Genomic DNA, 54,821 nt, shown 5'->3' with positions numbered 1-54,821 from the left:
CGATGGCGGGTTCGATGATGTCGATGTCTTCGCGGCCGAACTTGCCGCCTTCGCCGGCATGCGGGTTCAGGCCAGCTACCGCCACCCGGGGCTTTTCAATGCCCATCTGCCGGCAGGCGCGGTCGGCCAGCCGCATGGCGGTCAGTTCGGCTTCGGGCGTGATGCGGGCGATGACGTCCGCCAGCGCCACGTGGATGGTGACCAGCAGCACGCGCAGTTCATCGTTGGCCAGCATCATGGCGAAGTCCTGCGTCGCCGAACGCTCGGCCAGGATCTCGGTGTGGCCGGGGTAGTCGATGCCCGCCTCGTGCATGGACTTCTTGTTCAGCGGAGCGGTGACAATCGCCCGGATGCGGCCGGCCTGCGCGTCGTCGATGGCGGCGCAGACATAGTCGTAGGCGCCGCGTCCGGCGGCGGCGCTGATCTGTCCGGCGGGCAGGTCGGGGGGAAGCGCAGGGCTGCAGGCAACGACGTTGATGCGGCCCGCGTCCAGCCGCGCTTGGTCGACGGCCGGGATTTCAACGATATCCAGGCGCGCACCCAACTGGGCGGCGGCGCGGCGCAAGGCGCCGGCGTCGCCATACACCACGCAGGGCGCATTCAAGCCTTGCGCATACGCCTTCACGACGATTTCGGGGCCGATGCCGGCGGCATCACCCATGGTGATGCCCACGGGTAGGGAGGATTTCACGATGCTCTGTCTTTAGGAGGGTCGATGACGCCGCATTCGAACGTCACGGTGGCGCGCTTGGAGCCCAGGCCGGTCGCATGGTTGGAAGTGACCTTCGGCTTTTGCAGCTTGCGGCCAATGGATTGGCAATATTGGTCGGCGCGTTGCAGCGTCTGGTTCTTGAGTTCGACCCAGGTCAGCAACTGCGTGCCCGAACTGTACGTGACGCTGTACGTGTTCTTGTCGACGGACGTGACCTCGCTCATGCTGGAACAGGCGGCAAGCAGGGTCAACAGGGCGGCGGCGGAGGCAAGGCGTGCAAACATGGATCGTCCAGAAATCTCGTTATCCGCCATTACAACACCATGTCGGGCCGGCAGAAAAGGCGGGCGCCGCGGCGCTGGCGGGTCAGGGGGCCGCGACGGCGCTGCGGCGGTCCACCTTGCGGCTCAGCACGATCGACGTCTGCGTCTGCTTGACGCCGTCGATCAGGCCGATGCGGTCCAGCAATTCGTCCAGCTGTTCGTGGGTCTCGCAACGCAGGAAAATCAGGTAGTCGTAGGGGCCGCTGACGGACGAGACCTCTTCGACTTCCGGCATGCGTTCCAGTTCTCGGATCACGGCGGCGGGCGTCTTGGGCAACACGCTGATGAAGCAGTAGGCGCGCACGGCAGCCTCTTCCAGCAGCCGCCCCAGGCGCACGCCGTAGCCCGAGACGATGTGCTCGCGTTCCAGCCGGGCGATGCGCGCCACTACCGTGGTGCGGGCCAGTCCCAGCTTGCGCGCCAGGATGGCGGCGGGTTCGCGCGCGTTGGCGGAAAGCAGGCTGAGCAGTTGCCGGTCGATGGCGTCGAGTCGTTCGTTCATGCGGAGGGCGAGGCGCGGGGAAGGGAGTGCCGACGGTACAGGCGGCGGCAGGTCGGCGTCAACGTCGGCGGGCGCGCGCATGCGGGGCAATACCGCCTCGCGCGTGTCATGCCGCGCCGCCGGCCTAGCCGTCCGATTCGGGCGGGATGCCGCCATGGTAGATGCGACCGTCGAATTCGAAGCGCGTGATGGTCTTGTGCGCCGCGTCGAAGATGCGGTCGCGGCTGGCATCGTCCAGTCCGTCGTGGTCGGCGAAGCGGAAGCGGCACAGGTCGATATCGCTGTCGTAGAACACGGTATGCACGAAGCGGCTGACGTCGGATTCGTGGGCGAAATGCGCGAACTCGCGCAACTGCTCCATTTCGTGGAAGGCGCCGTTGCGGCTGACCAGCAGCATGCCGAACTTGCGCTCTTCGTCGGCCTCGGGTTCCGGCGCGGGAGACGCTTCGGCGACCAGCGGGTCTTCGTAGTCGAAATGGGCGCCAGCTTCGCGCATGGCGGCCAGTACCTTCTGCCACTCCCGTTCGTCCAGCGTCAGGCGGGCCATCATATAGAACAGGCGCTGGCGGCCCAGCAGACGGGGCTCGGGGCCGCCCGTGTAGCTGGGCCAGGGCGTGGCTGCGTCCAATCCCGCAAGCTCCGCCATGCGGGCGTCGCTGTAGCCCAGGCGGTCCTGCAAGCGTTGCAGGGACTGGGCGTCCGGGGGGGCGTAGTGCTGGATCGTCTTCATGAGCGCGCTCCGGTGGCCCCGGCGCCGTGGGCGGCGCGGGGGCGTGCGCCGCGGTGCCCTTGCGGCTACGCTTGATGCTAGCGCGGCGCGTGGCGCTTGCCTAGCGCCGGCTGGCCCGCAGGCGCCATGCTAGGATTTGCGCCGATCAACAATGCCAGGAGGCTTACACATGGACATCCAGGAACAAATCGCCGTCATCGTGCACACCATTTCGCATCAGGGCGGCCGCATCGATGCGCTGAATTCGACGTTGGTGTCGATGCTGCACCTGGTCAAGGCGTCGCCCGGTCTGCGCGAAGCGATCGAGGCCCAACTGGAGCAGAACTATTCCAGCCTGCTGGCCCGCTCCGAGAATCCGCAATACGTGGCGGGTTTCGAAAGCGTGCGCGACATGATCACGACCGCACTGAAGTAACCCGTTCCGGGCTGAAGTTACCCACAGCTTCTGTGGACAAGCCTTGGGATAGTCCGCGCATAGATCCGCAAATCCCTTTAATTACAAGGGCTTGGAAAGGGCGGTCAAAGGTGGCTCCTTTTGCGCTTTTCAAGTGTCTGTTTCAATGAACTACACGCTAGCCCCAAGCCGGGTAATATGCGGCCCCATGCGGAATCAGTATCGATTGGAACACCGGGGCGGCGCCATGTTGGCCCGTGTCTCGGAAGCGGCAAAGCTGGCGGCGTTCGACCCCGGCAAACTTACTCCCGAAGCGCGTCAGAGCTGGGAGCGCATGGGGCATGGCTTCAAGGCCTGGCACGACTTCGACCAGCGCCATCCCATTCTGCGCCGCCTGGCGTTGCTGCCGCTGATCGGCGGCTGGTACCGCAAGGCGCGGCGGCGCCACGTGCTGTACGCCAGCGGCCGTGTCGTCTGTTGACGTCCGGTCAGCGCCGGCGCCGTGCGAGCAGGTGGTACGCCAGCCAGATCGCCGCGCCGATCGCGGCGGCCACCGCCAGTTTGGTTTCCACGCCATGCAGGCGCCCCAGCAGGGATTCGATGGTCTGCCCGAAGGCGTAGCCCAGCAGGCTGAAGCACACCGCCCAGATCGCGGCGGCGATCGCATTCAGTACAAGAAAACGCAGCGGCGGCACGCGCGACATGCCCAACGCCACCGGACCGACGGTGCGCAGGCCATACAGGAAACGCAGGCTCAGGATGAAGCCGTGGGGGTAGCGATCGACAAGCGCCAGGGCGCGTTCGAAGGCGGGTTTTTCGCGGATGCGCCGCACCAGGCGATGCTCGCGATAGCGCCGGCCCAGGAAGAACAGCAACTGGTCTGCCCCGAACGACCCCGCGAAGGCGCACAGCATCACCTCGGGCAGGTGCAGCAAATGCTGATGCGCCAGGAAGCCCGCGAACACCACCACGCTTTCGCCTTCCAGGAAGGTGCCTCCCAGCACGGCCCATAAGCCGTAGTCGACGATGAACTGGTGCAGGGCCGGATTCATCCCGCGCGCTCGCCGACGATGCGCGCCAAGGTGAGCAAGGCACGGGAGATTTCGGGCGTGGTGCGCTGGCCGCAGCTGATGCGCAGGAAGTGGTTGTAGCGCGTGCCGTTCGAAAACATCGCGCCGGGCGCGACGCGGATGCCTTGTTCAAGCGCGGCCTCGAAGACCTCCATGCCCGACCGGCCGCCGGGCATCTCCACCCACAGCAGCATGCCGCCCTGCGGCACGCTCAGCCGAGTGCCGCGCGGAAAATGCGCGGCGATCGCTTCGGCCGTCTGGTCGCGCTGGATTTTCAACAACCTGCGCAGCCGCGCCAGATGCCGGTCATAAGCGCGCGATCCCAGGAAATCGGCGACGGCGATCTGCGCCAAGGGTTCGTTGGGGCGGCTTTGCGCGAACTTCAGCATGGCGATGCGGGCTTTCCAGCGGCCGCCCAGCAGCCAACCCAGGCGCATGCCGGGTGCCAGGGTCTTGTGCATGGACGAGCAATAGATGACATTGCCGGTCGCGTCCCAGGACTTGGCCGCGGCCAGCGGGGTGTCATCGTCGGTCAGTGCGCCATAGGTGTCGTCTTCGATCAGCGGCACCTGCTGGCGTTCACACAGCGCCACCAGCCGGGCCTTTTCCGCATCGGGCATCACGCAGCCCAGCGGGTTCTGGAAATTAGGCACCACCACGACCGCGCGGATATTGCCGTGGGTCTGGAAAGCCAGGTCCAGCGCTTCGATCGATAAGCCGTTCTGCGGGCTGGTGGGAATCTCCAGCGCCCGCATCCCCAGGCTTTCCAGGATCTGCAGCAGGCCGAAGTAAGTCGGCGATTCGACGGCGATGGTGTCGCCGGGCCGGGCCACGGCTCGCAGCGCCAGGTTCAGGGCTTCGATGCAGCCGTGCGTGACGATGACGTCGTCGGGCGTGGCGTTGATGCCGTTGGCCAGCGCGCGGCGAGCCAGGACCGTGCGCAGCTCCGGGTGGCCTTGCGGCGGAACGGGGCTGACCAGCACCTGGGGCGACATGCGCAGCGCGCGCGTCATCGCCTGCTTCAGCGCTTCCATCGGATATGCCTCGGGCACCGCCGCGGCCAGCGCGAAGTTGGCGCTGACAGGATGGGCCTCGCACTTGGCGATGAAATCCGACACGCGGTCGTGGATGCCCACGTACTGCGCCGCGCCCAGCGTCTGGCGGATGTCGGGCTCGTTGACCGGTGGGATGCTGTTGCGCCGGGGCTGCAGGACGAAATAGCCCGAGCGGGGCCGGGCTTCGATCAGCCCGTCGTCTTCCAATTGGCGGCACGCTTGCAGCGCGGTGGACAGGCTGACGTGATGGGTGCGCACCAGCGTGCGTACCGACGGCATGCGCTGGGCGGGCGCCAGGACGCCCGTCTGGATGGCGCGTCGATAGTGGTTCGCCAGGCGAAGGTACAGCGGTTGTGGGTCCATGCGCCGATCATGCTCCCCGAGGTTGGAATGAAGGTAGGCACAGATTGATGGAAAGTACACCATAACAGCGCCAAAATCGAGCGTCTGCATCGGTACAGAAAGGCAAGGAGTGTGGCTGTTGCGCAAAGCAGGGCGCGCGTAGCCTGTCATGGTCCGACTGGAGATCACCATGAATGCCGAAACCGACGCCCAATTCGCCCAACCCTTGGCACGCCGACTGGAAATTGCCGCTGGCGCCAGCCGCTTTTTGACGCTGCGAACGGGCGCCACGCTGGTGTGCGTGGCCGGCAGCGTGCGCGTGGAAGAGCCGTCGACCGCCGCCGAAGCCCCCAATGGTCTGGTTTTGCCGGTGTCCATCCGGGTCAATGCCGGTGAAGCGCACGGGGTCGGCTACGGGGGGGCGGTGCGCGTGACGGCGATCGGCCCCGCAGAAGTGATTTGCCTGGAGGTTCCTGGCCTGCTGGCGCGTTTTTTTCGGCTGACGGCGAATATTTTTCGCATGAATGGGCCAAAAAACACGAATAATCGCCTGGGTGCGATGCACAAGATTTCAAAATGATGTATAGTTCACACATCAGACGCGGGGTGGAGCAGTCTGGCAGCTCGTCGGGCTCATAACCCGAAGGTCGTAGGTTCAAATCCTGCCCCCGCAACCAGTTTCAGAAAAAAAGCCGCGATTCCAATCGCGGCTTTTTTTCGTCCTTTTTTGCCTGTGACTTGCCTTGGGTCAATCCTTTGATCCAGCCCGGAGTTTCCCGGGTACTGCGGGCCGCACAGCGCCGCGGCCCTGAGCTACCATGGGTCACGCGCGCTAGTTCGCCGCACTCGAGGAGGGTCCATGGGTACCGCAAAATACGATCATCCCGGCTACGTCGCCGATACCGGCGCCGAAGGCAAGTATCACGTGGGCATCTGGTGCCCGCACGGCTACCCCGCGCATATCCATATCGGCCGGCCTGCGGAACGCGGCGATCCCCAGGCGCTGCTGCGCCTGCGCATCCCAGATGGCGTCTTCCAGTCGCTTCCCGATGATCCCGAAACCCTGTGCCGCCGCGCCTTGGGCCAGGCCATGGATGCCGGCCTGCTGCGTTCGGTGGGGGTGGATGGCGAATACCAGGAGTTGCGTTTCCAGCTGGACGCTGAACCCTGGTCGGGGCCGATGCAGGCGGCGGTCAACGCTTGACGATGGGCAAGGCCTGACGGGGGAAGTTACCCACAGCGACTGTGGACAAGCCTTGGGATAGCCTTTGCGCATGTCCGAATTGTCCTGTCATAACAAAGGCTTGGCGCCTGCGGTCAATAAATGGCCGGCGCCGGGCCTTTTTTCTCGATGTCTGTCCTGATATGCGCGTCAAGTTGCCGCGGCGGCGAGCAGCCTCGGCGTCATGCGACAATCCTTTCCTGCGCGGCGTTCGCCGCGTATCGCCCCTCCAGACAACTTCGATTTTCCCTCCATGCTGTGTCCTTCGCCTCTGCACGCCCCCGCCTTGATGGCGCCGGCGCCATGACCATGAACGCTTCCAAACGCGTCGCTGTCATCGGTGGCGGTCCGGCGGGCCTGATGGCGGCGGAGGGGCTGGCCGCCCTGGGCCTGCAGGTGGACGTGTTCGACGCGATGCCCTCGGTTGGCCGCAAGTTCCTGATGGCGGGGCGCGGCGGGCTGAATCTGACACACAGCGAGGCCGCGGCCCCGTTCCTGGCGCGCTACGGCGCGCATGCCGCGCAGGTGGCGCCCTGGCTCGCGGTGATGGATGCTGCTGCGTTGCGGGAATGGGCGCATCAACTGGGCGTCCAGACCTTCGTGGGGTCGTCGGGGCGCGTCTTTCCCCAGGAAATGAAGGCGGCGCCGTTGTTGCGGGCCTGGCTGGCCCAGCTGCGTGCAAGCGGCGTGCGCTTCCATATGCGGCATCGCTGGCTGGGGTGGCCGCAAGGCGACGCGCCGTCCGCGGCGGCGTTGCGGTTCGATACTCCCGAAGGTGTGCGCACGCTGGCGGCCGATGCCGCGGTGCTGGCGTTGGGAGGCGGAAGCTGGGCCAAGCTGGGGTCGGATGGTGCCTGGGTGGCCGGATTGCAGGCGCATGGCGTTAATGTGGCGCCGCTGCGACCCGCCAACTGCGGGTTCGACGTGGCGTGGTCGGAACACTTCCGCCAGCGCTACGCGGGGCAGCCGGTTAAATCCGTTTCGATGTCGTGCCCGTGGCCTGCAGGCGGCCTGTCGGCCCGGCAGGGCGAATTCGTCGTCTCCGATACCGGCATCGAGGGCAGCCTGGTGTATGCGCTGTCCGCACCGTTGCGCGATCGGATCGACGAACAAGGGCAGGCTGTCGCCATGCTGGATCTGGCGCCTGACTGGACGCAGGAAAAAGTCATGGCCGCCGTCACGCATCCGCGCGGGGCGCGTTCCATGTCCAGCCATTTGCAAAGCCGGCTGGGGTTGACGGGCGTGAAGGCGGGGCTATTGCGCGAATGCGCATCTGCCGAGGATTTCAAGGACCCGGAGCGATTGGGGTTGCGGATCAAGGCCTTGCCGCTGACGCTTGCACGCGCCCGCCCCATGGATGAAGCCATCAGCACCGCAGGCGGGGTGTCGTTGGACGCCGTGGATGCCGCCCTGATGCTGCGCTCGGCGCCGGGTGTGTTCGTCGCTGGCGAAATGCTGGATTGGGAAGCGCCCACGGGCGGCTATCTGCTGACGGCCTGCATGGCCAGCGGGCGAGTGGCCGCGTTGGGCGTGGCAGGCTATCTGGCGGGCAAGCCCTAGGGCTGCCGTTCGCGCGTGTCAGGAGCCCGTGGGATAGGGCGCCATGCCCACCGGCTTGCGCGGCGCCAGGTCGCCCACGACATGGCCGACGACGGGCGGGCCGCCGTCGGGTTGCGTGATGATGCCGATAACGCGCGTGATCGCGCTGGCGGGAATGTCGGTGCCGTGGGCAGGGTCCTGCACCAGTTGCCAGATGGTGGCGACGGGGTCCGAGTCTGTCTGGGTCGCAGTCGACGTACCCAGGCAGCTGCGAGCGAAGAAGGACCAGTCCGACGCGCTGCAAGGCAGGCCATGCGCGGTGGCCAGGCGGGCCAGGGCCAATGGCGCATCCGGTTGGCTGGCAGCATGCTGGGCGGAAGCGCCCAGCGAGACGTCCAGCGACAGCAGGCGGAGAAACTCTACGACATTGTCCGAATTCATTGGGGGTCTCCAGTAGCTGTTCTGGTGCATTGTCGGCCGCCGCTGACTGGCCGGTAAAAAAGGGCGTTTCAGCCGGGGCCTTGGCCCAGCATCGACACCAGCGATTTCTTCAGCCGCGCTGAAAAAATCGGTACCGTATGAGAAACACCGTTCCGGTCGACGCCTTCCTTCAATTCGACCGATTGTCCCAGGAAAATTTCCGGTGCGGCGTTGATTTCGTTGTAGCGGGCAAGCAATTCGTCGACGTGCGCTTGCGCGTCGGCCAACGTGCTGCTGTCCGCGAGCTTGCCAGCGGCATGGGCTTGCAGAATTCGGTGCAGATCGTCAATGAACAGCGCCAATGCCGCTTGTCCACGGCATTGCGGCTGTTCCCAGCCCCAGCCCTGGGGGGCTGCGCCAGCGTTCTGCGGTACAGGTTTTTTGTTCATTTTCGAATCCTAATCCATTGCCGGCAAATACGCGACAGCCGCGGCCGGGCCGCATTGTAGGTCGGACCGGCCTACCAGCGGTCTGGGGCGGGGGGCACCCCTTCATGGGCGGGAAAGTGGGGCAGGACTTCCTCGGCCAGTTCCTGGATCACTTCGCCTGGAGGGCGTTCCGAGAACTGGATGCCCAGTGCCGCGTGGTTGACGCCCGCCGCTTGCCATTGCATCAGCAGGTCGATCAGCCCTTTGCGCCCGGTACGCAGCACGTAGCCGCCTTGCATCGGCGTGCGCGGATGGTCCGGATCGGCGCTCAGATCCACCCATTCATTGGTGGCGTGCGGCCGGAATCCGGCATCCGGAATCCGTGCGCGCCAGGCATGGATCTTCTGCGCCAGTCGCTGCGGCCCGGCATCCTCGTGCGTGCTATCGGGATACGTCAGCCAGCCGTCGGCGTGTTCGCCCACCCATTGCGGTGTTTGGCGGCAGGAACCCGTGATCAGCAACGGCACGCGCCCTGTCGCGGGTTTGGGCAGCAACTGCGGCCCCGCCAACCGGCCCAGGGGCGAGTCGATGGCGCCCTGGGGGGCTTGCATCAGTTGGCGGAAGTAGGACACGGTCTGGGCGAATCGCTCTCCACGCTGGGCGTGGTCGAGCCCGTATGCGGGGAATTCGACGGGGCGGTCGCCCGAGGCGATCCCCATGACCAGCCTGCCGCCGGACAGGCGGTCAAGCGTGGCGGCGGCCTTGGCCAGATCGATCGGGTGCCGCAATGTGAAGACGGCGCTGCCGGTGGCAAGCGCGACGCGCTCCGTGCGGGCCGCCAGATAGGCTAGATAGGAAAAGGGGTCGAACACCTGGCCGGCGTCGCCGAAGTTGCGGTCGAAAAGGGGGACATCCCGGACCCATACGGCGGCAAATCCCCGGCGGTCGATGTCGGCGACCAGGTCGGCCTGGCCTTGCAGTACCGCGATGTCGCCTTGGTAGAACCGTAGGGGAAGGAAGATGCCTACCGTCAGCCGGTCGGGGGCGAACATGCGCCGGTAGCCGGGATGCATGGCAAATGCGGGCGCGGAGGCGCCAGCGGGCGTCGACGGGAGGGATGCGGGACGGGGCGTGGAATTGGGCATGAAGTCGGTCACGGGATCAGCCATGAGATCAGTCATTGGAGGGGGGGCATCGAGGGGGCAAGCGTCAGGGGCCGGTGGCAGGCTGGGGCAGGGCAATGCCGCGCTGCACGGCCGGGCGCCGGCTGGCCCGCAGGTGCCAGGCGCTCAGGTGCGTATGCCCGCTGAAATCGAATTCGACGATCCGCGCGATGTGCATCCAGCCGAAAGTCGCGATATCGGCGATGGAGAACGCGTCGCCCGCCAGCCACTCGCGTTCGGCCAGACGCGCGTCGAGCACGGCGAAGGTGTCTTCGCTCAGGCGGCGATAGCGTTGGACCGACGCGTCGTGGCGGTCGGCCGCAAAGCACTCGGCGTGCACGCGCTGGCCCAGCAAGGGGCCCATGCTGGCGCTATGGAACATCAGCCAGGTGATGGCTTCCCAGCGCGCCGCGGGGGCGGGGGGCAGCAGGCGGCCGGTCTTGTCGGCCAGATACAGCAGGATAGCGGCCGATTCGAACAGGGTGATGCCCGTACCGGCGTCATGCAGTACGGGGATCCGGCCGTGGGGGTTCAGCGCCAGGAAATCGGGGTGACGGTGCTCGCCCTGCTCGATGCGCACATGGTGCAGGGTGTAGGGCAGCCCCAATTCTTCGAGGGCGATGGTGATCTTGAAGCCGTTGGGCGAACTGTCCGTATAGAGGTGCAAGGCGGGGGCGGTCATGGGCGCGGAAAGAAGAGTTAGGCTATTTCCTGGACTACAGGCTTGTGCCTATTCTGGATTTCGTATATTTCTTCGTAAAACGATCATTCCTGGCTGGTGAGGATAGATTTTCTAAAGCAATTCGCCGCAGGCCGGAGAGCCGGCGGTGAAAACCATGATGCGGTCCGGCCGCGGCGGCGGCGCCCGCGCATACATGCGAGTAATGCGCAAATCGGGGCCTTTGGGGTATGCTGAGTTCGGTTTCCACGCCCAGACAGGAGAGGTTTATGAAGAACAGAGTCGTTCTCGTCATGCTGCTTTCGATCGCCGCCCTTACGGCCGGCTGCAACACTGTTGCGGGCGCTGGCAAGGACATTCAGCGAGGCGGAGAGAAAATCGAGGGCGCCGCGAACAAGTAGGCTGCCAGTCCGTTGCCGCCTAGCCGGCTCAAGGCCACGTCAGAAATGTCCAGGCATTTCCCGCGTGGCCTTTTTGCTGCCGCTGGCATAATCGCGGGAGTCCGAATTTCAATGCGGGAAGAATCATGCGCAAGTCAGTATGGGTAGGTGTAACGTTGGCGGCACTGTTGGCCGGTTGCGCAAGCAAGGGCGTCTACGAGGCCGACACCGTGAAGAAAGAGACCTTCAGCGTCGACACCCACTATCAGGCCGCTTTCCGCCGTGGCGGTGAGTACGTCCGCACCTGCCACGTGAACGTGCAGCATCCCTACGGCATTGCCTACGCATGGCGCCACACGCTGGGCGAGAAGGGCGCGCCCGACGAAATCCAGCTGTACAAGGTGGGCGAACCCGCCACGGTGCTTGAGCTGATTTCGGCGGAAGCTGACGGCCCCGCCAAATCCAAGGTGACGGTGACCGTGCTGGGCGAAGGGCGCTGGGATGCGGCTGAAATCGCCGCCGCCCGCGCCTCTATCCAGAGCGCGACACCGGTCTGCCGCACGGGCAACGGCGGCTGACGCATGGACCCCCGCGCGCAGCAGCTTCGATCTTCGGGCGTGACGTTCTCGCTGCTGGCGGGGGCGTTCCGCTTCCTGGGATGGTTGAACGGGGGCGCGGCCTTGGCCCTGGTCGCTTTTTCATTGGGGATCGTGGGCGGCGACATCGCCGCGCCTGACCTCCAGTTGCCCCTGGCCCTGTTCCTGGCCGGACTGCTCGCGTCGTGCCTGGGGTTGCTGTTCGCGTACCTGACGCAGGTCAGCCTGTTGCGCCAAGGCGACAGGGGACAGTCTACGCGCGGGCATTGGCCTGCCCAGTTGCTGGCGATGGTCTGCTATCTATTAAGCGCCCTGGCGTTTTGCGGCGCCTGCTGGTTCTCCCTGGGACAAGCCACTCCCGACGCCCAGCAGATGACGTCCTACGCAAGCCGCTAAGAATTAAGGGGTAAACCCTTGTACGCAAAAATGTTGGACTTGCACTTTTGTTGAGAATAATATGCGCGGTGCGTATATAAATTCTCTTTCTCGGGGCCCGTCATGACCATCTCCCAGCAAGCCTTCCTGCGTGACGCCATGCGTCGCCTGAACCTCACGCGCGACGTGTTCGCCACCCGGATCGGCGTGAAGCGCCGGGCATTGGATACCTGGCTGCTGCCCGAGGGATCGCAGGAATTCCGCGCGATGCCGGAAGTGGTCCAGCGTTTTGTCAGCGAAATCGTGCAGAACGGCGTGTTGCTGGAAAAATATACGCAGAGCGTACAAGAAGGCCCCTTGCGCGAGCGCATCGCCGTGGAAGGCAAGCATCAACTGCTGTCGGTGGACCAGTTCACGCGAGAGTCGGTCGAAGACCTGTTCCGCGTGGCGGACATGATGCAGCCCATCGCGCGCCGCCAGAAGGTGTCCCGCGTGCTGGAAGGCGCCGTGCTGGGCAACTTGTTCTTCGAAGCCAGCACGCGTACCCGCGTCAGCTTCGGTTCGGCGTTCTGCCGCCTGGGCGGGTCGGTTTGCGACACGACGGGCTTCACGTTTTCGTCGATGGCCAAGGGCGAATCCATCTACGACACCAGCCGCGTCATGAGCGGCTATGTGGACGCCATGGTGATCCGCCACCCGGATCAGGGTTCGGTCGCGGAATTCGCGCGTGCGACCAACATTCCGGTGGTCAACGGCGGCGACGGCCCGGGCGAGCACCCCAGCCAGGCCCTGCTTGACCTGTACACGATCCTGACCGAGTTTTCGCGCCTGGGCAAACTGCTGGACGGCGCCCACATCGCGATGGTCGGCGACCTGAAGTACGGCCGCACCGTGCATTCGCTGATCAAGCTGATGGCGCTGTACAAGAACGTGAAATTTTCGCTGGTGTCGCCGAAGGGCCTTGAAATGCCCAGCTACATCATTGAGCAGGCCAGCCGCAACGGCAACGTGATCGAACAGAAGACTTCGCTGGCCGAGGGTCTGTCCGGCGCCGACGTGATCTACGCCACGCGCGTGCAGAAAGAGCGCTTCGCCAACGAAGAGAACGAAGGCTACACGCCGGACTTCCAGATCAACCGCGCCATCATCGACGCGTACTGCAGCCCCGAGACCATCGTGATGCACCCGCTGCCGCGCGATAGCCGCCCGGGCGCCAACGACCTGAGCGTGGACCTGAACCACGATCCGCGCCTGGCGATCTTCCGCCAGACCGACAACGGCATCCCGATCCGCATGGCGATCTTCGCAGTGCTGCTGGGCGTGGAAGGGCTGGTGCAGCACTCGCTGCGCGACGTGACGTGGCAGCACCCGTCGCATGTCGGTCCCGACGACTCCGTCTTCCACGGCCTGGAATAAACCGGTCCGCCGTCCACCCCGCCGCCGAAGATTGCGCCAGGGTGGGGCGGTTCTTGAGATTTGAAGGATAATCCGCGCTGTTTTTCTGTCGTGTGTCGCTCCAAGACACGCGCGGAGTCTTTGGGGCGGATGATCTTATGTCTTCGAGCAACGGCGCGGTTCCGGCGTGGACGGGCGGCGCGGGCCAAGCGTGCTACCTGAGCGCGTCTAACGCGCAAGCCTGGGAAGCGGTCTATCAATCGGTCGACGCCTACACGCGCGGCCAGGTCGCAGCCGTGGTGGGCGATAGCGCCAAGGAACTGGTGGACGCCTTCTATTCCACCTTGCTGGCCGATGCCGAGGCCGGCCCCCGCCTGTCCCATGAGATCGTCTCGACCCGCCTGCACAGCGGCATGAAGCACTGGCTGAGGGGCCTGCTCTGCGTGCGCGATCAGGGGGATATCGCCGCGCTGATGGCGACGCAGAAGAAGGTGGGCGAAGTGCACGCCCGCGTACATATCCCGATCCATCTGGTGATGGCGGGCGCCCGGATCCTGAAGAACGAAATCGCCGAACGGCTGCGCGCAAGCGACCTGGATGGCACGGCCGCGTCCATCGCCACGCAGTATGTCTGCAATCTGTTCGACCTGGCGATCGAACAGATGAGCCGCGCCTTCATGCGCGACATCAACCGTGGCGCGCGCAACGACGAGGCCTATCGGTTGTTCGCGCTGGGCCAGAATATCTCGACCGAACGCGAGCGCCAGCGCGCCGCGCTGCTGGAATGGAGCCAGGCCGTGCTGATCGGCCTGCACTACCGCGCCCCGGAACAGGCGCTGCCGCGCCTGGCGGCATCGGAGTTCGGGCTGTGGCTGCAGCACAAGGGCGGCGTGCTGTTCGAAAGCGCGCCGGCGCTGCGCCAGATCACCGACGCCGTCACGCGGCTGGACGACGTGGTGCTGCCGCAACTGATGCTGGCAAATGCGCAGCAGCAGGTGCCGATGCCCGACCAGGTGCGCGAACTGCAGGAACTGGTGGCGCGCATCAAGCATCTGCTCAATGGCCTGTTCGACATGGTGGCCGAGATCGAGAGCGGCAGCGATCCTCTGACCAATGTCTTGAACCGGCGCTTCCTGCCGTCGGTGGTGGGGCGCGAAATTGCCATCTCCACGCGCCAGGGCAGCCGCTTTTCAGTGCTGTTGCTCGACATCGATCATTTCAAGGCGATCAACGACGCGCACGGGCATGCCGGCGGCGACCAGGTGCTGCGGCAGTTCGCGGAAGTGGTGCATCAGGCCTGCCGGTCCAGCGATTTCGTGTTCCGCTACGGCGGCGAAGAGTTCCTGGTGGTGTTGGTGGACACGGGGCAAGAGGCCGCGCTGGCCGCGGCCGAGAAACTCGGCGCTGAAATCCGGCGGCACGCGTTCTCGATTCCAGAAGCGGGCGCCTTGCGCATCACGGCGAGCATCGGCGTGGCCACGTTCGACGGCCACCCGGACTACGCCTATCTGATCGACCGCGCCGACAAGGCCTTGTACCGCGCCAAGCAGGCGGGACGGGACCAGAGCGTGGCCGCCTGAGCACGGGGGCAGGCGGGCCGTACGGCAAGGGCGGCCAGGATGAAAAAAGGCCGCTCCCGAGGCAGAGCGGCCTTTTGCTTGGTGTCAGTCCGCGCGCGGCTTAGATCTTCTTTTCGCCGCCCAGCGCCTCGACCAGCTCGGCCATCATTTTAGCCAGCTCGCCCGTCATCAGCATCATGTCGGAATCGAACTTCTCGTCGTCGTTGGCGGCAACGCCTTCGTTGCCCTCCTTCAGCACGTCCAGCGGCGAGACGCGCTTGACGTCCAGCCCTTCGGTCAGGACGAAGGAGATGCGATCGGCCCACGTCATGGCCAGGCGCGTGCACTGCTTGCCCGACTGGATGTGGCGGCGCACGTCGTCGGCGTCGATCGAATGCTTCACGTAGCGGATGGCCGCGCCGCTTTCACCCGACGAACGCAGTTCGGTGTCCTGGTCGATGGTGAAGTTGGAGGGGGCCTCGTCTTCGGCCAGCCAGCCCGTCATGGCGGAGGCGGGCGATTGCGCGACGTACAGGTTTTCGAGCGGGAACGGGTCCACGCATTTGGCCAGCAGGCCGATGACTTCATCGGCCTTCGCCGAGGCGGCGGCATCGATGACCAGCCAGTGATTCTGCGGGTCGATCCAGACGCGCGTGTCGCGGTACACGCTGAAGGCGCGCGGCAGGAGCTCGTCCGTGACGCGTTCCTTGATTTCCTTCATCTGCTTGCGGCCCGGCTTGTAGCCTTGCTGCTCTTCGATTTCCTGGGCCCGCGCCTTGGCGACCTGGTTCACGACGGTGCCGGGTAGAAGCTTCTTCTCGGCGCGCAGCGACAGCAAGATCTGACCGTTGACGACGTGGGCAAGCCCACCGTTTTCGCGCGGCGGGACCCAGCCCAGGCTTTGCATTTCGAGGTTGTTGCCCGCTTGGTAGGCGTGGCGCGCAAGCGTTTCTTCAAGCTGCTCGCCAACGAGCGTCCACGGCGAGGAGAGGCGGTAAATCTTGAGGTTTTTGAACCACATGAGCGTCGGCCAAAAGGGTTGATTCTATACGACGCGGGCGGTTTGCCGAAGTGCTGCAATACGGTTGCGACAGGCGACACGTTCTGTCACTGACACACGCGGGCCTATGCGTTAACTTCCGCGCACCGACATGGAATCGGAGAGGAATACATGAAAATCATTGGCGCCATCCTGATCGTCCTGGGCATCGCGGCCCTGGCCTACAAGGGCTTCAACTACAAGTCCGAAGAAACCGTCTTGCAGATTGGTTCGGTGAAGGCCACGGCCGAAACCGAGAAGTCGGTGCCGATCCCGACCTGGGCCGGCATCGCGGCCATCGTGGCCGGCGTGCTGGCGATCGGTGTCGGCATGCGTCGTTGACAAGACGGCCGGCCCCGCCGGCCTGCAGCCCGACCTTGGCGGCCGCTTAGCGGCCGCCATTCTTTTATGCGCGTGCAAAAAAAAGCGGCCCGGCTCAATAAAGGCCGGGCCGGTACGGGAGCACACAATACCGCGTCATAAAAGGCTCGCGGGGAACGCGGTATCGGTGTCAGAACGCTAGCCCTGCAATCGTCTGACAGGGGGATCAATCGTCAGCCGATCTGGCGCAAGGCCGCAATCTGAGGCGCCAGTCTAAGCGGGAGGGTCTGACATCGTCCTGAAAGTGGGAAAGAGATTTTGGGCGTCACCCGCAAAACCGTCGCTTCGGGGCAATGACCGTTCCTAGTCTTCACGACCGTCGCAAAAATAGCCTTTTTCCCGCCGGGCCGCCCCAAGGGAAAAAGCCCCCTCGGGGGGCAGCAAGCGCGAAGCGCGCAGCGTGGGGGCCTTTTTCCCGCCGGGCCGCCCCAAGGGAAAAAAGCCCCCTCGGGGGGCAGCAAGCGCGAAGCGCGCAGCGTGGGGGCCAAATTAAAAAAAAAGCTCCGTAAGGAGCTTTTGAAAGGCCGGGCAGGCGCAGCAGTCCCACCCGGCGGGGGATAGTCGTTTATTCGTTGATGTCGTTGTCCTTGGATTCGCGCACGAACAGCGTGCCGATGACCAGGGTCATGACTGCGATGATGATGGGATACCACAAGCCGTCGTAGATGTTGCCGGTGGCAGCCACCACCGCGAAGGCGACCGGGGGCAGGAAGCCGCCGAACCAGCCGTTGCCGATGTGGTACGGCAGACTCATCGAGGTGTAGCGGATGCGCGTCGGGAACATTTCCACCAGCATCGCGGCGATGGGGCCGTAGACCATGGTCACGTAAAGCACCAGGATCGCCAGCAGCACCACGACCATGACGTTGTTGCTTTGCGCCGGGTCGGCCTTGGCGGGGTAGCCGTGGCTGCGGATCGCGGTGGTCAGGGCCTTGTCCAGTTCAGCGGCGCGGGCCTTGAAATCGGCGGGGGCCATGGCCTTGCCATCGAACGAGGCGAACTCGTCGTTGCCGATCTTGACCTTGGCGACCGAGCCAGCCGGCGCGGTTTCGTTCTTGTAGTTCACCGAGTTGCGGGCCATGAAGGATTTCACGATGTCGCAAGAGCTGGTGAACGCGGACGTGCCCACCGGGTTGAACTGGAACGAGCAAGTGCCTGGGTCGGCGATCACCGTGACGGGGGCCGTGGCCTGGGCCTTTTCCAGCGCCGGGTTGGCGAAGTGAGTGATGCCTTGGAAGATCGGGAAGTAGGTCGCGGCAGCGATCAGGCAGCCCGCCATGATGATGGGCTTGCGGCCGATCTTGTCGGACAGCGCGCCGAAGACCACGAAGAACGGCGTGCCGATCAGGAGCGCGACCGCGATCATGATGTTGGCGGTGTTGGCGTCGACTTTCAGCGTCTGCGTCAGGAAGAACAAGGCGTAGAACTGGCCCGTGTACCAGACCACGGCCTGGCCGGCGGTCAGGCCCAGCAGCGCCAGGATCACGACCTTCAGGTTCTTCCACTGGCCGAACGATTCAGCGATCGGGGCCTTCGAGCCCTTGCCTTCTTCCTTCATGCGCTTGAAGGTGGGCGATTCGCTCAGTTGCAGACGGATCCACACCGAGATGCCCAGCAGCACGACCGAGATCAGGAACGGAATGCGCCAGCCCCAGGCTTTGAAGTCGTCTTCGCCCATGACCGTCCGGATGCCCAGGATGACCAGCAGCGACAGGAACAGGCCCAGCGTTGCGGTGGTCTGGATCCATGACGTATAGAAGCCGCGGCGGCCGTGCGGGGCGTGTTCGGCGACGTAGGTCGCCGCGCCGCCATACTCGCCGCCCAGCGCCAGGCCTTGCAGCAGGCGCAGCACGATCAGGATGGCCGGAGCGGCCAGGCCGATGCTGGCGTAGCTGGGCAGCACGCCCACGAGGAATGTCGACAGGCCCATGATCACGATGGTGACCAGGAACGTGTATTTGCGGCCGACGAGATCGCCCAGGCGGCCGAACACCAGTGCGCCGAACGGCCGCACGGCGAAGCCCGCGGCGAACGCCAGCAGTGCGAAGATGAAGCCGGCGGTGGGGTTCACACCCGAGAAAAAGTGTTGCGCGATGATGGCCGCGAGCGAGCCGTATAGGTAGAAGTCGTACCACTCGAAAACCGTGCCCAGGGACGACGCGAAGATAACGCGGCGTTCATCCTTGGTCATCGGGCGCGGATCTGCGGAAGGACCGCGGCCTGCCATGGTTGTTGTGCTCATGATGTCTCCTCGTTTTTGGCCGGCGGTTCTCCGCCGTGCTTAACCCTCCGCCGGCGCGCCGACATCGAGCTATACGCAACATTGAGGCGCGAGGCTGACGAGGTTCTGACGTAACCCTTACCCGAATCTTAAAATTGAAACATTATGTAAGCTCTGCGTGCGGAGCTAGGGATAGTCCTTAGCCGAGCGGCTCCGTCGCGCCGGTCAGCTCTCGAGCAGGGCTGGGTGGTCGACGTACTGCGGGAACACCACGCGGATACGGGTGCCGGGCAGGTCCGAGTGCGGGTTGGGATGATCGCTGATCAGGACAGTGGCCTGATGCTTCTGGGCGATTTCGCGCACGATCGCCAGACCCAGCCCGCTGCCATCCGAGCCAGTGCCCAACACGCGGTAGAAACGGTCGAATACGCGCTCGCGCTCTTCGGGCGGGATGCCGGGGCCGGAGTCCTCGACCTCCAGCACGGCTTCGGCGCCCACGCGCTGTACACGTACCGTGATGTGGCCGCCGCGCGGCGTGTAGCGCAGCGCGTTGTCCACGAGGTTGTTCAGTAGTTCGGCCAGCAGCAAAGGGTTGCCGCTGATCTCGACGGGATCGTCCGACCCCTCGAAGCCCAGGTCGGTGCTGAGCGACAGGGCCTGCGGCACCCAATGCATGGCCTGTTCATAGGCGATGGCGTTGAGATCGGTGCGCGCCAGGCCGATGGCGCTGGGGTTTTCGGCGCGCGCCAGCAGCAGCAGCTGGTTGACCAGCCGGGTGGCGCGTTCAGACCCGGTCACCAGCTGGCGCAGGCTGGACTGCATTTCTTCGGGGCTGGCGTCGCGCAACGCCAGCTCGGCCTGCGTGCGCAGGCCCGCCAGCGGCGTCTTCAACTGATGCGCCGCGTCCGCCACGAAGCGGCGTTGCGCCTGCACGTTGGCGGACAAGCGGTCCAGCAGGTCGTTCATGGCCGCCACCAGCGGCGCGATCTCGGACGGCGCCGCGCGTTCGTCGATGGGGGAAAGGTCGTCGGGCCGCCGGGCGCGCAGGCGTTGTTGCAGGGCGTTCAGGGGCGCGACGCCGCGCGACAGGCCGAACCACACCAGCAGCACGGCGATTGGCAGCACCACGAACTGCGGAATGATCACGCCCTTGATGATGTCGTTAGCCAGTTGCGTGCGCTTTTCCACCGTCTCGGCCACGATCAGCAGCGCTGGTTGGGTGTTGGGCAGGTTCAGGTCGACCCACGTGAACGCCAAGCGGATGCCGAAGCCGCGCATGGTGTCATCTTCATACTGGACCTCGCCGGGGCGAGGCTGGCCCACGGAGGCCGGCAGGGGCAGGGCCCGGTCGCCGCCCAGGTATTCGCCGCGGCTGCCCAGCGCCAGCCAGAACACGCTGTCGGTCTCGTCGGCGCGCAGCACGTCGCGCGCGGGGTCGGTCATCTTCAGGACGGCGCGGCCATCCTGGGCATGGACCTGGCGCGTCAGCACATGGAGGTTGTTGGCCAGCGCCCGGTCGTACGGCACGTTGGCGATATTCTGCGCGACCACATACGTGATCGCGACGCTCATGGGCCACAGCAGGAACAGCGGCGCCAGCATCCAGTCCAGGATTTCGCCCAGCAGCGAACGCTGGGGCGGGGCGAAGCTCGGGCCTTTGGAGCCGGCTTGCAAGATATCCAGTGCTTCCTGATTCAGCGGCTCGGGCCGCGCGGGTTCAGCTGGCGAGGTACGCGGCACCCTGGTCCCGCTCCAGACAGTAGCCCAGTCCGCGCACGGTCACGATCTTCACGCCGCTGGGCTCAAGCTTCTTGCGCAGGCGGTGCACATACACCTCAATGGCGTTGGTGCTGACTTCTTCGCCCCATTCGCACAGGTGGTCCACCAGTTGCGTCTTGCTGACCATGCGGCCGCTACGGGTCAACAGGATTTCAAGCAGGCTGACTTCGCGCGCGGACAGGTCCAGCGTCTGGTCGTCCACGATGGCGACGCGGCCGGTCTGGTCGAACAGCAGCCGGCCATGCTTGAGCATCGTGGCGCCTCCGCCGGCGCCGCGCCGGGTCAGCGCCCGCACCCGCGCTTCCAGTTCGGACAGCGCGAAGGGTTTGGCCATGTAGTCGTCGGCGCCCAGGTCCAGGCCCTTGACGCGCTGCTCGATGCTGTCGGCGGCGGTCAGGATCAGGACGGGCAGGGCGGAATTGCGGGCGCGCAGGCGGCGAAGCACTTCCAGGCCGGCCAATTGCGGCAGGCCGAGGTCCAGGATCAGCAGGTCGAACGCCTGGGCGGCCAACGCCGAATCGGCGGCCAGCCCGTCGCGCACGGCGTCCACGGCATAGCCGTTGTGGCGCAAGGACCGGGACAGGCCGTCGGCCAGAATGCTGTCGTCTTCGGCGATCAGGATACGCATGGGCTGCTAATGAAGGGGTCCCTGTGCCGCCAGCGCTTTGCGCGCTTGCTGCCCCTCTATGGGAGGCTATCCCGCCTTGTGGGCGGCCCGGCGGCGGAAAAGGGACGAAACGCCGGGTTCTCCTTCGATTCTGTCATATGGCGGGGGGCTTGCCCACTCAGGGTATACGTGCAAAACTCTGGCACACTGGTTTTTTGTACAGTACAATCCGATGCCATAATCTGCACATGAATCAAAAGCGCGAAGCAACCTTGAGCGCAACTGACGCATAAGCTGACGCATTAGCCAAATCTACAGCCAAATCTACAGCCAGACCCCAGCCAGACCCCAGCCAGACCGGCGACTTCTCCGGCACCCTTCGACACCAGATACGTTACAGACAGGACTCTACATGGACGACAAAACCACCAAGGCCGCCGCTTCGGAAAAGGCCAAGGCGCTTGCCGCCGCGCTCTCGCAGATCGAAAAGCAGTTCGGCAAGGGCTCGATCATGCGCTACGGCGACAACGAGGTCTCGCACGATATCCAGGTCGTTTCCACGGGTTCCCTGGGGCTGGACATCGCGCTGGGCGTCGGCGGCCTGCCGCGCGGCCGCGTGGTCGAAATCTACGGTCCGGAATCGTCGGGCAAGACCACGCTTACGTTGCAGGTCATTGCCGAAATGCAAAAGATCGGCGGCACCTGCGCCTTCGTCGACGCGGAACACGCGCTGGACGTGCAGTACGCCAACAAGCTGGGCGTCAACCTGACCGACCTGCTGATCTCGCAGCCGGACACGGGCGAGCAGGCGCTGGAAATCACCGACGCGCTGGTGCGTTCGGGCTCGGTCGACCTGATCGTTATCGACTCGGTGGCCGCGCTGGTGCCCAAGGCTGAAATCGAAGGCGAAATGGGCGATTCGCTGCCCGGCCTGCAAGCCCGCCTGATGAGCCAGGCGCTGCGCAAGCTGACCGCCACGATCAAGCGTACGAATTGCATGGTCATCTTCATCAACCAGATCCGCATGAAGATCGGCGTGATGTTCGGCAACCCTGAAACCACGACCGGCGGCAACGCGCTGAAGTTCTACGCCTCTGTGCGCCTGGACATCCGTCGCATCGGCTCCATCAAGAAGGGCGATGAAGTCGTCGGCAACGAAACCCGCGTCAAGGTCGTGAAGAACAAGGTCGCGCCGCCGTTCAAGCAGGCCGAGTTCGACATCATGTACGGCGCCGGCATCTCGCGCGAGGGCGAAATCATCGATCTGGGCGTGGCCGCCAGCGTGGTGGACAAGTCCGGCGCGTGGTACAGCTACAACGGCAACCGCATCGGCCAGGGCAAGGACAATGTCCGCGAATACCTGAAAGAGCACAAGGAAATCGCCATCGAGATCGAGAACCGCGTTCGCGAGAACCAGGGCATCGTCAGCCGTGCCGCCGAATTTGTGCCCACGGCGGAAGACACCGCCGAGTAAGCAATCTTGCGGCCGTCGACGGGTTCCGCCGACGGCCCGCACATTGTCTGCGCCGCGCCTTTGGGCCGGTGACATGCGGCAGGCGCCATGACGGGCCTGCCGTTTTTGCATAGCAAGCAGGAAAGCGCATGAGCTGGAAACCGCCCCCCGCGTCAGCCGACCGTCTTCGCGCCAAGTTGGACGACGAGTTTGAAACCGTCGCCAAGCCTCAGGGCTTGCGGCGCACTTCCGATGCGCGCCGGGAACAGGAAGCCGCCGCCCCGGCTTCCGATCCGGACGAATGGCAACGCAGTTCCGAGCAGCGCGCGCCTGCCCGGGGCCGGCGTGCCGCCAGCGCCGAAGGCCAGGCGGGCGCCGACGAGGGCAAGCCGGACCGTAAAGGGCCTTCGCTGAAGATGCGTGCCGTGGGATATTTGTCGCGCCGCGAACACGCTCGGGAAGAGCTGGCGCGCAAGCTTTCCGCCTACGCCGAGGACGCCGCCGAGGTCGAGGCGGTGCTGGACGCGCTGGAAAAAGAAGGCTGGTTGTCCACCGAGCGTTTCGCGCAAAGCCTGGTGCACCGGCGCGCGTCGCGCCAGGGCGCGGCCCGCATCGTGCAGGAACTGCGCCAGCATGGCGTGGATGCCAATCAGGTGGCTGAATTGCGCGACCAGTTGCGCGCCACCGAATACGACCGCGCGTTGGAAGTCTGGAAGAAGCGTTTCGATGCCAAGCCGGCTGACCGCGCCGCCTACGCCAAGCAAGCCCGCTTCCTGGCCAGCCGCGGCTTCGCCCACGACGTGATCCGCCGCATCGTGGGCGACAGCGACGAAGACTAAGCCCCTTCCCTTTATTTTGCCGATTTGATTCCCGACAGCGTCTTGAAGCAGACGTCGCGGGTGATCGTCAGGAATTCATCGATGTATGACGCGTCGGTGTCTTCGCTACGGACCGTCGCATATAGCGTGCGCCACACGCCTTGCGGCCCCAGGCGGCATTGCCGCAACCAGCCCTGGTTCATGTATTCGGTCAACGCCCAGTTCGGCAGCGCGGCCACGCCGCGGTTGCTGGCCACCAGTTGCGCGATGATGGGGGTGAGCTCCGCTTTGCGGATGGCGGCAGGTTCCACGTCGGCCGGATCCAGGAAAGCAGTGAAGACGTCCAAGCGCTGCTTGTCCACCGGATAGGTGATAAGCGTCTGGTCGGCCAACTGGTCGGGCATGATGAATTTGCTGCCGGCCAGCGGATTGGACTCGGATACCGCCAACACCAGTTCATACTTGAACAACGGCAGGTACTCGACCGCTTCCAGCGGCTGCGGGTCTGACGTGATTACCAGGTCCAGGTCGCCGCGCACGAGGGCGGGCAGGGGGGCAAACGAAAAGGCGGCCGACAGATCCAGCGCCACGTCAGGCCATTGCACCCGGAAAGCGTCCAGCGCCGGCATCAGCCATTGGAAGCACGAGTGGCAATCGATGGCCAGATGCAGGCGGCCCGTGCGGCCGGCGGCCAGGCGTTGCAATTCCCGTTCGGTGGCGCGGATGCGGGGCAGCACCTCGTCCGCCAGCGCCAGCACACGCAAGCCGGCGGTGGTCAGCCGGGCGGGCCGGGTGCGCCGGTTGAGCAGGTGCGTGCCCAACCGCGTTTCCAGGTCGCGCAATTGGTGCGACAGGGCGGATTGGGTCAGGTGCAGGCGTTCGGCGGCTTCTTGCAGGCTGCCGCCTTCGCGGATGGCGGTCAGCGTTTCAAGATGGCGGATTTCTAGCATCGGTGTGAGTGCGGGCGAAGCAGAGCAGCGGCTGGCGGGCACCCGCGGCAGGCTCCGACTCCATCAGGGTGGAATGAACTTATATTGTATGAGGGTTCTTCATCTTATGAATGTAGACATTGATTTTGATTCATGTAGATCTGCCTGCACAATAACCGTCACTTGAACAAAATTTGTCAAATGGCGGTGTTCTCATGACTACTATTCATAATTTGGGGTTCCCCCGCATCGGTGCCCAGCGCGAGCTGAAGCGCGCCGTGGAAGCCTATTGGGCAGGCAAGCAAACCGCCGAAGCGCTGGAACAGACCGGCCGTGAACTGCGCGCCAAGCACTGGAAGCAGCAGGCCGCGGCTGGCCTGAAGTTCGTGCCCGTGGGCGACTTCGCCTGGTACGACCAAATCCTGGAATGGAGCACGCTGCTGGGCGCCGTGCCGGCCCGTTTCGGTCAGAACGACAATGAAGCCGTGACGCTGGACACGCTGTTTCGCATGGGCCGTGGCCGCGCACCGACGGGCAAGCCCGCCGCCGCCTGCGAAATGACCAAGTGGTTCGACACCAACTACCACTACATCGTGCCGGAACTGGTTCCGGGGCAGACCTTCCGTATCGCGCGCGAATCGTTGTTCGAGCAGGTTCAGGAAGCGCAAGCGCTGGGCCATGTCGTCAAGCCCGTGATCCCGGGGCCGCTGACCTGGCTGTACCAGGGCAAGGGCGACGCCTTTGCGGGCGGCGCTGCCGACAAAGGCAAGCTGCAACTGCTGGCCGCGCTGCTGCCGGTGTACGAAGCAGTACTGGCCCGTTTTGCCAAGCTGGGCGTGGAATGGGTGCAGATCGACGAACCCATCGTGGCGCTGGACCTGCCGCAAGCCTGGCGCGACGCGTTCAAGCAGGTCTATGCCGCGCTGACCGGCAGCCCGGTCAAGTTGCTGATCGCCACCTACTTCGATGGCCTGAAGGACAACCTGTCCACCGTCCAGGCGCTGCCCGTGGCTGGCCTGCACGTGGACCTGGTCCGCGCGCCGGAGCAACTGGCCGACGTCGTGGGCGGCCTGCGCGCCGACCAGGTGCTGTCCGCCGGCATCATCAGCGGCCGCAACATCTGGCGCACCGACCTGGACGCCGCGATCGCCACGCTGGCGCCGGTCAAGCAACAACTGGGCGACCGCCTGTGGCTGGCCCCGTCGTGCTCGCTGCTGCACGTGCCGGTGGACCTGGCCAATGAAACGGAACTGGACGCCGAACTCAAGAGCTGGCTGTCGTTCGCCGCGCAGAAGCTGGAAGAACTGAGCTTGCTGGGCCGCGCGCTGGACAGCGCCACGGACCCCACGGTGCAGTCCGGTCTGGTCCAGCAACGCGCCGCACTGGCTGCGCGCCGTTCGTCGGCCCGCATCCATAATCCGGTCGTGGGTCAGCGCATGTCCGGCGCCGCCGGCGTGTCGCGCGATCGTGCGCCGTTCGCCGGCCGCATCGCCCGCCAGCAACAGCAACTGGGCCTGCCCGCCTACCCGACCACCACGATCGGTTCGTTCCCGCAGACCGCTGAGATCCGTGCGCTGCGCCGCGACTGGAAAGCCGGCGCGCTGACGGACGCAGGCTACGAGACGGCCATCCGCAAGGAAATCGAGGAAGTCATCCGCTTCCAGGAAAAGGTGGGCCTGGACGTGCTGGTGCACGGCGAACCCGAGCGCAACGACATGGTGGAGTACTTCGGCGAGTTGTTGGCAGGCTTCGCGTTCACCAAGAACGGCTGGGTGCAAAGCTACGGTTCGCGCTGCGTCAAGCCACCGATCATTTTTGGCGACGTGGCCCGTCCCGCGCCGATGACGGTTGGCTGGTCGTCCTACGCGCAGTCGCTGACGGACAAGCCGGTCAAAGGCATGCTGACCGGTCCGGTCACCATCCTGCAATGGTCGTTCGTGCGCGACGACCAGCCGCGTGAACAGACCTGCCGCCAATTGGCGCTGGCGCTGCGCGACGAAGTGGTGGACCTGGAAGCCGCCGGCATTAGCGTCATCCAGATCGACGAGCCCGCCATCCGCGAAGGCCTGCCGTTGCGTCGCGCCGACTGGAAGGCGTACCTGGACTGGGCGGTGGATTGCTTCCGCCTGTCGACCGCCGGCGTGCGCGATGAGACCCAGATTCACACCCACATGTGCTATTCGGAATTCAACGACATCATCGAATCGATCGCGGCGATGGACGCAGACGTGATCACGATCGAAACGTCGCGCTCCAACATGGATCTGCTCAAGGCGTTCGAAGACTTCGACTATCCGAACGATATCGGCCCCGGCGTGTACGACATCCATTCGCCCAACGTGCCCGACGTGGACTGGATGGTCGGCCTGATGGAGAAGGCGGCTGCTCGCCTGCCCAAGGAACGTCTGTGGGTGAATCCTGACTGCGGCCTGAAGACGCGCGCCTGGCCCGAAACCGAGGCCGCGCTGATCGGCATGGTGCAAGCGGCCCGCACGCTGCGCCAATCGGCCTGACGACCGGCGGTCCGAACGCCAGCCTTTCGGTTGGCGGCGCGGGCGAAAGCCCCTGGCGTGAATCCAGGGGCTTTTTTACGCAGGTTTTTTTCTGGATGGCTTGAACGAATTTCCGCGGCACGGGTCAATAAACAAAAAAATTCCCACAGCCGGATTGTTGCCGTCCCTATGATTCTCCAAGGCCCTTATCGGCCGGATCTGCTTGCCGCGGAAACGTTGCCCGATATTCTGGAAGCCACGATCCTGCGGCATCCCGCCTCCACTGCCATCCACTGGCTGGATCAAACCCTAACCTACGACATGCTGGGCCAGCGCGCCGACCTGGCCGCGCACCATCTGATCGAGGCCGGCGTGCGGCCTGGCCAGATCGTGGGCCTGTGCCTGCCGCGTGGCGCCGACCTGCTTGTGATGCAGGCGGCCATCGCTAAGGCCGGCGCGGCTTGGCTGCCGTTCGAGTCCGACACACCGCCCGACCGCATGCAGGCCTGTCTGCAGGACGCGGGCGCAGAGGGGTTGATTGCGGGCGCTGGCGTGCGCCTGGACGGCATCGCCACATGGACTACCTGGGCGCTGTCGATGCCCGTCGACGGCGTTTTGCGCAGGCGGGAAGGCCTGCTGCCCGGGCATCCGGCCTACGTGATCTACACGTCCGGCTCTACTGGCAAGCCGAAGGGCGTGCCGATCAGCCAGGCCGCCATTTGCCATTTCCTGCGCAGCGAAAACGCGGTGCTGGGCGTGCGGCACGGCGACAAGGTCTATCAGGGCTTTTCGGTGGCCTTCGACATGTCGTTCGAAGAAATCTGGATCAGTTATCTGGTCGGCGCCAGCCTGTGGGTGGCCCCCAAGATGCTGACCACCGACCCCGAAGGCCTGCCCGACGCGCTGGTGCGCGAAGGCGTGACCGTGCTGCATGCGGTGCCGACGCTGTTGGCCCTGTTCGCGCACGACGTGCCGGGCTTGCGCATCGTGAACCTGGGCGGCGAAGTGTGCCCGGACTTCCTGGTGCCGCGCTGGGCCACGCCCGGCCGGCGCCTGTTCAATACCTATGGTCCGACTGAAACCACCGTATCGGCCAGCCTGGCCGAATTGCTGCCCGGCCAACCGGTGACCATCGGCACGCCGTTGCCCAATTACGGCATGCTCATCCGCGGCGACGACGGGGCGGTGTTGCCGCAAGGGCAGGTGGGCGAGCTTTGCATTACCGGTCCCGGTGTGGCGGGCGGCTACCTCGGGCGTCCCGAGCTGACGGCCGAAAAATTCCTGGCCAACCCCCGGCCCGGCGGCGATCACGACACCCGCATGTACCGCAGCGGCGACCTGGCCCGCATCGACGAGCACGGGCAGATCCAATGCCTGGGCCGCAGCGACGATCAGGTCAAGGTGCGGGGCTTTCGCGTCGAACTGGGCGAAATCGAAGCGGCGCTGTATCGGCAACCCGGTGTGGGCGCGGCGGCGGTGGTGCTGCGCGACCTGGGAGGCATCGATCAACTGGTGGCTTTCCTGAAGCCCGAAGACGAGGCGTGCCTGGACCTGCATGCCTTGCGCGGCGCGCTGGCGCAGGACCTGCCCGCCTATATGATCCCGGCCCGCTTTGAGCGCGTCGCCGACGTGCCGCGCCTGACGTCCGGAAAAATCGACCGCAAGACGCTCAAGTCGCGTGAACTGGAAACCGTGTCCGAGCCCAGCGGCGAAGACGACGTGGCGGTCACGCCCGGCGAACAGGCGCTGTTTGACGCGCTGCGCCCTTTGTTCCCTGGCCAGCCGCTGCGCCTGGCCAGCGACTTCTTTCGCGATCTGGGCGGCCATTCGCTGCTGGCCGCGCGCCTGGTGTCGTCGCTGCGCAAGCATCCGCAGTTTTCCGCGCTGACGATGCACGAGCTTTATCAGCACCCCGGCCTGGGGGCGCTGTCGGCGCGCTTGGACGCGTTGGCGGTGGCCGAGCCACTCGCCGTGGAAGACGGCGACACCGCTGCGCCATTCCGCGACGCCGCAGGCCAGACGCCGGAGTGGCGGCGCTGGACCTGTGGCCTGGCCCAGCTTGCCGCGCTGCCGCTGCTGATCGGCGTGCGCATGCTGATCTGGCTGACGCCGTTCTTTACGTACCACTACTGGACGGGCGACGAGGGCGACTCGGTCTGGCGCGCGGTGGCGCTGTCCATCGCCAGCTATCTGCTTTGCAACCTGCTGAGCTTCGGCGTGGCCGTGGCCTGCAAATGGGGCATCCTGGGGCGTCTCAAACCGGGCTGCTATCCGCTGTACGGGTGGCGCTTTTACCGCTGGTGGCTGGTGGACCGGGTGCTGGACATCCCGCCGGCGCATTTGCTGGCCGGTTCTCCCTTGCAGGTCTGGTACTTGAGAGCGCTGGGTGCGCGTATTGGTCGTGACGCTGCCATCAGCCGCATTTCGGTCCGCGCGCCTGACCTGCTGACGATTGGCGATGGCGTCAGTATTGGCGCGGCCGTCAACCTGGAGAACTTCGCGGTGCGCGGAGGCGTCTGGGAAGTGGCGCCGATCACGTTGGCCGACAACGCCTACGTCGGATCGTACGCGGTGCTGCAAGGCGATGTGTCGATGGGCGAGGGCGCGCGGCTGGATGGTTTGTCGTCGCTGGCTTCGGGCGCACGCGTGCCGGCGGGGCAAGTCTGGACGGGCGCGCCTGCGCGGCACGACCCCCAGGCGCATGCCCCTGAACTGCCACCCAGACCGGTTCGGGCAGGGCGCTTGCGCCAACTGGATGTGGTGGCCTATGCCCTGGGCGGCACGTTGATCGCGGCGTTGTTCTTCATGCCGGTCTTCCCCAGCTTCGTGCTGATCGATTGGATCGACGCGCGCTGGCTGGACCTGATGGGCGACCGTGTGTCCTGGCCCTATGCCTTCCTTTGCTATCTGCTGCTGGCGTTGCCGGCCAGCGCCTTGCTGCTGTTCCTGACGGTGCTGGTGTCTGCCCTGTTGCGCTGGTTGCTGCTGCCTCGCTTGTCGGGCGGGCGGTGGCCGGTCTATGGCCAGATCTACCTGCGCCGGTGGCTGACCAACCAGATCCAGGAGTCCAGCCTGAGCGTGCTGCATGGTCTGTATGCCTCGATCTACGCCGGCACCTGGTACCGGCTGCTGGGCGCGAAGGTCGGTCGCGGCACCGAGATTTCCACCGCCATGGGCATCGTGCCCGACATGCTGACGCTGGGGCGCGACAGCTTCATCGCCGATGGTGTCATGCTGGGTGACGAGGAAATCGACCGTGGCTGGATGACGATGCGCCCCACCATCATCGGCAACCGCAGCTTTGTCGGTAACGGGGCGTACGTGCCCGATGGATCGGTGCTGCCCGACGACGTGCTGATCGGCGTGCAGAGCCGGGCGCCGGCCAACGGCCGCATGGCCAGCGGCCAGACCTGGCTGGGCAATCCGCCGCTGGCCTTGCCTGCCCGCGAGCAGACGGCGGGCTTCCCCGAGCATCTGACGTTCCGGCCCAGCCTGGGCCGCAAGGTCGCACGCGGCGCCGTCGAGGGCATGCGCATGATCCTGCCGCTGGCGGTCGTGATCGCGGTGGGCTATCTGACGGTCATGAAAATCATCCCGATCGCGGCGGCCCAGGGCTTTTTGGCCGCCTTCGACGAGCTGATGCTGGCCGGCGTGCTGTACGGCCTGGGCACGTTCCTGTTCCTGGTGCTGCTGAAGTGGACGCTGGTGGGCAGGTACCGGCCACGCGCCGAACCCATGTGGACGCCTTTCGTCTGGAAGAGCGAGGCGGTGACCAGCCTGTACGAGTCGATCGCCGTGCCCAATTTCTTCAACTTTCTGCGCGCGACGCCCTGGCTGCCCCTGGCGTTGCGCTGCATGGGCGCCCGCATCGGCAAGCGCGTATTCATGGACACGACCGACGTCACCGAGTACGACTGCGTCCTGATCGGCGACGACGCGGTGCTGCACGCCTGGTCCGGGCCGCAGACCCATCTGTTCGAGGACCGCGTCATGAAGATCGGGCCCGTGCGCATCGGGCGTGGCGTCAACGTCGGTCCGCGTACCACGATCCTGTACGACACCCACGTCGAAGAACGCGCCGTGTTGGGGCCGCTGACCCTGGTGCTCAAGGGCGAAACCATTCCCGCCGGGCAGGCCTGGATGGGCAGTCCGGCCACCCCGTGGACGCGGGGGCCGCGCGCTTGAACGTACCTGAGACCTTGTTCGCGGCGCCGCCGACCGTCACTCCCGCGTTGCGGTTGACCGGGGAGGGCGCGCCGGTCGAACTGTGGCTGCTGCGGCTGCCGACAGGCCGGGATGGCCAGCGCCAGGCGGCCCGCGCGTGGCTGGCGGCCGAACTGTCGCGCCGGGCGGGCGCGGCGGCGCGCTGGACGGAAACGCCCAAGGGGCTGGCCATGGAGCCCGGTTCCCCCTGGCACAGCTCCTTCTCTTATTGTGGCCCCTATATCTTGTGCGGCTTGTCCGGCCTGGGCGTGCCGGGCGTGGACTTGGCGGCCGCAGACGGCGGAGCAGGGGGCGGCGAGGGCGATATCGACGTCGCCCGGCTTTATTGCGGCCCGGAGGTCGCGGCCAGGCTGGCCGCCTGCGCCCCGGCCGGCCGGCCGGACGCCTTCGCCCGGGCCTGGAGCGCGCTGGAGGCCAGGTTGAAAGCCTGCCGCCGCGGGCTGGAGGAATACACGCCCCTGCGGGAGTGCCATCTGGCCGCTGCGCGCCTGACCGCCCAGGTCCGCCACGATGGTCTCTGGGCCTCCGCCGCGCTCTGTCCCCCAGCAGATGGGCCGCGCCAAGACGGTTGATGGCCGGCCGCCTGCGCTATACTTTGAAGGTTTTGTTGCCGCGCACCATGCGCAGGCCATCTTCGCCCCGCAGGCCCCCAGCATGCCCTTGCCACCGCCGGATTACCCTCGCCAACCGCTGCACACGCGTTCCATACGCGTGCAGTCGTACGCGCGCGAAGACGGCAACTGGGATCTGGAAGCCGAGCTGATCGACGTGAAGGCGTACGATTTTCCCAAGAGCGACGGCAAGATGTTCAAGGCCGGGCAGCCCATCCACCATATGCACCTGCGCATCACCATCGACGAGAATTTCTCGATCGTGGCGGCGCAGGCCGTCTATGACGCCGCCCCTTATGGCGGTCATTGCATGGCCATCGAGCCGGCTTACACTGATCTGATCGGCATGAATCTGCTCAAGGGATTCCGCCGCCAGGTCAAAGAGCGGTTCGGGCATGTGGAAGGCTGTACGCACATGACCGAGCTGTCGCAGGTGCTTCCCACCGCGGCGGTCCAGACCATGGCCAACCGCCGGCGGCAGGAAACCAACCCGAACCGGCGTCCATTCCAATTGGACGGCTGCCATGCGCTCAGCACGGGCGGCCCGGTGGTGGCTGAGCATTATCCCAAGTGGTACACCGGGGGTAGCGCTGAGGCATCGGCCGATTCGTCCTCCGATTCACCTTCTCTTTCTCATACGTCCTGACAGGTAACACATGAAAATCCACGAGTATCAAGGCAAGGAACTGCTGAAGCAATTTGGCATCCCGGTGCCGCGCGGGATCCCCGCTCTTTCCGTCGACGAGGCCGTGGCTGCCGCTGAAAAGCTGGGTGGACCGGTTTGGGTCGTCAAGGCACAAATCCACGCGGGCGGCCGCGGCAAGGGCGGCGGCGTGAAGCTGGCGCGCTCGCTGGACGACGTCCGCAAGCTGGCCTCGGAAATCCTGGGCATGCAACTGGTCACGCACCAGACCGGCCCGGAAGGCCAGAAGGTCCGCCGCCTGTACATCGAAGACGGCGCCGACATCCAGAAGGAATACTACGTGTCGCTGGTCACTGACCGCGCCACGCAGAAGGTCGCCTTCATCGCTTCCAGCGAAGGCGGCATGGACATCGAGGAAGTGGCCCACTCCACGCCCGAAAAGATCATCACCGAATACATCGACCCGCTGACCGGCCTGTCCGCCGAGCAAGCCACCAAGATCGCCAACGCGATCGGCCTGCCCGCCGACTCGACCGCCCAAGCCGTGGACGTGTTCCAGAAGCTCTACAAGTGCTACATGGACACCGATGCTTCGCTGGTCGAAATCAACCCGCTGAACCGCGACGGCAAGGGCAACATCATCGCCCTGGACGCCAAGTTCAACTTTGACCCGAACGCCCTGTTCCGCCACCCGGAAATCGTTGCCTACCGCGACCTGGACGAAGAAGATCCCGCCGAAATCGAAGCCAGCAAGTTCGACCTGGCCTACATCCAGCTCGACGGCAACATCGGCTGCCTGGTGAACGGCGCCGGTCTGGCCATGGCCACGATGGACACCATCAAGCTGTTCGGCGGCGAGCCGGCCAACTTCCTGGACGTCGGCGGCGGCGCCACGGCCGAGAAGGTCACCGAAGCGTTCAAGATCATGCTCGCCAACAAGAGCGTGAAGGCCATTCTGGTCAACATCTTCGGCGGCATCATGCGCTGCGACGTCATTGCCGAAGGCGTGATCGCTGCTTGCAAGGCCGTCAACCTGAACGTGCCGCTGGTCGTCCGCATGAAGGGCACCAACGAAGAACTCGGCAAGAAGATGCTGGCCGACTCGGGTCTGCCGATCATCAGCGCCGACACGATGGCTGAAGCCGCCACCCGCGTCGTAGCCGCCGTCAAGTAAAAAAATTCAAGGATTCACAAATGTCGATTCTGATCAACAAGGACACCAAAGTCATCACCCAGGGCATTACGGGCAAGACGGGCCAGTTCCACACCCGCATGTGCCGTGAGTACGCCAATGGTAAAGCTGCCTTCGTGGCCGGCGTGAACCCCAAAAAGGCGGGTGAAGACTTCGAAGGCGTGCCGATTTTCGCTTCGGTGAAAGACGCCAAGGCCGACACGGGCGCAACCGTGTCCGTCATCTACGTGCCGCCGGCCGGCGCCGCCGCCGCCATCTGGGAAGCTGTCGAAGCTGAACTGGATCTGGTGATCTGCATTACCGAAGGCATCCCGGTCCGCGACATGCTGGAAGTCAAGAACCGCATGAAGGCCAAGGGCAGCAAGACGCTGCTGCTGGGCCCGAACTGCCCGGGTCTGATCACGCCGGACGAAATCAAGATCGGCATCATGCCGGGTCACATCCACCGCAAGGGCCGCATCGGTATCGTCAGCCGTTCGGGCACCCTGACGTACGAAGCCGTGGCGCAAGTCACCGAGCTGGGCCTGGGTCAATCCAGCGCCGTCGGCATCGGTGGCGACCCCATCAACGGCCTGAAGCACGTCGACGTCCTGAAGCTGTTCAATGACGATCCCGACACCGACGCCGTCATCATGATCGGCGAAATCGGCGGTCCGGACGAAGTCAACGCCGCTGAGTGGGCCAAGGACAACATGAAGAAGCCGGTCGTCGGCTTCATCGCGGGTGTCACGGCTCCCGCCGGCAAGCGCATGGGCCACGCTGGCGCCCTGATCTCCGGTGGCGCCGACACGGCCGACGCCAAGCTGGAAGTCATGGAAGCTTGCGGCATCCGCACCACGCGCAACCCCTCCGAAATGGGCAAGCTGCTCAAGTCGGTGCTGTAAGTCTTCAGCATTGCGCCAAAAAGCCCGCTTCGGCGGGCTTTTTTTCGTTCTCGCGCAGTGAGCGCGCTGAAAATTCCGGGGCGGACCTAGGGAAATCCCGTGTCCATATCGCGGTCGCCCAAACATACGGAAAGCTGAACGAAACTATAATGAAAGAAATTTCGCACGTACCCAGCAAGAATGCCGTCGGGCTCGCACCAAGACGGTCAGTACGGTTTTCGTTTTTTTCATCCATTCATTTGGTTTGTCCTAGGGGGATCATCACCTGGGAAAGAGAGGCATGGAACTCAGTTCAGCGGCATTCTGGATAGCGTTGCTCCAGATCATTTGGGTCAACATCCTGCTATCAGGCGACAACGCCGTGGTTATTGCGCTGGCAGCGCGTTCGTTGCCGCCGGCGCAACAGAAGAAAGCGATCACGATCGGCTCGGCCGCCGCGATCATCATGCGTATCGTGCTGACCCTGGTCGCGGCCAAGTTGCTGCTGCTGCCGTATCTGAAGCTGATCGGCGCGCTGCTCCTGGTCTACATCGGCGTGACGCTGCTGTTGCCGGAAGGCGAAGATGACGGCGCGGGCAAGACGCAAGGTAATCTGCTGACCGCAATTCGCACTATCATGATTGCCGACCTGGTCATGAGCCTGGACAACGTGGTGGCGGTCGCTGCCGCCGCGATGGGCGACACGACCTTGCTGGTATTGGGCCTGGCCATCAGTATCCCCCTGGTCATCTTCGGCAGCACGCTGCTTCTGAAGGTCATCGAACGTTTCCCGGTCATTGTCTGGGTGGGGGCGGCACTGCTGGGCTTCATTGCAGGTGAATTGCTGGTGGGAGACCCCGCCCTGCAGGAACCGGTGGCGCGCATCGACGCGGCATTGGGCGTCACGCATCACAGCTTCGAGCTGATGATGGGCGCGCTGGGCGCGGTGCTGGTGCTGGCAATTGGTAAAGTTTTGCTGATGCGCCAGAAAGCTGACTGAAAGCTGAATTACAATAATTAGTTGTTTTGAATGATCCTGCCGTGCAAGGCGCGGCAGGATGGCCGGCTCGGGACCGGCCTTTCTTTTCATATAAATGCCTTCGGGGGTTCTATAGTGCTTGAGTTTTTCCAGACGCTGAGTTGGGCAGCGGTATTCCAGATCATCCTCATCGACATCCTGCTGGGCGGCGACAACGCCGTCGTGATCGCGCTGGCTTGTCGCAACCTGGCCCCCAAGCAGCGCATGCAGGGCATCCTGTGGGGCACCGCGGGCGCCATCATCCTGCGTGTCGTACTGATCGCTTTCGCCCTGACGCTCCTGTCGATTCCGTTCCTGAAAGTCGTGGGCGGCCTGCTGCTCGTCTGGATCGGCGTCAAGCTCCTGGTTCCTGAAGACGATGCGCATGGCAACGTGAAGGGCGGGACATCCATCGCCGCCGCCATCAAGACCATCATCATCGCCGACTTCGTGATGAGCCTGGACAACGTGATCGCCATTGCCGGCGCAGCCCAGAACGCGCATGCCGACCATCAGATCGGCCTGGTCGCCTTCGGCCTGATCGTCAGCGTGCCGATCATCATCTGGGGCAGCACGCTGGTTCTCAAGCTGATCGACAAGTACCCGTTGGTGGTTACGTTTGGCGCCGCCTTGCTGGGCTGGATCGCCGGCGGCATGCTGATTACCGACGTTATTGTCGAACGTCAATTCGGTGTTCAGCCCACTACGGTTAAAATCGCCGCTGAAATTATCGGCGCCTTGCTCGTTGTTGTCCTTGGACGGTGGCTGGCAAGCCGCAAAACCGCTTCCAAGGAATCCCATGAGTCTGCGTAGATCCGTTGATCCCCAGCAATCCGAATCGGGCCTGAGCCTCCTTCAGGGCCTTTTCGTGCTGGCCATCCTCGGGGTAATCGCGACGGTCATCGTCTCCAATTTCGTTTGATGACGTCACGTGTCTCTTCCGCAACGCCTGGTCATCGCGACCCGCGCCAGCCGGCTTGCCCTGTGGCAAGCCGAGCATGTGCGCGACCGGCTGCGCACGCTGTACCCGGCGTGCGCGGTTGAGCTTCTTACCCTGACGACCCGGGGCGACCAGATCCTCGACCGCACCCTGTCCAAAGTGGGCGGCAAAGGTCTGTTCGTCAAGGAACTCGAAAACGCGCTGCTCGACGGACGCGCCGATCTCGCCGTGCACTCCTTGAAGGACGTGCCGGTGGATCTGCAAGCCCCGTTCGAGCTTTGCGCCGTCCTTGATCGCGCAGATCCGCGCGATGCCTTCGTGTCCAACCGCTATGCGAGCCTGGCAGACCTGCCGGCGGGCGCGGTCGTGGGCACGTCCAGCCTGCGCCGCGAATCGCAGATCCGCGCGCGCTATCCGGCCCTCGTGGTCAAGCCGCTGCGCGGCAACCTGGACACGCGCCTGGGCAAACTGGACAAGGGCGAATACGACGCCATCGTGCTTGCGGCCGCCGGGCTGGAACGCCTGGGGCTAGGCGGGCGCATCAGCAGCCTGCTGGACCCGGCCGACAGCCTGCCGGCAGCCGGGCAGGGCGCGCTCGGCATCGAGATCCGCGACGACCGCGACGACATGCGCGCCTGGCTGGCGCCGCTGATCAGCTCGACGACCACGTCGTGCGTGCTCGCGGAACGGGCGGTGTCCCGCAAGCTCGGCGGCTCCTGTCAGGTGCCGCTGGCGGCATTCGCCGAGATCTCGGGCGACACGCTGTCGTTGCGCGCGCTGGTGGCATCGCCCGACGGCACGCGCATGGTCCACACGACCCGCAGCGGTCCGGTGGTCAACGCCGAGGCGCTGGGTGAAGCCGCCGCACAAGAGCTGCTGGATGCCGGCGCCGCCGCCATCCTCCAGGAACTGCTGCAAGACGACCCCCGGCCGGACTGATGTCCACGCCGCCGCGAGTCGCTGTCCTGACACGGCCCGCGGGCCGAAACGAGGCGCTGGCCGACCGTCTGAACGACGCCGGCTGGTCCGCCTGCATCCTGCCTGCCCTTGAAATCCACGCCCTGGATGTTGCCGCCGCGGACCTGCCGCGGCCGGCTGACTTCGACATGGTCGTGTTTGTCAGCGGCAATGCCGGCAAGCAATACCTGGACCAGTTGGCCCGCGCCGACGGCCCGGCTGTCTGGCCGGCTGGCACGATCGCTGCCACCGTCGGGCCCGCCAGTGCCCAGGGGCTGCGCGAGTCGCCCGGTTTTGGCGCGAATACAACAGTCCTGCATCCTGGCGAGAATGCGCCCAGCCACGACTCCGAAGCCTTGTGGGACGTGCTTGGTGGCCTGCCGCGGCTGCCGGCCCGCGTGCTGCTGGTGCGCGGCACCCAGGGCAGGGACTGGCTGGGCGACCGGCTTGAGGCGCACGGTGTGGCCGTGAGGCGCCATGCGGCCTATCTGCGCCGCCCTGCGAACTGGGACGCCGCGCAACTGGCGGCGCTGCGGGGCTGGGCGGATGCGGGCGTCAGCGCCACCTGGCTCATCACCAGTGGCGAAGGGGCGGATGCCGTGCGCGCCTGCCTGGATGCTGCTGGGCTGCTTGCCTGGTGGGGCGAGTGCCGCTTCGTGCTGACGCATCCCTCGCTGGCACGCCGCGTGCCGCCTGGCCGTCATGGCGCCGAGCCATCAGCAATGGTAAAAATCTGCTTGCCCAACGACGAGTCGATTTTCCAGGCTTTTGTTGCTGCTTGATTCGTTGCATCGGACAGACACCGAATACAATCGCGTCATGACAGATAAGACTCCCGCTACCGATCCGGTCGTTCCCTCGGCCGCCCCGGGCGCAAGCGCGCCCGCATCGGCCCCGGCCGATTCCGCCCGGGCCCGTCCGGCCAAGCGCGGCAGTGGCCCATTGGTCACCGCGCTGATAATCGTCATCCTGCTGGCCGTGGGCCTGGGGTACGCGCTGTGGAAGCAGCGCACGCAGTTCGTGTCCGCCGGGCGCGAGGTCGCGTCGCGCATCGACACGCTGACGGCCGACGTGGCGCAAGCCCGCAAGGACACGCGCGAGGCCCTGGCCCTGGCGCAAGCTCAGGCCGGCCGCGTGGGCGAGCTTGAAGACACGGTGCGCGAAACGCAAAGCCAATACAACGCGCTGCAACTGGCCTGGCAGAACTTCAACGACAGCGCCAGTGATGAACTGCTGGCCAACGACGTCGAACGCCTGCTGACCATCGCCAACCAGCAATTGCGCCTGGCCGGCAACGTGTCCAATGCGATCGTCGCGCTTGAAACCGCGCAATCGCGCCTGGCCCGCGCCGACCGTCCGCGCTTCTCCAGTCTGCAACAGGCCATCAACGGCGACCTGGACCGCTTGCGCGCCGTGTCCACCGTGGACATCCCGGCCCAATCGGCGCGCATCGAGCGCCTGGTGTCGCTGGTCGGCAAAGCCCCCTTGCTGGTGCCGGACGCCGTCGCCCCTGGCGTGGCTGCCGCCGGCGAAAGCCGCCCGGCCGTGGCGCCCGCGCCGGTGGTCGACCCCCAGGCTGGCTTGCCGGCCGATGCCCCGTGGTGGCAGCGCTGGCGCGCCGAAGTGGTCTCGTGGCCCGGCCGCGCGGGTTCCGCGCTGGCGCAGGAACTGGGCGGACTGATCACCATCCAGCGCGTGGACGAACCCGCCGCCTTGCTGCTGTCGCCCGAACAGGCCGACCAGGTGCGCGGCACGCTGCGCCAGCGCCTGCTGACCGTGCAACTGGCCATGCTGATGCGCCAGCCTGCCGTCTGGAAGAGTGAACTCGACAACGTTGGCGTCACGCTGGCCAAGTACTTCGACAACCGCTCCCCCGACACCGTCGCCGCCCAGACGCTGGCACGCGAACTGGCGCAGACCGACATCGCCGTGCGCATGCCGGAAGTGGCCGACAGCCTGAACGCCGTGGCCGCCCTGCGCGCCGCGGGTTTCAAGACTAGCGGGCAGGACTGAGCCTTATGCGTACCTGGTTCTGGACTCTGCTGCTTGCCGTCGTCGCCGTCGCCCTGGCGGTGGTGCTGCGTTCACATTCCGGCAACGTGCTGTTGCTGGTCTGGCCGTGGCGCATCGGGATGTCGCTGACGCTGGCCGTCCTGCTGATCATCGCGGCCTTCATCGTGCTGTATATCGGCCTGCGTCTGCTGGCGTGGCTGCTGGCCATTCCCGACCGCGTCCGCGTCTGGCGCGGCAAACGCGCGCAGGCGCGCGACCACGAATTGCTGGAGCGCGGCTGGATCGGCCTGCTGGAAGGCCGCTATACCCACGCCGAAAAGGATCTGACCAAACTGCTTGACCAGACCAAGGTCCAGAGCCGCCGCGTGCTGGCCGCCCTGTCCGCCGCGCGCGCCGCGCATGGCCTGGGCGAATTCGACCGCCGCGACCGCCTGCTGGCGACCGCGCAGGAACACGCGGGCACGGAACCTGGCCTGGTGGAAGCCACAGCCACGGTCTCGGCCGACATGCTGCTGGATCAAGGTCGCGCCGAGCGCGCGCTGGCGGTGCTGGCGCCGCTGGCCGATGGCGGGGCCCGCCACCTGCACACCATGCGCCTGCTGTTGCGCGCGCACACGGCGTTGCAGCACGACGAGCAGGTCTTCACGCTCGCCCGCGGCCTGGTGCGCCGCAATGCGCTGGCCCGCAGCGAAGCCGACCAACTGATCGACGCTTCCGGCGCGGCGCGTTTGCGCGCCGCCGCCAATAGCGACGCGTGGCGCGCCATCTGGAAAGACCTGAAGGCCGAAGAACGCCTGCTGCCCGACGTCGCGTTGGCTGGCGCGGCCGCCTTCGACGCCGCCGGCGAAGCCAACGAAGCGGCCCGTGTGCTGGAAGCCGCTGTTGCCGTGAAGTTCAATCCGACGCTGGTGGCGGCCTATGCCCGCTGCGAAGCCGAGCAGGTGTCGCGTCGCCTGGCGAAGGCCGAAACCTGGCTGCAGCAGCGTCCTACGGATCCCGACCTGCTGACCGCGCTGGGCATGTTGTGCCTGAACGGCCAACTCTGGGGCCAGGCCGAACGCTATCTGCTGCGCAGCCTCAGCCGCCGCAGCGATGCGCGGACGCATGCGCTGCTGGGCAGCCTGTACGATCGCCTGGACCGTCCCGCCGATGCCGTGCGCCACTGGCGCCTGGCCACGGCGGCCAGCATGGCGCTGCCGGTGCTGGCGGCGGATGCGGCATTGCCGGCCGCGGATACCGGTTCGGACCCTTACCGCGTGGACGCCGAAGGCGGCTATGCGGTGGGCTTGTCGGACGCCGACGGCGATGCCGACATTGGCGGCGACTACCCGGCGCTGCCGCCTTCGGTGGCGGCATCGGCCTCCGACTACGTGCTGGATCCGGATGCGCGCGTCAACAAGGACCAGCGCGAGCGCGCGCTGGCGCCGGAAGATGCGCCGCTGGCCGGCGGCACGTCCGACATCGACGAGTACTTCGACAGCGCCCCGATTCCGGCGGCGGCTTTCGACGAGCCCGTGCCCACGTACTCGCCGGCCCCTCCCGCCAGCCCGAAGCCCGCGCCCGCCGCGGCGCCGGTGCCGGCCACCAAGCCGCCGTTCAAGGACGACGGCTCGCTTTGAACATTTCTTCAGACACTCAACAAGGTTGAATCATGAGTCTTGATCGCGTCTCCCCTGGCAAGAAGCTGCCGGAAGACTTCAATGTCATCATCGAAATCCCCATGAACGCCGACCCGGTCAAGTACGAGGTCGACAAAGAGACGGGTGCGATTTTCGTTGACCGCTTCATGCTGACGGCCATGCACTATCCGTGCAACTACGGCTATATCCCCCAGACCCTGTCCGACGACGGCGACCCCGCCGACGTGCTGGTGCTGACCCCGTTCCCGATCCAGATCGGCGCCGTCGTGCGCTGCCGCGCCATCGGCGTGCTGGAAATGGACGACGAGTCGGGCGGCGACGCCAAGCTGCTGGCCGTGCCGATCGAAAAGCTGTACCCCCCGTACCGCAACATCAAGTCCTATGAAGATCTGCCGACCGAAGATGTCGCGCGTATCCAGCACTTCTTCGAGCACTACAAAGACCTCGAGAAGGGCAAGTGGGTCAAGGTCAAGGGCTGGAAGGGTGTCGACGCTGCCCACGAAGAAATCGTGAACAGCGTGGAACGCTACAACAAGGCCTGATCAGGCCTTGGGCCGCGCCGGTGCTGCACCGGCCGGCGCTCTGATGCGGCGCGGCCGCGACGGCATGATGCCGATCGCCGCCGCGCCGTTGTTTTGCGGGGCCTGCAGATTCCGGGACACCTCGGCTGCCGCGACCTGGATCCGTGCCTGCAGGATGTCCAGGCGTTCTGCCGTGGTGTGCGCTTGCGAGGCGATGAACACCAGGCTGCCGACCACTTTCTGTTCCGCGCTGAAGATCGCCGCGCCGATTCCCATCAGGCCGCGGTCGACCTCGCCATGCGAGACGCACACGCCTGCGGTACGAAGCCGCTTCAGGTTTGCCCGGAACGCATCCCAGTCGTCGCCCAGCCCCGCTTCGCGGATTTCGGCCGCATGCCAAAGCATCAGGTTGCGCAGCTGATAGGGGGGCAGGTTGGCCAGAATGGGCTTGGCGGTGGCGCCGCGAAACATCGGGAAGGGGCGGCCGCGCGCATAGCTGGATTCGATGGAGTTGTCTGTCCAGTAGCGGTCCACGCACAGGACCTTGTCGCCGTAATAGCTGCACAACATCAGGTTGGCGTGAAGCTCGTCGCCGGTCGCGCGCATGACGTCGCGCGCCGCGCGCATCAGCGGATCGTGCTGGCGCAGGTGCCGGTCCAGTTCAATGATGCGCGATCCCAGCACATAGGCGCCGCCCGCGGTGGGCGCAAGCAGCCCGCTTTCGGTCAGCGATTTCAGGTACCGGTAGGCGGTTGCGCGCGAGCACTCCAGATGCGCCATGACGTCTTCCTGGAACGCGGCGGTGGTGCCGTCGCGAAAGAGGTCGAGGATGGACAGCATGCGGTCGGGAGTGCTCATTGCTTCTGGGAATGCCTAGTGAATGTGGAAGCCGCCATTGACGTCGACCACGATGCCGGTTGAGTAGGAGGACAGGTCCGAGGCCAGGAAAAGAATGGCTTGCGCGACGTCGGCGGGTAGGCCGAAGCGTTGCAGCGGAATGCCCTGTTTGAGTTCTTGCTCCCAATTTTCGCCGAATTTCCCCAGCGTCATGTCGGTTTCGATAATGCCCGGCGCCACGCAGTTGGCGCGCACGCCGCGCGGGCCGAGCTCGCGCGCCAGCGCCTTGGTGAAACTGATGACCCCGCCCTTGGAGGCCGCGTAGTGCGACCCGCCCAGCAGGCCGCCGCCGCGCAAGGCGGCGGTGGAACCCAGGTTCACGATCGCCGGGCGCCGCGTGCTTTCCAGCAAGGCCGGCAAGGCCGCGTGCGTGACGTTGTAGGTGCCGGTCAGGTTCACGTCGATCATGCGGCGGAATTCGTCTTCGGCCAGGTCCCAGATGCGGGTCGCGGCGACGATGCCCGCATTGTTGACCAGCACATCGACGCCGTCCAGCGCTTGCACTGCCTGCGCCAGCGCCGCTTCGCACGAGTCGGCCCGCGACACGTCGCAATGCAGGTCCACGCGGCCCCCGGCCAGCCTGGCGCCTGCGTGTTCGGGGTAGGCCTGGTCCAGCACCGCCACCGTCGCGCCTTGCGCCAGGAACAGTTCGACGACGGCCGCGCCGATGCCACGGGGGTTGGCGCCCCCCGTGACAACGGCGCGCTTGCCCGCCAAGAGGCCAAGCGCGCTGCCCATCACGACTTCACCAGCGTGCAGCCGCCGTCCTTCAATGGGCGGAAGGCTTGCTCGGCGGGGATCTTGCGCACCAGGTTGTAGTAGTCCCAGTCGCGCTTGGACTCCGACGGCTTCTTCACCTGGAACAGATACAGGTCGCGCATCACCCGGCCGTCTTCGCGGATGCGGCCGTTCTCGGTCATGAAGTCATTGATGGGCGTCTCGTGCATTTTCTTCAGCACGGGCTCGGACCCGTCGGTGCCGGCGGCCTTGACGGCGTTCAGGTAATGGATCGTGGCGCTGTAGTTGCTGGCCTGCACCATCGAGGGCATGCGGCCCGTGCGCTTGAAGTAGCGTTCGGACCATTGGCGCGCCTTGTCGTCCTGATTCCAGTAGAAGGGTTCGACCAGGTTCAGGCCTTGGGCGTATTCCAGCCCCACGCTGCGCACGTCCACGATGCTCATGAACAGCGCGGCCACGCGTTGCTTGCTGCCCATGATGCCGAACTCGAACGCCTGCTTGATGCTGTTGATGGTGTCGCCGCTGCCGTTGGCCAGACCGATCACCTGCGCCTTGGACGCTTGCGCCTGCAACAGGAACGACGAGAAGTCCGAACTGGCGATGGGGTGGCGCACGCTGCCGACGACCTGGCCTCCGTTGGCCTTCACCACCGCCATCGCATCGCGCTCCAGCGAATGGCCGAAGGCGTAGTCGGACGTAATGAAGTACCAGCTCTTGCCGCCGTCCTCCATCACGCCGTTGGCCACGCCGGTGGCATAGGCGTAGGTGTCGTACGTCCAGTGCATGCCGTTGGGCGAGCAGGCCTTGCCCGTCAGGTCCGCCGACCCCGCGCTGGTGAAGATCACGACGCGTTTCATCTGGCGGGTCAGGTCCTGCACCGCCAACGCGATGGCCGAGTTGGGCACGTCCAGGATCAGGTCCACCTTGTCGTTCTCGTACCAGCGGCGGGCGACCGACACACCGATGTCGACCTTGTTCTGGTGGTCGGCCGAGATCACTTCAATGGGCTTGCCCAGCACGGTGCCGCCGAAATCCTCGACGGCCATCTTCACGGCTTCGACGCCGAACTTGCCGGACAGGTCGGCCATCATGCCGGACTGGTCGCCCAGCACGCCGATCTTCACGACATCGTCCGACACCTGCGCCTGGGCGGACAGGGACAGGGTGCCCAGCACGCAGGCGGCAAGGCTGTTCTTGATTCGGGTCTTCATGGGGTTGTCTCCTCGGGGGCTTGGTTCTTTGCGCGCCGCCCTGTGTCGGACGGTCGCGCGGGGGCATGCGGGTCGGTCCGGCCTATTCCAGCGTCTGGCCGGCGTAGGCGTCGATGAACAGGTTGGGTTTCAGGAAAAAGCTCAGCACCAGCGCGCCGTTGGGCGCGCGCGCCACGTGCTGGTTGCCGCGTGGACGCCAGACGTAGTCGCCCGCGCACACTTCGCCTTCGGCATCCACGATGGATCCCTCCAGCACGAAGGTCTGCTCGACCTCCACATGTTCATGCAGCGGCAGTTCGGTGCCTGGCTGCCAGCGGAAGAGGGCGGTGAGCAGGCCGGACTCCTTGTCCTGCATCAGCACCTTCATGTCGATGCCTTCCACCTGGGTGGGTTTCCAGGGCAGATCGGCGACTTTCAGGAAGCGCGAGGCCAACGGCGGCAGCGCATTGGCCGCAGGGCAGCCGGGGGTTTCGAGGGCCATGGTTGTCTCCTAGCCGTAACTCGTTATTGAAGATATAGCAAAAATCTTGTTATTGAGTGTTTAAAAATAGTCGCGTATATTGAGATTGATGTCAACTTTGTTTTTGCATCCAGAAAACAAAGACGACACAGGCCGGACCCAGAGATCCGGTGCATATAAGACAAGGAGACAAGCTTGAAACACGACTATCTGGACCAGACGTTCGGTCTGGCGGGGCGCGTCGCGCTGGTGACGGGAGCGGCCAGGGGATTGGGCTTCGCCATCGCGCGGGGCCTGGGGATGGCCGGCGCGGAGGTCGTGGTGAACGACCTGTCGGTCGAGGCCTGCGAAGCCGCCTGCGCGCGGCTGGCGGAAGACGGGATCAAGGCGCGTGGCGCCGCCTTCGACGTGGCCGATGGCGCGGCGGTGGCCGCCGCCGTCGCCCGATTGGAGGCCGCCGGACTGGCCATTGACGTGCTGGTCAGCAATGCCGGCAACCAGAACCGCAAACCCGTGGTGGAGATGAGCCCCGCCGAGTGGCAGGCGCTGCAGAACGTGCATGTCAACGGGGCGTTCCATTGCGCCCGCGCCGTCCTGCCCGGCATGGGCAAGCGCGGTTTCGGCCGCATCATCCTGATGTCGTCGGTGGCGGGGCAGGCGACCATGCCGAATATCGCGGCCTACGCCACCGCCAAGGGCGCCATCGCCGCGTTTGCCCGTGCGCTGGCCGTGGAATACGGCGCCCACGGCGTGACCTGCAATGCACTCGCGCCGGGCTTTGTCCGCACGGATTTCACGCAAGGTCTGCAGGACAATCCGCAATTCCAGTCGTTCCTGTCCACCGCCGTGCCGACCGGGCGCTGGGCAGCGCCCGAGGACATTGCGCCCGCGGTGGTCTACCTGGCGTCGCCGGGCGCGTCGTTTGTCAACGGGCACGTCCTGGCGATCGACGGCGGCCTGTTGGCCCGCATGTAGGAGCGCCGCCATGAGCACCCAAGCGGTTCTGTCCGCCCAGGGGCTGGTCAAGCGGTTCGGCGGCTTCAATGCCGTGGACGGCGTGACCCTCGCCCTGCAAGAAGGCTCCATCCACGCGCTGATCGGCCCCAACGGCGCCGGCAAGACCACCTGCTTCAATCTATTGACCAAATTCCTGGCGCCGGACGCCGGCGTCATCCACTATCGCGGGCGCGACATCACCTCGTTGGCCCCGGAGCAGATCGCGCGGCTGGGCATCGTCCGTTCATTCCAGATTTCCGCTGTCTTCCTCGGCTTGACCGTGCTGCAGAACATGCGCGTTGCCCTGATGCGCCAGCATGGCGATGGCCTGCGCTTCTGGCGCAGCCGCCGCAGCGTCGACCGCCTGAACGGCCGTGCGATGGAATTGTTGGACGCGGTGGGTCTGGCGGCGATGGCGGATACGACCGCCGCGTCGCTGCCCTATGGCCGCAAGCGCGCGTTGGAAATCGCCATGACGCTGGCGCTGGAGCCCGAAATCATGCTGCTGGACGAGCCCATGGCGGGGCTGGGCCAGGAAGACGTCGCCCGCATCGCCGCGCTGATCCGGCGCGTGTCGGTGAACCGCAGCATCCTCATGGTCGAACACAACCTGTCGGTGGTGGCCGACCTGTCCGACACCATCACCGTCCTCGCGCGGGGCGCGGTGCTGGCGCAGGGCGACTACGCGTCCGTCTCCCGCGACGAGCGGGTCATTACCGCCTATATGGGCTCCGACGAGGAGGCGCACTGAGATGCTGGCGATCAAAGACCTCAATGCCTGGTACGGCGAATCCCACGTGCTGCATGGCGTGGACATCGATGTGAACCGGGGCGAACTCGTCACCATCCTGGGCCGCAACGGGGCGGGCAAGACGACGACGTTGCGCGCCGTCATGGGCATCCTGGACAAGCGGCGCGGTTCCATCCGGTTGAACGGGCAAGAAACGGTAGGCATGGCGCCCCACCGCATCCCCCGCCTGGGCGTGGTGTATTGCCCCGAGGAACGCGCGGTGTTCCGCAGCCTGAGCGTGACCGAAAACCTGATGCTGCCGCCGCGCCTTGCCGCGGGCGGCATGTCGCTGGACGAGATCTACACGCTGTTCCCCAACCTGCGCGAACGCAGCGCCAGCTCGGGCGGCAACCTGTCTGGCGGCGAGCAACAGATGCTGGCCATCGCGCGCATCCTGCGCACGGGCGCCCAGCTGATCCTGCTGGACGAACCCACCGAAGGGCTGGCACCGGTCATCGTGCAGCAGATCGGGCAGGCCATCCGCACCCTGAAGGAGCGGGGCTTCACCATCGTGCTGGTCGAGCAGAACTTCCGCTTCGCGACCAAGGTGGCCGACCGCCACTACGTCATGGAGCACGGCTGCGTGGTTGACCAGCTGTCGGCGGATGAGGCGCGCCGCGATCCCGCCCGGATCGCGCGCCGCCTGGGCGTCTGAGAGGAGAATGCCTGTGTTCGAAATTTTCGGTGTGCCGTCCACGGCGCTGTTCGGCCAGCTGTTGCTTGGCCTGATCAACGGGTCCTTCTACGCCTTGCTCTCGATCGGGCTGGCGGTGATCTTCGGCCTGTTGAACATCATCAACTTCGCCCATGGCGCGCAGTACACGGCGGGCGCGTTCCTGGCCTGGATGCTGCTGAACTACCTGGGCGTGAACTACTGGGCGGCGCTGGTGCTGGTGCCGCTCATCATGGCGGTATTCGCCATCGTGACCGAGCGCCTGCTGATCTCGCGCACCTACCGCATGGATCACCTGTACGGGCTGCTGCTGACCTTCGGCATCGCCCTGTTGATCGAAGGTGGCCTGCGCCAGGCCTACGGCGTGTCGGGCCTGCCCTACACCATTCCCAAGGCGCTGAGCGGCGGGGTCAACCTGGGCTTCATGTTCCTGCCCTGGTACCGCGGCTGGGCCGTGGCGGTGTCGCTGGTGCTGTGCCTGGCCGTGTGGGTGCTGATCGAAAAGACGCGCGTGGGCGCGATGCTGCGCGCCGCCACGGAGAACCCCACGATCGTCCGATCGTTCGGCATCAACGTGCCGCTGCTGATCACGCTGACGTATGCGCTGGGGGTGGCGCTGGCGTCGGTGGCGGGGGTGATCGCGGCGCCCATCTACCAGGTCAGCCCGATGATGGGATCGAACCTCGTGGTGGTCGTGTTCGCGGTGGTCGTGATCGGCGGCATGGGCTCCATCATGGGCGCCATCGTCAGCGGCTTCGGGCTGGGCATCATCGAAGGCCTGACCAAGGTGTTCTACCCCGAGGCCGCCAACCTGGCGATTTTCATCATCATGGTGCTGGTGCTGCTGTGCAAGCCGGCGGGGCTGTTCGGCAAGCCGCTGCAGGTGCAGAACGTGCTGGCCGCAGAAGCAACGCGCCAGCCCGTGCAGCTGAGCCGGCGCGCGATGCGCGTGTCGATGGCGGCGCTGGCAGTGGTGGCGCTGATCGCGCCCTGGTTCGTCTATCCCACGTTCCTGATGAAGGTGCTGTGCTTCGCCTTGTTCGCCGCGGCCTTCAACCTGCTGGTGGGCTATGTGGGCCTGCTGTCGTTCGGCCACGCGGCGTTCTTCGGCGCCGCGGCCTACGCCACCGGCATCGTCATGAAGCTGTTCGGCGCTACGCCGGAACTCGGCCTGCTGGCCGGCGTGGTGACGGGGGGGCTGCTGGGCCTGCTGTTCGGCGCCATCGCCATCCGCCGCCAGGGCATCTACTTCGCGATGATCACGCTGGCGCTGTCGCAACTGGTCTATTTCATCGCGGTGCAGGCGGGGTTCACGGGGGGCGAGGACGGGCTGCAGAGCGTGCCGCGCGGCAAGCTGTTCGGCGTGTTCGACCTGGAAAACGTGATGCCGATGTACTACTTCACGCTGGCCGTGTTCGCCCTGGGCTACGCCTTTGTGCTGCGCGTGCTGAATTCGCCGTTCGGCGAAGTGATCCGCTCGGTCCGCGACAACGAACAGCGCGCGCGGTCGCTCGGTTACTCCACGTCGCGCTACAAGCTGATCGCGTTCACGCTGTCGGCGTCCGTGGCGGGATTGGCGGGCGGCTTGAAGGTGCTGGTGTTCGGCGTGGCCTCGCTGACCGACGTCCATTGGCATGCGAACGGCGAGGTCGTGCTGATGGCGCTGCTGGGCGGCATCGGCACGGTGTTCGGACCGCTTGCCGGGGCGCTTACCTTCGTGTCGCTGCAGAACTACCTGGCGCCGCTGGGGTCCTGGGTGCTGATCGTCCAGGGCGCGATCTTCGTCTTGTGCGTGCTGCTGTTGCGAGACGGCATCATGGGGTTGGTGTCGCGCGCCTGGCTGGCCGCGACCCGCGTGAAAAAGGAGTCCTGATGTTCCTGCATGTCGTGATGTTGCAACTGTCGGCCGCGGCTGACGCGGATTTTCATGGGCGGGTAGAGGGGTATTGCGACCGGATCCTGGCGGAATGCGACGGGGTGGCGGGGTATGCGTTCCGGCCCAACCAGGCCGGCCGCGCAGACGGCCTCACCCATGCGGTCGTGGCCGCCTTCGCGGACGGCGCGGCGCATGACCGCTACCAGGTGTCGGCCGCGCACCAGGAAATGAAGGCCTACATGGCGGATTTCATCGAACGCCTGGTGGTGTTCGATGGGGATATCCCTACGTTTTCCTGAACGCGCAAGGGGCGCGCTTTGCGCCCGGGAAAGCGATAAACTCGCGGATGATTTTTTGATATCCGGGCCGCCCCAGGATAAGACTGCCCGCCTCACGTATTTGTCATAGGTTGATCGCTCATGGACTACGTACTACCTCCCCAGCCGCCCGTCGCGGTCCCTGTCGCCGGCAGCGCCGCGCTGTTCCCGGTCCGTCGCGTGTACTGCGTCGGCCGCAATTACGCCGAACACGCCAAGGAAATGGGTTTCACCGGCCGCGAAGACCCGTTCTTTTTTTGCAAGCCGGCCGATGCCGTGCTGAGCGTGGCCGACGGCGAAACCGGCAAAATGGCCTATCCGCCCAAGACCTCCAACCTGCACTACGAGATGGAACTGGTCGTGGTGCTGGGCAAAGGCGGCCGCGACATTCCGGTCGAAGAAGCCAATGACTACGTGTGGGGCTATGCGCTGGGCTTGGACATGACCCGTCGCGACCTGCAGGGCGAAATGAAGAAGCAGGGCCGCCCCTGGGAAATCGGCAAGGCGTTCGACGAATCCGCCCCGATGGGCCCGATCCACCCGCGCAGCGTCGTGGGCACGCTGGACAAGGGCGCGATCTGGCTGGACGTGAACGGCCAGCGCAAGCAGTCCAGCGACATTTCGCAGATGCTGTGGAACATCCCCGAAAGCATCTCGTACCTGTCGGGCCTGTTCGAATTGCAGCCGGGCGACATCATCTTCACGGGCACCCCCGAAGGCGTGGGCGCGGTCGTGCAGGGCGATGTGATCACCGGCGGCGTGGAAGGCCTGGGCGAACTGCGCGTGCAGATCGCCTGATTCGGCCACCCGGGCGAACTGCGCGTGCGGTTCGCCTGTTTCGGCACCTTTTTCTTTCTATTTGTTCAGGAGTTCCAGCATGCGCGGCAAGATCGTGCTGACCGCCTTTGTCGTGTTCGGGTTCGTGCTCGCCGGTTGCAATACCGTCGCTGGCATGGGCCGCGATATGTCCCGGGCCGGCAATGCCATCACCAACGCGGCCGACAAGTAACCGTCGCCGCCGTTGTTCAGGCATGAAAAAGCCCCTTGATCGCTCAAGGGGCTTTTTCTATCCCGGATCGTGGATGTCTTACAGCACATCCCCCGCGTAGTCGGCCAGGCGGGAACGTTCGCCGCGCTGCAGCGTGACGTGCCCCGAGTGCGGCCAGCCCTTGAAGCGGTCGACCACGAACGTCAGGCCCGAACTGCCTTCGGTCAGATACGGCGTATCGATCTGGGCGACGTTGCCCAGGCAGATCACCTTGGTGCCGGGACCCGCGCGCGTCACCAGCGTCTTCATCTGCTTGGGCGTCAGGTTCTGCGCTTCGTCGATGATCAGGTACTTGTTCAGGAACGTGCGGCCGCGCATGAAATTCAGCGACTTCACCTTGATGCGCGAACGGATCAGGTCCATGGTGGCGGCGCGCCCCCAGTCCCCGTTGCCCTCGCCGTCGCCCATGTTGAGCACGTCCAGGTTGTCTTCCAGCGCGCCCATCCACGGCAGCATCTTTTCTTCTTCCGTGCCGGGCAGGAAACCGATGTCTTCACCGACGGGCACCGTGACGCGCGTCATGATGATCTCGGTGTAGCGCTTGGTCTCCAGCACCTGCGTGATGCCCGCGGCCAGCGCCAGCAGCGTCTTGCCCGTGCCGGCCTGGCCCAGCAGCGACACGAAGTCGCATTCCGGGTTCATCAGCAGGTTCATGGCGAAATTCTGCTCGCGGTTGCGCGCCGTGATGCCCCAGACGTTGTTCTTGCCGTGGGTGTAGTCGCGCAGGGTCGCCAGCACCGCCATCTTGCCGCTGACTTCGCGCACCTGCGCGTACAGCGGCATCTGGCCTTCGAAGTAGACGAACTGGTTGACGACGAATTGCGAGCACAGCGGGCCGTGGATGCGGTAGAAGGTGGTGCCGCCTTGCTGCCAGGATTCCACGTCCTTGCCGTGCTTGTTCCAGAAGTCTTCGGGCAGCTGCATCACGCCCGAATACATCAGGTCCGAGTCTTCCAGGACATGGTCGTTGAAATAGTCCTCGGCGGCCATGCCCAGCGCGCGCGCCTTCAGGCGCATGTTGATGTCTTTGGACACCAGCACGACCTCGCGCTGCGGGTACTTTTCCTGCAAGGCCCGGACGACGCCCAGGATCTGGTTGTCGGCCTTGCCCATCGGCAGGTCGGAGGGCAGGGTGCTGTGGATGGCGGTCGTCTGGAACAACAGGCGGCCGGTGGCATCCTTGTTGCCCAGCTTGGCCAGCTCCAGCCCTTCGTCCAGCTGCGTGGTGTCCTGCACCAGCGCATCCAGCGAACGGCTGACCTGGCGCGCGTTGCGCGCCACTTCCGACATGCCCTTTTTCTGGTGGTCCAGCTCTTCCAGCGTCATCATCGGCAGGAAGATGTCGTGCTCTTCGAACCGGAACAGCGAACTGGGATCGTGCAGCAGCACATTGGTGTCCAGCACGAACAGCTTGCGCGGCTCGTTCTGGGCGCGCGGCTTGCCGCGCTTGGAAGGAGAGGGCTTGGCCGCGCGCGCTTCCGTTCGGGCGGGAACGGCGGCAGGAGGGGGGGGCGGTACCTGGCGGGCGGGCGCGGGGATCTGCGCCTTGCGTGCCGGAGACGCCATGCCGTCGAGTTCAGGCTGGACGAGCAGTTCGTCCTCGTCGTCGTCGGCAAGGACGGCTTGGGTGTTGGACCGCGCAGCGGCAGTCTTGGTGGTGCGGGCCTGCGCCCGGGCGGATTCGCCCGAGGGGAAGGTCAGGATGGCTGCGGGGCGGGTGGGCAACTTCGGAAGCGGCATATGCGTCACTCTCCAGGGTGGGCCGGCTATAGCGCCTGACGGGTATTCCTGTACGGCTAACCGATGCTTTTTGCGGCCTGCAGGACTTCCTTGGCGTGGCCCGGGACCTTCACCCCGCGCCACTCCTGCACCAGCACGCCATACGCATCGATCAAAAAGGTGCTGCGCTCAATGCCGCGCACCTGCTTGCCATACATGTTCTTCTGCTTGATGACGCCGAACAGATTGCACACGGTTTCGTCGGTGTCGGAGATGAGAGGGAAAGGAAGTTCGTACTTGGCCTTGAAATTCTCGTGCGATTTCAGTGAATCGCGCGAGATGCCGATGACCACCGCGCTGGCCGCCAGGAATTCGGCGTTCAGGTCGCGGAAATCCTGGCTTTCGGTCGTGCAGCCAGGCGTGTTGTCCTTGGGGTAGAAATACAGGATGACGGCACGGCCCTGGCATTGTTCAAGGCTGATCGGACCAATGGTGCTTTCAGCGGTGAACTGCGGGGCGGGCTTGCCGATACTGGGCGTCATTTCTGGGAATCTCCGTTGGGAGGGATGAGGGCGACCACCACGCGGCGGCCCTCCGCCATCAGGATGTTGTAGGTGCGCGAGGCGGCGTGCGTGTCCATGATCTCGACGCCGATGCCCATGGCCAACAGGGGACGCAACACTTCGGGGCGCAGGAACTGTTGCCGGGCGCCCGTGCCGACCAGGAGCACTTCGGGCGCATTGGCCGGGCGGCTTGGTGCGGCTTCCGGTTCGTCCAGGAATGCCATGGGATCGCGGACGGGCTCGGTCAAGCCGGCCGCCTGGTGCAACAGGGAGGAGGTGATGTCGGCCGGCGACTCAACGGGCCATTCGGTCACTTCGCCTTCGGGGCCAAAGGCGACCGACGAGGAAAAACGTACCTGGTTGACCTCGATATAACCCTCACCGTACGCGGTGACAGTGTTCAGAGCGGCCGTCGCAGGATCGGTATGCAGCTTCAATAAAAACTCCGGCTTTGTGGCTTGATAATAGCGCATCAGGATGTACAGATGTTGCACTGTATCCACTCGGGAAATGGGGGTTTTTCCGCTCCATTTGCCGCCTAGGCGTCCTTGCGCTAGATTACAGGGTTTTGCTGCACTGCAATCGTGTGCTGGCGCGGCTTTGCGCCCCTTTTCCCTTCGCGCGACCGCGCCCCGGTTTTTTCGCCTTTTCGCCCCTAAGGATTCCTGTCATGAGGAAGTTCTCCCGCATCGAGCGTTTGCCCCCGTACGTTTTCAACATTACAGGCGAGCTCAAGATGGCGGCGCGTCGGCGGGGCGAGGACATCATCGACATGTCGATGGGCAATCCGGACGGCGCGACCCCCAAGCACATCGTCGACAAGATGGTCGAGGCCACCACGCGCCCCACGACCCACGGCTACTCGGTGTCCAAGGGCATTCCGCGCCTGCGCAAGGCGATCTGCGACTGGTATCAGCGCCGCTACGCGGTCGAGCTCGATCCGGACTCCGAGGCCATCGTCACCATCGGTTCCAAAGAGGGCCTGGCCCACTTGATGCTGGCCACGCTGGACCGCGGCGACACGGTGCTGGTGCCCAATCCCAGCTACCCGATCCACATCTACGGCGCGGTCATCGCCGGCGCCAATATCCGCTCGGTGCGCATGACGCCGGGCGTGGATTTCTTCGAAGAACTGGAACGCGCCGTGCGCGAGTCCATCCCGAAGCCTAAAATGATGGTGCTGGGCTTTCCCAGCAACCCGACCGCCCAGTGCGTGGACCTGTCGTTCTTCGAACGGGTGGTGGCGCTGGCCAAGGAACACGACATCCTCGTGGTGCATGACCTGGCCTACGCCGACATCACTTTCGATGGCTACGTGGCGCCGTCGATCATGCAGGTGCCCGGCGCGCGCGATGTCGCGGTCGAGTTCTTCACGATGAGCAAAAGCTACAACATGGCGGGCTGGCGCATCGGCTACATGGTGGGCAACCGCGACCTCGTCAATGCGCTCGCGCGCATCAAGAGCTATCACGATTACGGTACGTTCACGCCGATCCAGGTGGCATCCATCGCTGCTCTGGACGGCCCGCAGGATTGCGTGAACGAGATCGTGGCGCAGTACCAAAGCCGCCGCGACGTGCTCGCGCGCGGCCTGCACGAAGCAGGTTGGAATGTGGAGATTCCGAAGGCGTCCATGTATATCTGGGCGCAGATCCCCGAGCCCTACCGGGCGATGGGCTCTTTGGAGTTTGCCAAGCGTGTCCTGTCGGATGCGAAAGTGGCCGTGTCCCCCGGGATCGGCTTCGGCGAGTATGGCGACGACTACGTCCGCTTCGCTCTTATCGAAAACGAGCAGCGCACCCGGCAGGCGGTGCGAGGCATCAAAGAGATGTTCCGCAAGGACGGCTTGCTGAAATGATGGGAGCCCACCCCCGCAGCGCTGCGCGCTTCCCCCTCAAGGGAGCATGCCTGCGGACCGGCGGAGCCGGATCCGCGGCATCCCGATAGGGCGGCAACTGTTTTTGCGTCACCGATGCTGCACAGCATCGCACAGCAATTTGGAGAACTGAAATGAATTCCCCTCAACGCCCGCCCGCAGAAGGCGGCGCGATGAATCCCATGAAGGTGGGCCTGCTGGGCCTTGGCGTAGTCGGCGGCGGCACGTGGACCGTGCTATCGCGCAACGCCGAGGAAATCGCGCGCCGCGCCGGCCGCCGCATTGAAGTCACCCGCGCCGCCGTGCGCGATGTGGCCAAGGCTCGCGCCCGCGTGGGCGACTCCATCAAGGTCGACACCGATGTGCACGCGCTGGTGCGCGATCCCGACATCGACATCGTCGTTGAACTCATCGGCGGCGACACGCTGGCGC

The 54,821-nt window shown here is 65.3% G+C and carries 58 protein-coding genes and 1 tRNA gene (2 of these 59 cut by a window edge); 37 read left to right on the top strand and 22 right to left on the bottom strand.

Going from position 1 to position 54,821, the window contains the following annotated elements:
• The 4 genes from pdxA to HG262_RS05425 all read right to left on the bottom strand — a co-directional run.
• Positions 1–691: the 5' portion of a 4-hydroxythreonine-4-phosphate dehydrogenase PdxA gene (gene pdxA, locus HG262_RS05440; protein WP_169270066.1), read on the bottom strand. 290 nt of this gene lie to the left of the window's left edge; the window shows 691 of its 981 coding nt (coding positions 1–691); the start codon lies at positions 689–691; its stop codon lies off the left edge, out of view.
• Positions 688–996, bottom strand: coding sequence for a hypothetical protein (locus HG262_RS05435; RefSeq protein WP_169270065.1), 309 nt, complete (start codon positions 994–996; stop codon positions 688–690). The genes pdxA and HG262_RS05435 overlap by 4 nt, the downstream gene beginning before the upstream one ends.
• Before the next feature lie 82 nt (positions 997–1,078).
• Positions 1,079–1,537 (bottom strand): Lrp/AsnC family transcriptional regulator, encoded by a 459-nt coding sequence (locus HG262_RS05430; RefSeq protein ID WP_006225043.1) that lies wholly within the window; start codon positions 1,535–1,537, stop codon positions 1,079–1,081.
• 124 nt (positions 1,538–1,661) lie between these two features.
• On the bottom strand, positions 1,662–2,267 hold the full coding sequence (locus HG262_RS05425) for a hypothetical protein (protein WP_169270064.1): 606 nt from the start codon (positions 2,265–2,267) through the stop codon (positions 1,662–1,664).
• A gap of 169 nt (positions 2,268–2,436) precedes the next feature.
• On the opposite strand from HG262_RS05425, the gene HG262_RS05420 reads away from it, so the two are divergent.
• Both HG262_RS05420 and HG262_RS05415 read left to right on the top strand, forming a co-directional pair.
• Entirely contained in the window at positions 2,437–2,682 is a 246-nt protein-coding gene (locus HG262_RS05420; protein WP_169270063.1) for a hypothetical protein, read from the top strand.
• Between the two features lie 226 nt (positions 2,683–2,908).
• Positions 2,909–3,142, top strand: coding sequence for a hypothetical protein (locus HG262_RS05415; RefSeq protein WP_105554886.1), 234 nt, complete (start codon positions 2,909–2,911; stop codon positions 3,140–3,142).
• Between the two features lie 7 nt (positions 3,143–3,149).
• Here the strand turns inward: HG262_RS05415 and HG262_RS05410 are convergent, their stop codons facing one another.
• A complete protein-coding gene (locus tag HG262_RS05410) occupies positions 3,150–3,713 on the bottom strand; it encodes a DedA family protein (RefSeq protein WP_169270062.1) in 564 nt (187 codons plus the stop codon).
• Positions 3,710–5,149, bottom strand: coding sequence for a PLP-dependent aminotransferase family protein (locus HG262_RS05405; protein ID WP_169270061.1), 1,440 nt, complete (start codon positions 5,147–5,149; stop codon positions 3,710–3,712). The genes HG262_RS05410 and HG262_RS05405 overlap by 4 nt, the downstream gene beginning before the upstream one ends.
• Positions 5,150–5,318: 169 nt before the next feature.
• Here HG262_RS05405 and HG262_RS05400 point away from each other — a divergent pair, with 169 nt between their 5' ends.
• From HG262_RS05400 to HG262_RS05385, 4 genes are all read left to right on the top strand, one after another.
• Entirely contained in the window at positions 5,319–5,708 is a 390-nt protein-coding gene (locus tag HG262_RS05400; RefSeq protein WP_248293246.1) for a hypothetical protein, read from the top strand.
• Positions 5,709–5,728: 20 nt separating this feature from the next.
• Positions 5,729–5,805, top strand: a tRNA-Met gene (locus HG262_RS05395).
• Between the two features lie 182 nt (positions 5,806–5,987).
• Positions 5,988–6,332, top strand: a complete 345-nt coding sequence (locus HG262_RS05390; protein ID WP_169270059.1) for a hypothetical protein — start codon at positions 5,988–5,990, stop codon at positions 6,330–6,332.
• Positions 6,333–6,653: 321 nt separating this feature from the next.
• Positions 6,654–7,910, top strand: a complete 1,257-nt coding sequence (locus HG262_RS05385) for a TIGR03862 family flavoprotein (RefSeq protein WP_169270058.1) — start codon at positions 6,654–6,656, stop codon at positions 7,908–7,910.
• A gap of 18 nt (positions 7,911–7,928) precedes the next feature.
• Here the strand turns inward: HG262_RS05385 and HG262_RS05380 are convergent, their stop codons facing one another.
• From HG262_RS05380 to HG262_RS05365, 4 genes are all read right to left on the bottom strand, one after another.
• Positions 7,929–8,330 (bottom strand): hypothetical protein, encoded by a 402-nt coding sequence (locus HG262_RS05380; protein WP_169270057.1) that lies wholly within the window; start codon positions 8,328–8,330, stop codon positions 7,929–7,931.
• Between the two features lie 68 nt (positions 8,331–8,398).
• Complete coding sequence (locus HG262_RS05375) at positions 8,399–8,758, bottom strand: hypothetical protein (protein ID WP_105554879.1); 360 nt, start codon at positions 8,756–8,758, stop codon at positions 8,399–8,401.
• A 71-nt stretch (positions 8,759–8,829) separates the two neighbouring features.
• Positions 8,830–9,810: an LLM class oxidoreductase gene (locus tag HG262_RS05370; RefSeq protein WP_169270112.1), complete on the bottom strand. Its 981-nt coding sequence runs from the start codon at positions 9,808–9,810 to the stop codon at positions 8,830–8,832.
• Positions 9,811–9,946: 136 nt separating this feature from the next.
• Positions 9,947–10,582: a glutathione S-transferase family protein gene (locus HG262_RS05365; RefSeq protein ID WP_169270056.1), complete on the bottom strand. Its 636-nt coding sequence runs from the start codon at positions 10,580–10,582 to the stop codon at positions 9,947–9,949.
• 266 nt (positions 10,583–10,848) lie between these two features.
• Between HG262_RS05365 and HG262_RS05360 the strand changes: the two genes are divergently transcribed.
• From HG262_RS05360 to HG262_RS05340, 5 genes are all read left to right on the top strand, one after another.
• Complete coding sequence (locus HG262_RS05360) at positions 10,849–10,980, top strand: entericidin A/B family lipoprotein (protein ID WP_105555535.1); 132 nt, start codon at positions 10,849–10,851, stop codon at positions 10,978–10,980.
• A gap of 125 nt (positions 10,981–11,105) precedes the next feature.
• A complete protein-coding gene (locus HG262_RS05355; RefSeq protein ID WP_169270055.1) occupies positions 11,106–11,537 on the top strand; it encodes a hypothetical protein in 432 nt (143 codons plus the stop codon).
• A 3-nt stretch (positions 11,538–11,540) separates the two neighbouring features.
• Complete coding sequence (locus HG262_RS05350; protein WP_169270054.1) at positions 11,541–11,951, top strand: hypothetical protein; 411 nt, start codon at positions 11,541–11,543, stop codon at positions 11,949–11,951.
• 102 nt (positions 11,952–12,053) lie between these two features.
• Positions 12,054–13,346: an aspartate carbamoyltransferase gene (locus HG262_RS05345; protein WP_169270053.1), complete on the top strand. Its 1,293-nt coding sequence runs from the start codon at positions 12,054–12,056 to the stop codon at positions 13,344–13,346.
• Between the two features lie 137 nt (positions 13,347–13,483).
• The gene (locus tag HG262_RS05340) at positions 13,484–14,905 is read left to right on the top strand and encodes a diguanylate cyclase (RefSeq protein ID WP_169270052.1); all 1,422 of its coding nucleotides are present in this window, start codon (positions 13,484–13,486) and stop codon (positions 14,903–14,905) included.
• A 100-nt stretch (positions 14,906–15,005) separates the two neighbouring features.
• Here HG262_RS05340 and HG262_RS05335 read toward each other — a convergent pair whose 3' ends face one another.
• The gene (locus tag HG262_RS05335; protein WP_169270051.1) at positions 15,006–15,905 is read right to left on the bottom strand and encodes a recombination-associated protein RdgC; all 900 of its coding nucleotides are present in this window, start codon (positions 15,903–15,905) and stop codon (positions 15,006–15,008) included.
• A gap of 150 nt (positions 15,906–16,055) precedes the next feature.
• Here HG262_RS05335 and HG262_RS05330 point away from each other — a divergent pair, with 150 nt between their 5' ends.
• Complete coding sequence (locus HG262_RS05330; RefSeq protein WP_006225024.1) at positions 16,056–16,265, top strand: hypothetical protein; 210 nt, start codon at positions 16,056–16,058, stop codon at positions 16,263–16,265.
• Positions 16,266–16,869: 604 nt separating this feature from the next.
• Here the strand turns inward: HG262_RS05330 and HG262_RS05325 are convergent.
• The 3 genes from HG262_RS05325 to HG262_RS05315 all read right to left on the bottom strand — a co-directional run bounded on the left by HG262_RS05325 (position 16,870) and on the right by HG262_RS05315 (position 20,932).
• Positions 16,870–18,546 (bottom strand): MFS transporter, encoded by a 1,677-nt coding sequence (locus HG262_RS05325; RefSeq protein WP_211186970.1) that lies wholly within the window; start codon positions 18,544–18,546, stop codon positions 16,870–16,872.
• Between the two features lie 204 nt (positions 18,547–18,750).
• Positions 18,751–20,127 carry a sensor histidine kinase gene (locus HG262_RS05320; protein ID WP_211186976.1) on the bottom strand — a complete coding sequence of 459 codons (1,377 nt, stop codon included), beginning with the start codon at positions 20,125–20,127 and terminating at the stop codon, positions 18,751–18,753.
• Positions 20,128–20,242: 115 nt separating this feature from the next.
• Positions 20,243–20,932: a response regulator transcription factor gene (locus tag HG262_RS05315; protein WP_006218337.1), complete on the bottom strand. Its 690-nt coding sequence runs from the start codon at positions 20,930–20,932 to the stop codon at positions 20,243–20,245.
• Positions 20,933–21,323: 391 nt separating this feature from the next.
• Between HG262_RS05315 and recA the strand changes: the two genes are divergently transcribed.
• Together recA and recX are read left to right on the top strand one after the other, a co-directional pair.
• Positions 21,324–22,385, top strand: a complete 1,062-nt coding sequence (recA, locus tag HG262_RS05310) for a recombinase RecA (protein ID WP_006225020.1) — start codon at positions 21,324–21,326, stop codon at positions 22,383–22,385.
• A gap of 128 nt (positions 22,386–22,513) precedes the next feature.
• The gene (gene recX, locus HG262_RS05305; RefSeq protein WP_169270049.1) at positions 22,514–23,203 is read left to right on the top strand and encodes a recombination regulator RecX; all 690 of its coding nucleotides are present in this window, start codon (positions 22,514–22,516) and stop codon (positions 23,201–23,203) included.
• A gap of 11 nt (positions 23,204–23,214) precedes the next feature.
• On the opposite strand, the gene HG262_RS05300 is transcribed toward recX, so the two are convergent.
• On the bottom strand, positions 23,215–24,132 hold the full coding sequence (locus HG262_RS05300) for a LysR family transcriptional regulator (protein ID WP_169270048.1): 918 nt from the start codon (positions 24,130–24,132) through the stop codon (positions 23,215–23,217).
• A 194-nt stretch (positions 24,133–24,326) separates the two neighbouring features.
• On the opposite strand from HG262_RS05300, the gene metE reads away from it, so the two are divergent.
• The 14 genes from metE to ppa all read left to right on the top strand — a co-directional run bounded on the left by metE (position 24,327) and on the right by ppa (position 41,246).
• On the top strand, positions 24,327–26,624 hold the full coding sequence (metE, locus tag HG262_RS05295; protein ID WP_169270047.1) for a 5-methyltetrahydropteroyltriglutamate--homocysteine S-methyltransferase: 2,298 nt from the start codon (positions 24,327–24,329) through the stop codon (positions 26,622–26,624).
• A gap of 168 nt (positions 26,625–26,792) precedes the next feature.
• Entirely contained in the window at positions 26,793–30,788 is a 3,996-nt protein-coding gene (locus HG262_RS05290; RefSeq protein ID WP_169270046.1) for a Pls/PosA family non-ribosomal peptide synthetase, read from the top strand.
• Complete coding sequence (locus HG262_RS05285; RefSeq protein ID WP_248293245.1) at positions 30,785–31,399, top strand: 4'-phosphopantetheinyl transferase superfamily protein; 615 nt, start codon at positions 30,785–30,787, stop codon at positions 31,397–31,399. Before HG262_RS05290 ends, HG262_RS05285 begins: the two co-directional genes overlap by 4 nt.
• An 82-nt stretch (positions 31,400–31,481) precedes the next feature.
• The gene (locus HG262_RS05280) at positions 31,482–32,084 is read left to right on the top strand and encodes a DUF2889 domain-containing protein (protein WP_105554863.1); all 603 of its coding nucleotides are present in this window, start codon (positions 31,482–31,484) and stop codon (positions 32,082–32,084) included.
• Between the two features lie 10 nt (positions 32,085–32,094).
• The gene (gene sucC / locus HG262_RS05275) at positions 32,095–33,255 is read left to right on the top strand and encodes an ADP-forming succinate--CoA ligase subunit beta (protein ID WP_169270045.1); all 1,161 of its coding nucleotides are present in this window, start codon (positions 32,095–32,097) and stop codon (positions 33,253–33,255) included.
• Between the two features lie 20 nt (positions 33,256–33,275).
• Positions 33,276–34,157, top strand: coding sequence for a succinate--CoA ligase subunit alpha (gene sucD / locus HG262_RS05270; protein WP_006225012.1), 882 nt, complete (start codon positions 33,276–33,278; stop codon positions 34,155–34,157).
• A 280-nt stretch (positions 34,158–34,437) separates the two neighbouring features.
• A complete protein-coding gene (locus HG262_RS05265; protein ID WP_169270044.1) occupies positions 34,438–35,136 on the top strand; it encodes a TerC family protein in 699 nt (232 codons plus the stop codon).
• A 114-nt stretch (positions 35,137–35,250) separates the two neighbouring features.
• Positions 35,251–35,967, top strand: coding sequence for a TerC family protein (locus HG262_RS05260; RefSeq protein ID WP_088590662.1), 717 nt, complete (start codon positions 35,251–35,253; stop codon positions 35,965–35,967).
• Entirely contained in the window at positions 35,954–36,076 is a 123-nt protein-coding gene (locus tag HG262_RS31130; protein WP_282437000.1) for a hypothetical protein, read from the top strand. Before HG262_RS05260 ends, HG262_RS31130 begins: the two co-directional genes overlap by 14 nt.
• Before the next feature lie 9 nt (positions 36,077–36,085).
• The gene (gene hemC, locus HG262_RS05255; protein WP_169270043.1) at positions 36,086–37,033 is read left to right on the top strand and encodes a hydroxymethylbilane synthase; all 948 of its coding nucleotides are present in this window, start codon (positions 36,086–36,088) and stop codon (positions 37,031–37,033) included.
• The gene (locus tag HG262_RS05250; protein WP_169270042.1) at positions 37,033–37,833 is read left to right on the top strand and encodes a uroporphyrinogen-III synthase; all 801 of its coding nucleotides are present in this window, start codon (positions 37,033–37,035) and stop codon (positions 37,831–37,833) included. Before hemC ends, HG262_RS05250 begins: the two co-directional genes overlap by 1 nt.
• 37 nt (positions 37,834–37,870) lie before the next feature.
• Entirely contained in the window at positions 37,871–39,064 is a 1,194-nt protein-coding gene (locus HG262_RS05245) for a uroporphyrinogen-III C-methyltransferase (RefSeq protein ID WP_169270041.1), read from the top strand.
• Positions 39,065–39,069: 5 nt separating this feature from the next.
• Positions 39,070–40,683 carry a heme biosynthesis HemY N-terminal domain-containing protein gene (locus tag HG262_RS05240; protein WP_169270040.1) on the top strand — a complete coding sequence of 538 codons (1,614 nt, stop codon included), beginning with the start codon at positions 39,070–39,072 and terminating at the stop codon, positions 40,681–40,683.
• Positions 40,684–40,715: 32 nt separating this feature from the next.
• The gene (gene ppa / locus HG262_RS05235; protein WP_006225005.1) at positions 40,716–41,246 is read left to right on the top strand and encodes an inorganic diphosphatase; all 531 of its coding nucleotides are present in this window, start codon (positions 40,716–40,718) and stop codon (positions 41,244–41,246) included.
• On the opposite strand, the gene HG262_RS05230 is transcribed toward ppa, so the two are convergent.
• The 4 genes from HG262_RS05230 to HG262_RS05215 all read right to left on the bottom strand — a co-directional run bounded on the left by HG262_RS05230 (position 41,247) and on the right by HG262_RS05215 (position 44,552).
• Positions 41,247–42,083, bottom strand: a complete 837-nt coding sequence (locus tag HG262_RS05230) for an IclR family transcriptional regulator C-terminal domain-containing protein (RefSeq protein ID WP_169270039.1) — start codon at positions 42,081–42,083, stop codon at positions 41,247–41,249.
• A gap of 15 nt (positions 42,084–42,098) precedes the next feature.
• The gene (locus tag HG262_RS05225; RefSeq protein ID WP_169270038.1) at positions 42,099–42,860 is read right to left on the bottom strand and encodes an SDR family NAD(P)-dependent oxidoreductase; all 762 of its coding nucleotides are present in this window, start codon (positions 42,858–42,860) and stop codon (positions 42,099–42,101) included.
• Positions 42,860–44,071 carry an ABC transporter substrate-binding protein gene (locus HG262_RS05220; protein ID WP_169270037.1) on the bottom strand — a complete coding sequence of 404 codons (1,212 nt, stop codon included), beginning with the start codon at positions 44,069–44,071 and terminating at the stop codon, positions 42,860–42,862. Before HG262_RS05220 ends, HG262_RS05225 begins: the two co-directional genes overlap by 1 nt.
• Positions 44,072–44,153: 82 nt before the next feature.
• On the bottom strand, positions 44,154–44,552 hold the full coding sequence (locus HG262_RS05215) for a cupin domain-containing protein (protein WP_057285058.1): 399 nt from the start codon (positions 44,550–44,552) through the stop codon (positions 44,154–44,156).
• 174 nt (positions 44,553–44,726) lie between these two features.
• On the opposite strand from HG262_RS05215, the gene HG262_RS05210 reads away from it, so the two are divergent.
• The 7 genes from HG262_RS05210 (at position 44,727) to HG262_RS05180 (ending at position 50,192) form a co-directional block, all read left to right on the top strand.
• On the top strand, positions 44,727–45,506 hold the full coding sequence (locus tag HG262_RS05210) for an SDR family oxidoreductase (RefSeq protein WP_169270036.1): 780 nt from the start codon (positions 44,727–44,729) through the stop codon (positions 45,504–45,506).
• A 10-nt stretch (positions 45,507–45,516) separates the two neighbouring features.
• Entirely contained in the window at positions 45,517–46,278 is a 762-nt protein-coding gene (locus HG262_RS05205) for an ABC transporter ATP-binding protein (protein WP_169270035.1), read from the top strand.
• A 1-nt stretch (position 46,279) separates the two neighbouring features.
• Positions 46,280–46,972 (top strand): ABC transporter ATP-binding protein, encoded by a 693-nt coding sequence (locus HG262_RS05200; RefSeq protein ID WP_169270034.1) that lies wholly within the window; start codon positions 46,280–46,282, stop codon positions 46,970–46,972.
• Positions 46,973–46,985: 13 nt separating this feature from the next.
• Positions 46,986–48,863 carry an ABC transporter permease gene (locus HG262_RS05195; protein WP_169270033.1) on the top strand — a complete coding sequence of 626 codons (1,878 nt, stop codon included), beginning with the start codon at positions 46,986–46,988 and terminating at the stop codon, positions 48,861–48,863.
• Positions 48,863–49,165 (top strand): Dabb family protein, encoded by a 303-nt coding sequence (locus HG262_RS05190; RefSeq protein ID WP_169270032.1) that lies wholly within the window; start codon positions 48,863–48,865, stop codon positions 49,163–49,165. Before HG262_RS05195 ends, HG262_RS05190 begins: the two co-directional genes overlap by 1 nt.
• Before the next feature lie 120 nt (positions 49,166–49,285).
• On the top strand, positions 49,286–49,981 hold the full coding sequence (locus HG262_RS05185) for a fumarylacetoacetate hydrolase family protein (RefSeq protein ID WP_169270031.1): 696 nt from the start codon (positions 49,286–49,288) through the stop codon (positions 49,979–49,981).
• Between the two features lie 79 nt (positions 49,982–50,060).
• Entirely contained in the window at positions 50,061–50,192 is a 132-nt protein-coding gene (locus tag HG262_RS05180) for an entericidin A/B family lipoprotein (RefSeq protein WP_006218367.1), read from the top strand.
• Positions 50,193–50,270: 78 nt separating this feature from the next.
• Here the strand turns inward: HG262_RS05180 and HG262_RS05175 are convergent, their stop codons facing one another.
• The 3 genes from HG262_RS05175 to HG262_RS05165 are packed head-to-tail and all read right to left on the bottom strand — an operon-like array spanning position 50,271 to position 52,950.
• Positions 50,271–51,971, bottom strand: a complete 1,701-nt coding sequence (locus tag HG262_RS05175) for a PhoH family protein (RefSeq protein ID WP_169270030.1) — start codon at positions 51,969–51,971, stop codon at positions 50,271–50,273.
• Between the two features lie 56 nt (positions 51,972–52,027).
• A complete protein-coding gene (locus tag HG262_RS05170; protein ID WP_169270029.1) occupies positions 52,028–52,492 on the bottom strand; it encodes a peroxiredoxin in 465 nt (154 codons plus the stop codon).
• Positions 52,489–52,950 carry an Mth938-like domain-containing protein gene (locus HG262_RS05165; RefSeq protein WP_169270109.1) on the bottom strand — a complete coding sequence of 154 codons (462 nt, stop codon included), beginning with the start codon at positions 52,948–52,950 and terminating at the stop codon, positions 52,489–52,491. Before HG262_RS05165 ends, HG262_RS05170 begins: the two co-directional genes overlap by 4 nt.
• 233 nt (positions 52,951–53,183) lie before the next feature.
• On the opposite strand from HG262_RS05165, the gene alaC reads away from it, so the two are divergent.
• Together alaC and HG262_RS05155 are read left to right on the top strand one after the other, a co-directional pair.
• A complete protein-coding gene (gene alaC / locus HG262_RS05160) occupies positions 53,184–54,371 on the top strand; it encodes an alanine transaminase (protein ID WP_169270028.1) in 1,188 nt (395 codons plus the stop codon).
• Positions 54,372–54,562: 191 nt separating this feature from the next.
• Positions 54,563–54,821, top strand: partial view of a homoserine dehydrogenase gene (locus tag HG262_RS05155; RefSeq protein ID WP_169270108.1) — the 5' portion only. It continues 1,046 nt past the right edge of the window; the window shows 259 of its 1,305 coding nt (coding positions 1–259); it begins with the start codon at positions 54,563–54,565; its stop codon lies off the right edge, out of view.

The organism is Achromobacter sp. Bel (genome assembly GCF_012928505.1).
Taxonomy (GTDB): Bacteria; Pseudomonadota; Gammaproteobacteria; order Burkholderiales; family Burkholderiaceae_B; genus Achromobacter.
Note: the sequence above shows the minus strand (reverse complement) of the source record. Positions and strands in the feature narration are given on the sequence as shown.

What these genes read in the sequence shown, in the direction of transcription:
- HG262_RS05320 (WP_211186976.1), bottom strand. Translation starts at nt 20,127, where the DNA reads ATGCTGGCGCCGCTGTTCCTGCTGTGGCCCATGAGCGTCGCGATCACG.
- HG262_RS05290 (WP_169270046.1), top strand. Translation starts at nt 26,793, where the DNA reads ATGATTCTCCAAGGCCCTTATCGGCCGGATCTGCTTGCCGCGGAAACG.
- HG262_RS05170 (WP_169270029.1), bottom strand. Translation starts at nt 52,492, where the DNA reads ATGACGCCCAGTATCGGCAAGCCCGCCCCGCAGTTCACCGCTGAAAGC.
- recA (WP_006225020.1), top strand. Translation starts at nt 21,324, where the DNA reads ATGGACGACAAAACCACCAAGGCCGCCGCTTCGGAAAAGGCCAAGGCG.
- HG262_RS05280 (WP_105554863.1), top strand. Translation starts at nt 31,482, where the DNA reads ATGCCCTTGCCACCGCCGGATTACCCTCGCCAACCGCTGCACACGCGT.
- metE (WP_169270047.1), top strand. Translation starts at nt 24,327, where the DNA reads ATGACTACTATTCATAATTTGGGGTTCCCCCGCATCGGTGCCCAGCGC.
- HG262_RS31130 (WP_282437000.1), top strand. Translation starts at nt 35,954, where the DNA reads ATGAGTCTGCGTAGATCCGTTGATCCCCAGCAATCCGAATCGGGCCTG.
- HG262_RS05370 (WP_169270112.1), bottom strand. Translation starts at nt 9,810, where the DNA reads ATGCATCCCGGCTACCGGCGCATGTTCGCCCCCGACCGGCTGACGGTA.
- HG262_RS05410 (WP_169270062.1), bottom strand. Translation starts at nt 3,713, where the DNA reads ATGAATCCGGCCCTGCACCAGTTCATCGTCGACTACGGCTTATGGGCC.
- HG262_RS05220 (WP_169270037.1), bottom strand. Translation starts at nt 44,071, where the DNA reads ATGAAGACCCGAATCAAGAACAGCCTTGCCGCCTGCGTGCTGGGCACC.
- HG262_RS05245 (WP_169270041.1), top strand. Translation starts at nt 37,871, where the DNA reads ATGACAGATAAGACTCCCGCTACCGATCCGGTCGTTCCCTCGGCCGCC.
- HG262_RS05325 (WP_211186970.1), bottom strand. Translation starts at nt 18,546, where the DNA reads ATGAGCACAACAACCATGGCAGGCCGCGGTCCTTCCGCAGATCCGCGC.
- HG262_RS05360 (WP_105555535.1), top strand. Translation starts at nt 10,849, where the DNA reads ATGAAGAACAGAGTCGTTCTCGTCATGCTGCTTTCGATCGCCGCCCTT.
- HG262_RS05335 (WP_169270051.1), bottom strand. Translation starts at nt 15,905, where the DNA reads ATGTGGTTCAAAAACCTCAAGATTTACCGCCTCTCCTCGCCGTGGACG.
- HG262_RS05390 (WP_169270059.1), top strand. Translation starts at nt 5,988, where the DNA reads ATGGGTACCGCAAAATACGATCATCCCGGCTACGTCGCCGATACCGGC.
- ppa (WP_006225005.1), top strand. Translation starts at nt 40,716, where the DNA reads ATGAGTCTTGATCGCGTCTCCCCTGGCAAGAAGCTGCCGGAAGACTTC.
- HG262_RS05330 (WP_006225024.1), top strand. Translation starts at nt 16,056, where the DNA reads ATGAAAATCATTGGCGCCATCCTGATCGTCCTGGGCATCGCGGCCCTG.
- HG262_RS05200 (WP_169270034.1), top strand. Translation starts at nt 46,280, where the DNA reads ATGCTGGCGATCAAAGACCTCAATGCCTGGTACGGCGAATCCCACGTG.
- HG262_RS05355 (WP_169270055.1), top strand. Translation starts at nt 11,106, where the DNA reads ATGCGCAAGTCAGTATGGGTAGGTGTAACGTTGGCGGCACTGTTGGCC.
- HG262_RS05300 (WP_169270048.1), bottom strand. Translation starts at nt 24,132, where the DNA reads ATGCTAGAAATCCGCCATCTTGAAACGCTGACCGCCATCCGCGAAGGC.
- HG262_RS05425 (WP_169270064.1), bottom strand. Translation starts at nt 2,267, where the DNA reads ATGAAGACGATCCAGCACTACGCCCCCCCGGACGCCCAGTCCCTGCAA.
- sucC (WP_169270045.1), top strand. Translation starts at nt 32,095, where the DNA reads ATGAAAATCCACGAGTATCAAGGCAAGGAACTGCTGAAGCAATTTGGC.
- HG262_RS05350 (WP_169270054.1), top strand. Translation starts at nt 11,541, where the DNA reads ATGGACCCCCGCGCGCAGCAGCTTCGATCTTCGGGCGTGACGTTCTCG.
- HG262_RS05185 (WP_169270031.1), top strand. Translation starts at nt 49,286, where the DNA reads ATGGACTACGTACTACCTCCCCAGCCGCCCGTCGCGGTCCCTGTCGCC.
- HG262_RS05380 (WP_169270057.1), bottom strand. Translation starts at nt 8,330, where the DNA reads ATGAATTCGGACAATGTCGTAGAGTTTCTCCGCCTGCTGTCGCTGGAC.
- HG262_RS05415 (WP_105554886.1), top strand. Translation starts at nt 2,909, where the DNA reads ATGTTGGCCCGTGTCTCGGAAGCGGCAAAGCTGGCGGCGTTCGACCCC.
- HG262_RS05375 (WP_105554879.1), bottom strand. Translation starts at nt 8,758, where the DNA reads ATGAACAAAAAACCTGTACCGCAGAACGCTGGCGCAGCCCCCCAGGGC.
- alaC (WP_169270028.1), top strand. Translation starts at nt 53,184, where the DNA reads ATGAGGAAGTTCTCCCGCATCGAGCGTTTGCCCCCGTACGTTTTCAAC.
- HG262_RS05265 (WP_169270044.1), top strand. Translation starts at nt 34,438, where the DNA reads ATGGAACTCAGTTCAGCGGCATTCTGGATAGCGTTGCTCCAGATCATT.
- HG262_RS05430 (WP_006225043.1), bottom strand. Translation starts at nt 1,537, where the DNA reads ATGAACGAACGACTCGACGCCATCGACCGGCAACTGCTCAGCCTGCTT.
- HG262_RS05385 (WP_169270058.1), top strand. Translation starts at nt 6,654, where the DNA reads ATGACCATGAACGCTTCCAAACGCGTCGCTGTCATCGGTGGCGGTCCG.
- HG262_RS05175 (WP_169270030.1), bottom strand. Translation starts at nt 51,971, where the DNA reads ATGCCGCTTCCGAAGTTGCCCACCCGCCCCGCAGCCATCCTGACCTTC.
- recX (WP_169270049.1), top strand. Translation starts at nt 22,514, where the DNA reads ATGAGCTGGAAACCGCCCCCCGCGTCAGCCGACCGTCTTCGCGCCAAG.
- HG262_RS05435 (WP_169270065.1), bottom strand. Translation starts at nt 996, where the DNA reads ATGTTTGCACGCCTTGCCTCCGCCGCCGCCCTGTTGACCCTGCTTGCC.
- HG262_RS05345 (WP_169270053.1), top strand. Translation starts at nt 12,054, where the DNA reads ATGACCATCTCCCAGCAAGCCTTCCTGCGTGACGCCATGCGTCGCCTG.
- HG262_RS05215 (WP_057285058.1), bottom strand. Translation starts at nt 44,552, where the DNA reads ATGGCCCTCGAAACCCCCGGCTGCCCTGCGGCCAATGCGCTGCCGCCG.
- HG262_RS05230 (WP_169270039.1), bottom strand. Translation starts at nt 42,083, where the DNA reads ATGAGCACTCCCGACCGCATGCTGTCCATCCTCGACCTCTTTCGCGAC.
- sucD (WP_006225012.1), top strand. Translation starts at nt 33,276, where the DNA reads ATGTCGATTCTGATCAACAAGGACACCAAAGTCATCACCCAGGGCATT.
- HG262_RS05340 (WP_169270052.1), top strand. Translation starts at nt 13,484, where the DNA reads ATGTCTTCGAGCAACGGCGCGGTTCCGGCGTGGACGGGCGGCGCGGGC.
- HG262_RS05400 (WP_248293246.1), top strand. Translation starts at nt 5,319, where the DNA reads ATGAATGCCGAAACCGACGCCCAATTCGCCCAACCCTTGGCACGCCGA.
- HG262_RS05250 (WP_169270042.1), top strand. Translation starts at nt 37,033, where the DNA reads ATGTCCACGCCGCCGCGAGTCGCTGTCCTGACACGGCCCGCGGGCCGA.
- HG262_RS05190 (WP_169270032.1), top strand. Translation starts at nt 48,863, where the DNA reads ATGTTCCTGCATGTCGTGATGTTGCAACTGTCGGCCGCGGCTGACGCG.
- HG262_RS05240 (WP_169270040.1), top strand. Translation starts at nt 39,070, where the DNA reads ATGCGTACCTGGTTCTGGACTCTGCTGCTTGCCGTCGTCGCCGTCGCC.
- HG262_RS05180 (WP_006218367.1), top strand. Translation starts at nt 50,061, where the DNA reads ATGCGCGGCAAGATCGTGCTGACCGCCTTTGTCGTGTTCGGGTTCGTG.
- HG262_RS05315 (WP_006218337.1), bottom strand. Translation starts at nt 20,932, where the DNA reads ATGCGTATCCTGATCGCCGAAGACGACAGCATTCTGGCCGACGGCCTG.
- HG262_RS05405 (WP_169270061.1), bottom strand. Translation starts at nt 5,149, where the DNA reads ATGGACCCACAACCGCTGTACCTTCGCCTGGCGAACCACTATCGACGC.
- HG262_RS05205 (WP_169270035.1), top strand. Translation starts at nt 45,517, where the DNA reads ATGAGCACCCAAGCGGTTCTGTCCGCCCAGGGGCTGGTCAAGCGGTTC.
- HG262_RS05420 (WP_169270063.1), top strand. Translation starts at nt 2,437, where the DNA reads ATGGACATCCAGGAACAAATCGCCGTCATCGTGCACACCATTTCGCAT.
- HG262_RS05225 (WP_169270038.1), bottom strand. Translation starts at nt 42,860, where the DNA reads ATGGGCAGCGCGCTTGGCCTCTTGGCGGGCAAGCGCGCCGTTGTCACG.
- HG262_RS05365 (WP_169270056.1), bottom strand. Translation starts at nt 10,582, where the DNA reads ATGACCGCCCCCGCCTTGCACCTCTATACGGACAGTTCGCCCAACGGC.